At 74.0% G+C, this 57,671-nt stretch carries 44 protein-coding genes (1 of these 44 running past the window's edge); 30 read left to right on the forward strand and 14 right to left on the reverse strand.

Going from position 1 to position 57,671, the window contains the following annotated elements:
• From smc to ftsY, 3 genes are all read left to right on the forward strand, one after another.
• Positions 1 to 3,195, forward strand: the 3' portion of a protein-coding gene (gene smc / locus ICW24_RS04790; protein ID WP_226344574.1) for a chromosome segregation protein SMC. The gene continues 423 nt to the left of window position 1, outside the view; only the last 3,195 of its 3,618 coding nucleotides appear in the window; its start codon lies beyond the left edge, outside the window; it ends in the stop codon at positions 3,193 to 3,195.
• A gap of 173 nt (positions 3,196 to 3,368) precedes the next feature.
• Positions 3,369 to 3,959 carry a hypothetical protein gene (locus tag ICW24_RS04795; protein ID WP_226344575.1) on the forward strand — a complete coding sequence of 197 codons (591 nt, stop codon included), beginning with the start codon at positions 3,369 to 3,371 and terminating at the stop codon, positions 3,957 to 3,959.
• Between the two features lie 162 nt (positions 3,960 to 4,121).
• Complete coding sequence (ftsY, locus tag ICW24_RS04800; RefSeq protein ID WP_372360493.1) at positions 4,122 to 5,333, forward strand: signal recognition particle-docking protein FtsY; 1,212 nt, start codon at positions 4,122 to 4,124, stop codon at positions 5,331 to 5,333.
• Between the two features lie 112 nt (positions 5,334 to 5,445).
• Here ftsY and ICW24_RS04805 read toward each other — a convergent pair whose 3' ends face one another.
• Positions 5,446 to 7,029, reverse strand: a complete 1,584-nt coding sequence (locus ICW24_RS04805) for a lipopolysaccharide biosynthesis protein (protein WP_226344577.1) — start codon at positions 7,027 to 7,029, stop codon at positions 5,446 to 5,448.
• 104 nt (positions 7,030 to 7,133) lie between these two features.
• Between ICW24_RS04805 and ICW24_RS04810 the strand changes: the two genes are divergently transcribed.
• Positions 7,134 to 8,426 (forward strand): glycosyltransferase family 4 protein, encoded by a 1,293-nt coding sequence (locus ICW24_RS04810; protein ID WP_226344578.1) that lies wholly within the window; start codon positions 7,134 to 7,136, stop codon positions 8,424 to 8,426.
• An 83-nt stretch (positions 8,427 to 8,509) separates the two neighbouring features.
• Here ICW24_RS04810 and ICW24_RS04815 read toward each other — a convergent pair whose 3' ends face one another.
• Positions 8,510 to 9,406 carry an oxygenase MpaB family protein gene (locus ICW24_RS04815; RefSeq protein ID WP_226344579.1) on the reverse strand — a complete coding sequence of 299 codons (897 nt, stop codon included), beginning with the start codon at positions 9,404 to 9,406 and terminating at the stop codon, positions 8,510 to 8,512.
• A gap of 319 nt (positions 9,407 to 9,725) precedes the next feature.
• Between ICW24_RS04815 and ICW24_RS04820 the strand changes: the two genes are divergently transcribed.
• The 7 genes from ICW24_RS04820 (at position 9,726) to ICW24_RS04850 (ending at position 19,701) form a co-directional block, all read left to right on the forward strand.
• The gene (locus ICW24_RS04820) at positions 9,726 to 11,108 is read left to right on the forward strand and encodes an ammonium transporter (protein WP_226344580.1); all 1,383 of its coding nucleotides are present in this window, start codon (positions 9,726 to 9,728) and stop codon (positions 11,106 to 11,108) included.
• Positions 11,105 to 11,443, forward strand: coding sequence for a P-II family nitrogen regulator (locus ICW24_RS04825; RefSeq protein ID WP_226344581.1), 339 nt, complete (start codon positions 11,105 to 11,107; stop codon positions 11,441 to 11,443). Before ICW24_RS04820 ends, ICW24_RS04825 begins: the two co-directional genes overlap by 4 nt.
• Before the next feature lie 135 nt (positions 11,444 to 11,578).
• Complete coding sequence (locus tag ICW24_RS04830; protein ID WP_226344582.1) at positions 11,579 to 14,188, forward strand: [protein-PII] uridylyltransferase; 2,610 nt, start codon at positions 11,579 to 11,581, stop codon at positions 14,186 to 14,188.
• Positions 14,189 to 14,275: 87 nt separating this feature from the next.
• Positions 14,276 to 15,487 carry an ROK family transcriptional regulator gene (locus tag ICW24_RS04835; RefSeq protein WP_307781290.1) on the forward strand — a complete coding sequence of 404 codons (1,212 nt, stop codon included), beginning with the start codon at positions 14,276 to 14,278 and terminating at the stop codon, positions 15,485 to 15,487.
• 125 nt (positions 15,488 to 15,612) lie between these two features.
• Positions 15,613 to 17,205 (forward strand): multiple monosaccharide ABC transporter ATP-binding protein, encoded by a 1,593-nt coding sequence (gene mmsA / locus ICW24_RS04840; protein ID WP_226344584.1) that lies wholly within the window; start codon positions 15,613 to 15,615, stop codon positions 17,203 to 17,205.
• Between the two features lie 37 nt (positions 17,206 to 17,242).
• Positions 17,243 to 18,523 (forward strand): multiple monosaccharide ABC transporter permease, encoded by a 1,281-nt coding sequence (gene mmsB / locus ICW24_RS04845; RefSeq protein WP_226344585.1) that lies wholly within the window; start codon positions 17,243 to 17,245, stop codon positions 18,521 to 18,523.
• A gap of 50 nt (positions 18,524 to 18,573) precedes the next feature.
• Positions 18,574 to 19,701: a substrate-binding domain-containing protein gene (locus tag ICW24_RS04850; RefSeq protein ID WP_226344586.1), complete on the forward strand. Its 1,128-nt coding sequence runs from the start codon at positions 18,574 to 18,576 to the stop codon at positions 19,699 to 19,701.
• Between the two features lie 85 nt (positions 19,702 to 19,786).
• Here ICW24_RS04850 and ICW24_RS04855 read toward each other — a convergent pair whose 3' ends face one another.
• On the reverse strand, positions 19,787 to 20,239 hold the full coding sequence (locus tag ICW24_RS04855) for a hypothetical protein (RefSeq protein WP_226344587.1): 453 nt from the start codon (positions 20,237 to 20,239) through the stop codon (positions 19,787 to 19,789).
• A gap of 239 nt (positions 20,240 to 20,478) precedes the next feature.
• Here ICW24_RS04855 and ICW24_RS04860 point away from each other — a divergent pair, with 239 nt between their 5' ends.
• Positions 20,479 to 22,737, forward strand: coding sequence for a glycoside hydrolase family 3 N-terminal domain-containing protein (locus tag ICW24_RS04860; RefSeq protein ID WP_226344588.1), 2,259 nt, complete (start codon positions 20,479 to 20,481; stop codon positions 22,735 to 22,737).
• Between the two features lie 96 nt (positions 22,738 to 22,833).
• On the opposite strand, the gene ICW24_RS04865 is transcribed toward ICW24_RS04860, so the two are convergent.
• Positions 22,834 to 23,847, reverse strand: a complete 1,014-nt coding sequence (locus ICW24_RS04865) for a LacI family DNA-binding transcriptional regulator (protein WP_226344589.1) — start codon at positions 23,845 to 23,847, stop codon at positions 22,834 to 22,836.
• 261 nt (positions 23,848 to 24,108) lie between these two features.
• On the opposite strand from ICW24_RS04865, the gene ICW24_RS04870 reads away from it, so the two are divergent.
• From ICW24_RS04870 to ICW24_RS04885, 4 genes are all read left to right on the forward strand, one after another.
• Positions 24,109 to 25,440 carry an extracellular solute-binding protein gene (locus ICW24_RS04870; protein WP_226344590.1) on the forward strand — a complete coding sequence of 444 codons (1,332 nt, stop codon included), beginning with the start codon at positions 24,109 to 24,111 and terminating at the stop codon, positions 25,438 to 25,440.
• Positions 25,441 to 25,568: 128 nt separating this feature from the next.
• Entirely contained in the window at positions 25,569 to 26,420 is an 852-nt protein-coding gene (locus ICW24_RS04875; RefSeq protein ID WP_226344767.1) for a carbohydrate ABC transporter permease, read from the forward strand.
• Between the two features lies 1 nt (position 26,421).
• Positions 26,422 to 27,246: a carbohydrate ABC transporter permease gene (locus ICW24_RS04880; protein ID WP_226344591.1), complete on the forward strand. Its 825-nt coding sequence runs from the start codon at positions 26,422 to 26,424 to the stop codon at positions 27,244 to 27,246.
• A gap of 89 nt (positions 27,247 to 27,335) precedes the next feature.
• Positions 27,336 to 29,639: a glycoside hydrolase family 3 N-terminal domain-containing protein gene (locus ICW24_RS04885; protein ID WP_226344592.1), complete on the forward strand. Its 2,304-nt coding sequence runs from the start codon at positions 27,336 to 27,338 to the stop codon at positions 29,637 to 29,639.
• Between the two features lie 64 nt (positions 29,640 to 29,703).
• On the opposite strand, the gene ICW24_RS04890 is transcribed toward ICW24_RS04885, so the two are convergent.
• Entirely contained in the window at positions 29,704 to 31,701 is a 1,998-nt protein-coding gene (locus tag ICW24_RS04890) for a right-handed parallel beta-helix repeat-containing protein (protein ID WP_226344593.1), read from the reverse strand.
• Positions 31,702 to 31,771: 70 nt separating this feature from the next.
• Entirely contained in the window at positions 31,772 to 33,016 is a 1,245-nt protein-coding gene (locus ICW24_RS04895; protein WP_226344594.1) for an ROK family protein, read from the reverse strand.
• An 85-nt stretch (positions 33,017 to 33,101) separates the two neighbouring features.
• Between ICW24_RS04895 and xylA the strand changes: the two genes are divergently transcribed.
• On the forward strand, positions 33,102 to 34,280 hold the full coding sequence (xylA, locus tag ICW24_RS04900) for a xylose isomerase (protein WP_226344595.1): 1,179 nt from the start codon (positions 33,102 to 33,104) through the stop codon (positions 34,278 to 34,280).
• A 145-nt stretch (positions 34,281 to 34,425) separates the two neighbouring features.
• Here xylA and ICW24_RS04905 read toward each other — a convergent pair whose 3' ends face one another.
• Positions 34,426 to 34,800: an MGMT family protein gene (locus ICW24_RS04905; protein WP_307781291.1), complete on the reverse strand. Its 375-nt coding sequence runs from the start codon at positions 34,798 to 34,800 to the stop codon at positions 34,426 to 34,428.
• A 167-nt stretch (positions 34,801 to 34,967) separates the two neighbouring features.
• Here ICW24_RS04905 and ffh point away from each other — a divergent pair, with 167 nt between their 5' ends.
• The 4 genes from ffh (at position 34,968) to ICW24_RS04925 (ending at position 39,371) form a co-directional block, all read left to right on the forward strand.
• Positions 34,968 to 36,611, forward strand: coding sequence for a signal recognition particle protein (gene ffh / locus ICW24_RS04910; protein ID WP_226344597.1), 1,644 nt, complete (start codon positions 34,968 to 34,970; stop codon positions 36,609 to 36,611).
• Between the two features lie 148 nt (positions 36,612 to 36,759).
• Positions 36,760 to 36,966: a hypothetical protein gene (locus ICW24_RS04915; protein ID WP_226344598.1), complete on the forward strand. Its 207-nt coding sequence runs from the start codon at positions 36,760 to 36,762 to the stop codon at positions 36,964 to 36,966.
• Positions 36,967 to 38,220, forward strand: coding sequence for a hypothetical protein (locus tag ICW24_RS04920; protein WP_226344599.1), 1,254 nt, complete (start codon positions 36,967 to 36,969; stop codon positions 38,218 to 38,220).
• Positions 38,221 to 38,366: 146 nt separating this feature from the next.
• On the forward strand, positions 38,367 to 39,371 hold the full coding sequence (locus tag ICW24_RS04925) for a bile acid:sodium symporter family protein (protein WP_226344600.1): 1,005 nt from the start codon (positions 38,367 to 38,369) through the stop codon (positions 39,369 to 39,371).
• 46 nt (positions 39,372 to 39,417) lie between these two features.
• Here ICW24_RS04925 and ICW24_RS04930 read toward each other — a convergent pair whose 3' ends face one another.
• The 6 genes from ICW24_RS04930 to ICW24_RS04955 all read right to left on the reverse strand — a co-directional run bounded on the left by ICW24_RS04930 (position 39,418) and on the right by ICW24_RS04955 (position 49,397).
• On the reverse strand, positions 39,418 to 40,560 hold the full coding sequence (locus tag ICW24_RS04930) for a uroporphyrinogen-III synthase (RefSeq protein WP_226344601.1): 1,143 nt from the start codon (positions 40,558 to 40,560) through the stop codon (positions 39,418 to 39,420).
• The gene (locus ICW24_RS04935) at positions 40,557 to 41,030 is read right to left on the reverse strand and encodes a nitrite reductase (NAD(P)H) small subunit (RefSeq protein ID WP_307781292.1); all 474 of its coding nucleotides are present in this window, start codon (positions 41,028 to 41,030) and stop codon (positions 40,557 to 40,559) included. The genes ICW24_RS04930 and ICW24_RS04935 overlap by 4 nt, the downstream gene beginning before the upstream one ends.
• A gap of 26 nt (positions 41,031 to 41,056) precedes the next feature.
• Positions 41,057 to 43,690: a nitrite reductase large subunit NirB gene (gene nirB / locus ICW24_RS04940; RefSeq protein ID WP_226344602.1), complete on the reverse strand. Its 2,634-nt coding sequence runs from the start codon at positions 43,688 to 43,690 to the stop codon at positions 41,057 to 41,059.
• Between the two features lie 332 nt (positions 43,691 to 44,022).
• Positions 44,023 to 45,762 (reverse strand): FAD-dependent oxidoreductase, encoded by a 1,740-nt coding sequence (locus ICW24_RS04945; RefSeq protein WP_226344603.1) that lies wholly within the window; start codon positions 45,760 to 45,762, stop codon positions 44,023 to 44,025.
• Positions 45,759 to 47,885: a molybdopterin oxidoreductase family protein gene (locus ICW24_RS04950; RefSeq protein WP_226344604.1), complete on the reverse strand. Its 2,127-nt coding sequence runs from the start codon at positions 47,883 to 47,885 to the stop codon at positions 45,759 to 45,761. The genes ICW24_RS04945 and ICW24_RS04950 overlap by 4 nt, the downstream gene beginning before the upstream one ends.
• An 84-nt stretch (positions 47,886 to 47,969) precedes the next feature.
• Positions 47,970 to 49,397 carry an MFS transporter gene (locus tag ICW24_RS04955; RefSeq protein ID WP_226344605.1) on the reverse strand — a complete coding sequence of 476 codons (1,428 nt, stop codon included), beginning with the start codon at positions 49,395 to 49,397 and terminating at the stop codon, positions 47,970 to 47,972.
• Positions 49,398 to 49,640: 243 nt separating this feature from the next.
• Here ICW24_RS04955 and ICW24_RS04960 point away from each other — a divergent pair, with 243 nt between their 5' ends.
• Positions 49,641 to 50,564 carry a GNAT family N-acetyltransferase gene (locus ICW24_RS04960; protein WP_226344606.1) on the forward strand — a complete coding sequence of 308 codons (924 nt, stop codon included), beginning with the start codon at positions 49,641 to 49,643 and terminating at the stop codon, positions 50,562 to 50,564.
• 125 nt (positions 50,565 to 50,689) lie between these two features.
• On the opposite strand, the gene ICW24_RS04965 is transcribed toward ICW24_RS04960, so the two are convergent.
• Complete coding sequence (locus ICW24_RS04965; protein WP_226344607.1) at positions 50,690 to 51,601, reverse strand: sulfite exporter TauE/SafE family protein; 912 nt, start codon at positions 51,599 to 51,601, stop codon at positions 50,690 to 50,692.
• Between the two features lie 429 nt (positions 51,602 to 52,030).
• Between ICW24_RS04965 and rpsP the strand changes: the two genes are divergently transcribed.
• From rpsP to ICW24_RS05005, 8 genes are all read left to right on the forward strand, one after another.
• Positions 52,031 to 52,558 (forward strand): 30S ribosomal protein S16, encoded by a 528-nt coding sequence (rpsP, locus tag ICW24_RS04970; RefSeq protein ID WP_226344608.1) that lies wholly within the window; start codon positions 52,031 to 52,033, stop codon positions 52,556 to 52,558.
• Between the two features lie 2 nt (positions 52,559 to 52,560).
• A complete protein-coding gene (locus ICW24_RS04975; protein ID WP_226344609.1) occupies positions 52,561 to 52,797 on the forward strand; it encodes an RNA-binding protein in 237 nt (78 codons plus the stop codon).
• A gap of 102 nt (positions 52,798 to 52,899) precedes the next feature.
• Positions 52,900 to 53,415, forward strand: coding sequence for a ribosome maturation factor RimM (gene rimM / locus ICW24_RS04980; protein WP_226344610.1), 516 nt, complete (start codon positions 52,900 to 52,902; stop codon positions 53,413 to 53,415).
• Positions 53,415 to 54,623 (forward strand): tRNA (guanosine(37)-N1)-methyltransferase TrmD, encoded by a 1,209-nt coding sequence (gene trmD / locus ICW24_RS04985; protein ID WP_226344611.1) that lies wholly within the window; start codon positions 53,415 to 53,417, stop codon positions 54,621 to 54,623. Before rimM ends, trmD begins: the two co-directional genes overlap by 1 nt.
• A gap of 312 nt (positions 54,624 to 54,935) precedes the next feature.
• Positions 54,936 to 55,277, forward strand: coding sequence for a 50S ribosomal protein L19 (gene rplS / locus ICW24_RS04990; RefSeq protein ID WP_226344612.1), 342 nt, complete (start codon positions 54,936 to 54,938; stop codon positions 55,275 to 55,277).
• Between the two features lie 202 nt (positions 55,278 to 55,479).
• A complete protein-coding gene (gene lepB / locus ICW24_RS04995; RefSeq protein WP_226344613.1) occupies positions 55,480 to 56,349 on the forward strand; it encodes a signal peptidase I in 870 nt (289 codons plus the stop codon).
• Positions 56,346 to 57,212, forward strand: coding sequence for a ribonuclease HII (gene rnhB / locus ICW24_RS05000; protein WP_226344614.1), 867 nt, complete (start codon positions 56,346 to 56,348; stop codon positions 57,210 to 57,212). Before lepB ends, rnhB begins: the two co-directional genes overlap by 4 nt.
• A 34-nt stretch (positions 57,213 to 57,246) precedes the next feature.
• A complete protein-coding gene (locus ICW24_RS05005; RefSeq protein WP_226344615.1) occupies positions 57,247 to 57,570 on the forward strand; it encodes a DUF2469 domain-containing protein in 324 nt (107 codons plus the stop codon).
• Positions 57,571 to 57,671: the final 101 nt, after the last annotated feature.

Consider the following 57,671-nt stretch of genomic DNA (forward strand, 5'->3'; position numbering starts at 1 on the left):
GGCCAGGGGCAGCTCGACGCCGTGCTCCGCGCGACGCCCGAGGAGCGCCGCGGCTTCATCGAGGAGGCCGCGGGCGTCCTCAAGCACCGCAAGCGCAAGGAGCGCGCGCTGCGCAAGCTCGAGCAGATGGAGGGCAACCTCACCCGCGTCGCGGACCTCACGACCGAGATCCGGCGCCAGCTCGGCCCGCTCGGCCGGCAGGCGGAGACCGCGCGCCAGGCGGGCGTCATCCAGGCCGACGTCCGCGACGCGCGTCTGCGCCTGCTCGCCGACGACCTCGCGCAGCTCACGTCGACCCTGGAGCAGGAGGTGGCCGACGAGTCCGCGCTCCTCGCCCGGCGCGCCGAGGTGGAGGGCGAGCTGACGGAGGTCCGCAAGCGGCTCCGGACGCTCGAGGCCGGCGCCGCCCAGGCGTCCGCGGCGGTGTCGGCGGCCCAGCAGCGGTGGTACGACCTGTCGGCGCTGCGCGACCGTCTCACCTCGGTCGGCCAGCTCGCGGCGGAGCGCGTCCGGCTCCTCGCGGACGACGACCGTGACGAGCCGGCGACGCCGCGGCGCGACCCCGACGCCCTGCGGGCCCAGGCCGCCCAGGTGCGCGCCGACGAGGACGAGCTGCGGGGGCGGATCGAGGGCCTGGCCGAGACGCTCGCACGGGCGGTGGCCGAGCGCGAGGAGATCGAGGGCGCGGCGCGGGCCGAGCGCGAACGCCTCGCCCGCCTCGCGCGGGCCGCCGCCGACCGGCGCGAGGGACTCGCCCGGCTCGCCGGCCAGGTCGCGGCCCAACGCAGCCGGGTCGAGGCGGGGGAAGCCGAGATCGGTCGTCTTCGCGAGGCCATCGAGACGGCCGAACGGCGGGCGAGCACCGCGGAGTCCGAGTTCGCGCGTCTCGAGGCGAGCGTCGCCGACGAGGAGGAGGGCGAGGAGGGCCTCGACTCCGCCTACGAGGAGAGCGCCGCGGCCGCCGAACGGGCCAGGGCGCAGGTCGAGGAACTCGTCGCGGCGGGCCGGACCGCGGAGGGCGAACGCACCAACGCCCACGCCCGCCGGGAGGCGCTCGAGCTGAGCCTGCGCCGCAAGGACGGCGGCGAGACCCTCCTCGCGCAGGGTGGGGCCGGGCTGCTGGGGACCGTGCCGTCGTTGCTGTCGGTCGAGTCGGGGCACGAGGCGGCGCTGGCCGCCGCGCTCGGCTGGGCCTCCGACGCCGTCGTCGTCGACTCGTTGGCCACCGGCACCGACGCGCTGCGCCGGCTGCGGGAGGACGACGGCGGCCGCGTGGGGCTGCTCGTCGCGGCGGGGCCGGCGGGGCCGGCGGCCGTCTCGGAGCACTCCGGGCCCATACCCGATCGGTCCACGGACGGATTCCCGGCCGGGGCGCGCTGGGCGGTCGACGTCGTCTCGTGCGGTGCCGGCCTCGACGCGGCCGTGGGGCGACTGCTCGCCGGCGTCGTCCTCGTCGCCGACGACGACGCCGCCCGGGCCCTGCTCGACGCGCGCCCCGAGCTCACCGCCGTCACCGCGGCCGGCGACGTCGTCTCCGCGCACCTCCTGCGGGGCGGGAGCGCGGGGGCACCGAGCCTCATCGAGATCACGTCGGCGGTCGAGGAGGCCGCCGCCGCCGAGGCCGACGCGACGGCCCGAGGCGAACGGATCCGTTTCGCGCTCAACGCCGCCCGCGAGGAGGCGACCCGCCTGGAGGAGAGGGCCGAGGCGGCCCTGTCCGACCTGCACGTCTCCGACGCGCGGATGTCGGCCGTCGCCGAGGCGCTGGGCCGGCTCTCCGCGGAGGTCGGCGGCGCCCGGGCCGAGGCCGAGCGTGGCCGTGCGGCCATGACGACGGCGCAGGACTCTCTCGAGGCGAGCCGCGCCGAGCTCGGGCGGCTCGAGGACCGGCTCGCGCAGGCGCAGGGGGACACCGACGACACGGACGAGACCTCTCGGACCGAGAAGCCCGACGCCTCCGAGCGGGACCGGCTCGAGGACGCCGCCCAGGCGGCCCGGGCGGCCGAGACCGAGGCGCGGCTGACCCTGCGTACCCGTGAGGAACGCCTGCGCGCGATGTCGGGTCGCGCCGACTCCCTCGAGGGCCAGGCGCGCGCCGAGGTCGCCGCCCGCGAGAAGGCGCGCGCCCGCGCCGAACGCCGGGCCCGGAGCTCGCGGACCGCCACCGCCGTCCGCGACATCGCGGAGCGGGGCGCCCGACGCGTCGCGGCGTCGGTCGAGGTGGCCGCGGAGCGGCGGGCCCGGTCCGAGGCCGAGCGGGCGACCCACGACGCCGACCTGGCCGCGGCGCGCACCGCGGTCGACGCGCTCGCCGAGAAGCTGCGCGAGCTCACCGACACCGCTCACCGCGACGAGGTCGCCCGCACCCAGCAGCGGCTGCGGATCGAGGCGCTCCAGGCCCGCGCCCTCGACGAGCTCGGCGTGGACCCGGAGGTGCTCGTCGACGAGTACGGCCCGCACCGACCCATCCCGCCGGTGCCCGACCCCGCCCTGTCCCAGGAGGAGGCCGAGGCGCTCGAGGCGGTGCCGTTCGTCCGCGTGGACCAGGAGAAGCGCCTCAAGCGGGCCGAGCGCAGGCTCGCCCAGCTCGGGCGCATCAACCCGCTCGCGCTCGAGGAGTTCGCGGCTCTCGAGGAGCGGCACACGTTCCTCGTCGAGCAGCTCGACGACCTGCGCCGGAGCAAGAAGGACCTGCTCGACATCGTCGCCGAGGTCGACGAGCGGGTGCAGCGCGCCTTCGCCGAGGCCTACGTCGACACGGCGGCCCAGTTCGAGGGCGTGTTCTCGCGCCTGTTCCCCGGGGGCGAGGGTCGCCTGACCCTCACCGACCCGGACAACATGCTGACGACCGGGATCGAGGTCGAGGCGCGGCCGCCGGGCAAGAAGATCAAGCGGCTCTCGCTGCTCTCGGGTGGGGAGCGGTCGCTCACGGCGGTGGCGCTGCTCGTGTCCATCTTCAAGGCGCGGCCGAGCCCGTTCTACATCATGGACGAGGTGGAGGCGGCGCTCGACGACACGAACCTCGGGCGGCTCATCACGCTCTTCGAGGAGCTGCGGGACTCGAGCCAGCTCATCGTCATCACCCACCAGAAACGGACGATGGAGGTCGCCGACGCCCTGTACGGCGTGACCATGCGCGGGGACGGCGTGACGACTGTCGTCTCCCAGCGGATCCGCGAGGCGCAATCGGCCTGAACGGGGTTTGCCTCCCGGCCCATGAGCCTCGGCGCGGCGCGGGTCGGCGCGGCGTCCCGGGCGGTCCGCGACACGCCGGTCGACACGCCCGCCGTGACCTGATCGTTACCTGTTTGTCGGACTGAATCCTGCTGGCGGCAAAGGAAATCGGCTCACCTGTCGATCATTGAGGCATGGAGGTCATGTTGTTCTGGGTCGCCGGGGTCGCCGCGTTCGCCGTGCTCGTCGTGATCGGGGTCGCCATCCCCGCGCTGCGGGCCGGTCGCCGACCGTCCACCGTGTTCTCTCGCCGCCGGGCCGAGCGTGCCCGCCGCGAGGCCGAGCGGCCCATCGCGACCGCCGCCGAGCGGGTGTCGGCCGACTCCCGCGCCCGTCGGGTGCGCCTCGCGCTGAGCGACCTCGTCAGCGGGCGACGCGCCGTCGGGCACCGGCCGGAGGCGTCGCACGAGACCGGCACTGCGGCCGCCCCGGCCTCGCCGTCGCAGTCCCGGTCGGCCGCCGATCGCGACCTTGTCAGCGCCGCCGACCGCCAGGCGCAGGCCGCCCACGCCGCGCAGGACGCCGTGGCCGGCCGGCTCGGGAGCGCCGAGCGGGGCGACGAGATCGCCGCCCGGCGCCGCGACGCACAGGAGCGCATCGCCGCCACCGCCACCAACCGGATGGCGCTGTCGGCCCCGACGAACGCCCCGGGCGAGATCGTCGAGATCGCCGTCGACGACGTCCCCGAGTACTTCGACCTCCCGCGCGCCAGCGGCGGTCGCTGACCCCGGCGGCGCTCACCCGAGAACTCGCCGCCGACCCCGCCGACCCGCACGGTCCCACTCGAGCGCCGCCCGGCGCCCCCCGCCCGCCTCCCTGGCCCTCCCCGGTGCCGAGCCCCGCCGGCCGGCGCCACCCACGGCCCACGACGTGAGGCGTTCCGGGCCATGGGTCAGGATGGGCGGGTGGACTTCATCACCGGCTTGTTCAACGACCTCGGCACGCTCCTGATCGTCATCGGCGTGCTCCTCGTCGCGGGGATCGGCGCCCTCGTCGGCCTCGTCCGGCCGGGCCGGCGACGCACCCGCGACCTGCGCGGCGGTTCTCGCCCCGGGGGTGTCGTCGGCGGCGACGAGCGCGGCAGACCGGGAGCCGGCGGCGGCGCGACCACCCTCGAGCGCGACGAACTCGCCGGGCGCGAGGACGTCGACGCGACGTCCACCCTCGAGCGACCCACCGGCGCCCGGGGCCGGCTGCAGCGCCTGCGGGCCCGGCTCGCCGGCAGCAACTCGGCGCTCGGCCAGGCGCTGCTCGCGCTCCTCGCGGGCGGTCGGCTCGACGACGAGGCCTGGGAGGACGTCGAGGACACGCTGCTCGCCTCCGACCTCGGCGTCGAGGCGAGCCAGGAACTCGTCGCCTCCCTCAAGCGGCGGGTCCAGGTCGAGGGCACGACCGACGAGGCCACCGTGCGCCGGTGGCTGCGCGAGGATCTCGTGCGGATCATCGACCCCGAGATGGACCGGCGCGTCAGCTCGCGCCGGATCGAGGGACGCCCCGCCGTCGTCCTCGTCGTCGGGGTCAACGGCACCGGCAAGACGACGACGGTGGGCAAGCTCGCCCGCGTCATGGTGGCCGAGGACCGCGACGTGCTCCTCGGGGCGGCCGACACGTTCCGCGCCGCCGCCGCCGATCAGCTCCAGACGTGGGGCGAGCGCGTCGGCGTCCCGACCGTGCGCTCCGACGTCGAGGGCGCCGACCCGGCCTCGGTCGCGTTCGAGACCGTCAAGGCCGGCCTCGAACAGGAGGTCGACGTCGTCATCATCGACACCGCGGGCCGCCTGCACAACAAGGCCAACCTCATGGGCGAGCTCTCCAAGATCAAGCGCGTCGTCGAGAAGCAGAGCCCCATCGACGAGGTCCTGCTCGTCCTCGACGCGACGACCGGGCAGAACGGCCTCGCGCAGGCCGCCGTGTTCGCCGAGGCCGTGAACATCACGGGCATCGTCCTCACCAAGCTCGACGGCACCGCGAAGGGCGGCATCGTCGTCGCCGTGCAGCGCAAGCTGGGCGTCCCGGTCAAGCTCGTCGGTCTGGGGGAGGGCCCGGACGACCTCGCCCCCTTCGACCCCGAGGCCTTCGTCGACGCGCTGCTGGACTGAGTTCGGGGGCCTCCGGCCCCCGCCACCCCCGCCACCCCCGGCCCCAGGTCCGAGGGGTGAGATGTCACGTCGGACCGGGCCCGAGCGGCGGGCCCCGGCCGGACGTGCGATCTCACGACGTGGCGGCCGCCGCCCGGCGCCGGCGGCGGAAGACGAGCCCGCCCCCGCCGAGCACCGTGAGCCCCGCCGCGGCGACGACGAGCACGGCCGGCCACGGTGGCAGGGCCGCACCCACCGCGTACACCGCCGCGTACAGGGCGGCCGCGGCCGCGATCGCGAGGAGCCAGCGCGCCCCGAGGCGCGGCAGCGGCGAGGAGCCCAGGACGCGCCGCGCGAGCAGCAGGTACAGCGGCGCGCAGACGAGGGGAGCGGCCGTGGACGCGAGGACGATGGCCGTGAGGTTCCCGCTCGTCGTCGCGACGCTCACCGCGACGAGGGTGACGACGAGCACGACTACGTGGAGCGCCGAGACGTGCAGCGGCGTGCCCCGCAGGTTGCCCACGAGGGCCGCGGGCTTGACGAGGGCGTCGGCGATCATGCCCAGGCCGACGACCGTGAGGGCCGGCGCGGCGAAGAGGAACGTCTCCCCGAGCCACGCGACGACGATGTCGGGCGCCAGCGCCGACACGACGACGGCGAGCCCGGTCCCCACGACGAGCGTCGCGCCCGCGCACGCCCGGACCCGCCCGGGCAGCTCCGGCGCGGGTGTCGAGGAGATCGCGTGGATGAAGGGGTTGGCGGTCCACGAGTCGACCATCCGCGCGCTGGAGTAGACGCGCATGACGGCTCCGAAGGCGGTGGCGGCCACCAGCCCCAGGCTTGTCCCGACGAGGAACAGCGGCGCCTGGAACGTGAGCAGCGACGCGAGGGAACCCACGAAGAGGCCGAGCGAGAGCCGCACGAGCCCGCGGGCGTGCTCGGCGAACCCGGCCGACCACGCCCGCGGCGACAGCGACGGGGCGCCGAACCGGCGGGCGACGGCGATCGAGCAGACGATCGGGCTCACGGCCGCGCCCGCGACCTCGGCGGCGACGACGCCGAGCAGCCCGGTGCCGGTCGCCGCGGCCAGTCCATATCCGGCGATGCGGACCCCGAGCCCGGCGAAGGTCGCCTTGCGCTCGATGTCCTGGCGGTCCTGCGCCCACAGGACGGCGTTCGTGCCGCGGGCCGCGACGGCGAGGGCGAGGGCGAGGGCGCCGGCGACGACGACGTACCGGGCGGTGCCCGCGTCGTCGGTCGCGCCGGGGACGGTGCGCAGGTAGAGCGGGACGAGCACGAGGTAGGCGAGCACCAGGACGGCGGCGAGGACGGCGAACAGGCCGACGGCCACGCCGACGAACCGCCGCAGCTCCCCGCGGTCGGCGCCGCCGCGGGCGAGGGCACCCATGCGGCGCACGATGCCGTCGCCGATGCCGAAGTCGGTCATGACGAGCAGCTGCGTCGCCCCGAAGGCGAGCACCCAGAGGCCGTAGGCCCTGGCGCCCGCGAGTTGCACGGCGACGGGGTAGAGGAGGACGAGACCGACGATCCCGGCGAGCCCCGACGCGTAGTTCCAGGCGACGTTGCGCGAGAATCGACGACGGGCCTCCGGATCACGCGCGGCATCACCTGCGGGGGCCGGTGGCGATGTCGGAGTAGTGGGTTCGGGGCCCTGTCCCGGACCCGCCCCCGGTGTCGACTCGGGGCTTGACGCCATCGACCCTCCTCGTGCGATTGGTGGCCCACCCCACACGTGGCTAGGGTGAGTCGTCCTCCAGGCCCCGATCTCGTCGGGGCCGCGCCCCCCGATCGAAGGTGAGCATGCGCGTCGTCTTCCTGTCCGCCGCACGCCAGGTGTGGGGCGCCGAGGTGAGCCTACTGACCCTCGCGCAGGCCCTCTCCGCCGGAGGCGTGCGCACCGCGGTGGTCTGCCCACCCGGCGAGCTCGCGCGTCGGGCCCCGGGTGCCGGCGTGTCCCAGGTGCGACCCGCTGGGGTCTCGGCGGAGGGCGAGCTGGGCCGGGTGCGCGAGGCCTGGCAGCTGTGGAGCACCTACGCCAAGGACGCGAAGGCCGGCGACCGGCTCGTCGTGTTCAGCTACTACCTGCTGGGCCTCGCCCCGGTGTTCGCGCCGCTGCTGCGCCGCCGCGGGGTGCGGATCGGGCTCGACTTCCACGACACCCTCACCTCCCGCAAGGCCCGCTGGGCCGTGGGGGCGGGCAGCCTCGCCTGCGACCGGGTCATCGCGTGCAGCGCCTTCACGGCCGGTCAGCTCGCCCATCACCCCGGTGTGGCGCACCTGCACCGGCCCGTCGTCGAGCGGACGACCCCGACGCGCTCCGCCGCGCCGATCGGCGCCGGCGTCGACGCGCTCCCGACGGGCGCCCCGGTCGCGGTGGCATCGCTCGAGCGGGACCGCCGGGGCACCGAGGCCGAGCCCGTCGGGGGTGCGGTCGCGACCCATGCCCCGCCCCGCGCGCCGCACTCCACCCCCCGGCCCCGACCGGGTGACCCGGGCGAGGTCGCGACCTGCAGCGAGCGCGACAGGCGCCCGGGCGGGGGCCGCGCCCCGGCCGCCGAGGCCCGGCGCGAACCGGGTCGGTTCCGGGTCGGCATCATCGGCCGGATCAGCCCCGAGAAGCGGCACGAGCTGCTCATCGACGCGGTCGACCGCCTCGGCGGCGACGCCGACCTCGTCGTCCGAGGTGGCGACGACGGCTGGGCCGGGGACTATCCGACCCGCCTGCTGCGGGCGGGGCACGACCGGCTGGGGCAGCGGTTCCGGATGGAGGGCCGCGTCGCGCCCGAGCGGGCGATGGCCGAGCTCGACGTCGTCGTCGTCGGCAACCCGGCCGAGCCGATGGGTCGCACGGTGCTCGAGGCCGCCGACCGCGGCGTGGTGGCCGTCGTCCCCGACTCCGGCGGTGCGAGCGAGCTCGTCGAGGAGGGGGTCAGCGGCTTCGTCTACCGCCACGACGACCCGGCCGACCTGGCGCGCGTCCTCGACCGGGTTCGGCGCGAGCCCGCCCTCGTCTCGGACATGGTCTCGGTCGCGCAGTCCCGCATCCCGCGGCCGGCGCAGTACGCCCGGGACTACCTGCGTCTCCTGGGCTGACCGGCCTCGGCGCAGGCTCGGACCCTATCCAGACCGGACCAGACCAGCCAGACCAGAGCCGGCGACCGCCGCCGGCCCGCGGCTCAGGCGTCCACGGGCGGTCGCGCGCGGCGGTCGGTGGCGACGCTCGGATCCGACAGTGCCCACCCCACCACGCCGGCCGAGATCCGGCCGAGCGGGCGGCCGAGCAGCGGATCGGCGCCCGGGACGACGGGGATGTCGAGCATGCGGCGGGCCCAGTCCGGCAGGTCGGCGAGCGCCCCGGCCGCGAGCATCGCGTAGCCCACCCGCGCGGCCGGCGGCAGCGGCGGGTGCAGGAGGAGGAACCGGGCCGCCTCCTTCGCGGCCTCGCTCGCGCGCAGCTCGGGTCGGTAGGCCGCCAGCTCCTCGCGCAGACCCGCCACCGTCGTCGGCGGATCGATCACCCCGAGCAGCGAGGCCGCCCGCCCCGCCTGCTCGACGTAGACGTCGCACTCGTGCGGGGTCAGCCGGCGGGAGGGGGCGACGTAGGCCTGGTACGTCGACAGGAAGCTGTCGGCCTCGGCGAGATGCACCCAGCGCAGGAGGTGCGGGTCGTCGGCGCGGTAGGGCCGACCGTCGTCGGCCCGCCCCCGCACCCGGGCGTGGATCGCGCGGACCCGGCCGATGGCGGCGTTCGCGTCGTCGACCGTCCCGAACGTCGTCGTCGCGAGGTAGTGGCTCGTGCGCTGCAGTCGGCCCCACGGGTCGGACTTGTAGCCCGAGTGCCCGGCGACCCCCGCCATGGCGAGCGGGTGGAGCGACTGCAGGAGCAGGGCCCGGATGCCGCCGACGAACATCGTCGCGTCGGCGTGCACGCGCCAGACGACGTCGTCGGGGGTGAACCAGCGGGGGCCCGACCGGCCCCAGATGACGGCGGCGGCCGCGTCCGCGTCGTCACCCGCCACCCGCGACCGCAGGGCGTGGGCGAGGGTCGAGCGGGCCACGGTGAGAACGGACATACCCCTCAGTGTCACAGCCCGGCGGCGCGCAGGGGGTGGGCACCGGGCCCGACGGGCGGGCCCAGCGAGATCGGTGCCGGCGTCCAGCACCGTCCCAGCCCGGCTCCCTAGTGTCGTGGGCGTGAGGGAGCAAGGGGACGAAGGCCCCGGTCGCCGCGAGGTGGCCGGGGCCTTCCTCTGTCCCGGACCGCCCGTGGTCGACCGAGCCGGCCGAGCCGGTCGCCCCGCGTAACACGACGTTCACACGGGCCCGCCCGCGTTGACGGGGCCGTAACGTCGAGCGCGCGGACCCGAAACGCGCGCGGCGGATCGTCGTGGCATGGAGATCAACAGCGGCGACACCGCCTGGCTGCTCATCAGCGCTGCGCTGGTGATGCTCATGACGCCGGGCCTGGCCTTCTTCTACGGAGGAATGGTCCGGGCCAAGAGCGTCCTCAACATGATGATGATGAGCTTCGGCACGATGGGGACCATCGGCGTCATCTGGGTCCTGTGGGGCTATGGTCTCGCCTTCGGCGACAGCGTGGGCGGCCTCGTCGGCAACCCGTCCGGGCTGTTCGGGCTCTCGAGCCTGCTCGGCGACGACGCCGTGGCCGCCGACACCCCCGTCCTTGCGTTCGTCGCCTTCCAGGCGATGTTCGCCATCATCGCCACGGCCCTCATCTCGGGCGCCATCGCCGACCGGGCGAAGTTCAGCACGTGGCTGATCTTCACGGTCGTCTGGGGCACCCTCGTCTACTTCCCCATCGCGCACTGGGTGTTCGCGTTCGACGCGACCGACGACTCGGGCGCGGTGACCACCCACGGCGGCTGGATCGCCAACGGCCTCAAGGCGATCGACTTCGCGGGCGGCACGGCGATCCACATCAACGCCGGCGCGGCCGCCCTCGCGCTCGTGTTCGTCCTCGGCAACCGCCACGGCTTCGGCAAGGAGCCGATGCGCCCGCACAACCTCACCCTCGTCATGCTCGGCGCCGCGCTGCTGTGGTTCGGGTGGTTCGGCTTCAACGCCGGCTCGGCCCTGCACGCCGACGGCGTCGCCGCGATCGCGTTCGTCAACACCCTCGCCGCGACCGCGGCCGCGATCCTCGGCTGGCTGTTCGTCGAGCGGATCCGCGACGGCCACTTCACGTCGCTCGGGGCCGCCTCCGGCATCGTCGCGGGCCTCGTCGGGATCACCCCGGCCGCCAACTCGGTCACCCCCGTCGGCGCCGTCGTCCTCGGCGTGCTCGGCGGCATGGCCTGCTCCTACGCGGTCAGCCTGAAGAACCGGTTCGGCTACGACGACTCGCTCGACGTCGTCGGCGTCCACCTCGTCGGCGGTCTCGTCGGCACGCTGCTCGTGGGTGTCCTCGCCTCGTCCGCGGCGCCCGCCGGCGTCGACGGACTCCTCTACGGGGGCGGTTTCGACCAGCTGTGGCGCCAGGCCGTCGGGGCGTTCGCGGTCCTCGTCGTCTCGTTCGTCGCCACGTGGATCATCGGGTTCGTCCTGCACAAGACCATCGGGTTCCGCGTCGACCACGACGACGAGCTCGAGGGCGTCGACCTCACGCTGCACGCCGAGAGCGCGTACGAGCTGCTCGCCTCGCGGGGCGCCCGCTCCGTCGCCGCCGCTCGGGCCCACTCCGCCGCCCAGGCGGGGGACCGGCACGACACCAGCGCCGCCCAGACCCCCGCCACCAGCCAGGAGACCGCCCGATGAAGCTCGTCACCGCCATCATCAAGCCCTTCAAGATCGACGACGTCCGCACCGCCCTCGAGGCGTTCGACGTGGCCGGCATGACCGTCAGCGAGGCGAGCGGCTTCGGCCGCCAGCGCGGGCACAGCGAGGTCTACCGCGGCGCGGAGTACACCGTCGACACCGTGCCGAAGGCGCGGCTCGAGGTCCTCGTCGACGACGCGGACGCCGCCGACGTGGTGGAGGTCGTCGTCACCTCGGCCCGCACCGGCAAGATCGGCGACGGCAAGGTGTGGACCACCCCCGTCGACGACGTCGTCCGCGTCCGCACCGGCGAACGCGGACCACAGGCCCTCTGACCACCCAGGGGCGCCGGCGCCCGACGCGCCGGCGCCCCGCAGTCTTCTCCCCGGAGACCTTTCCTTCGCCGAGTCTGTCGAGCCCGCCGACCCTGTTCCGGTCTGCGACGGAGCGCGCGTGATGCAGGAGTGCCCATGACGATCCGGACGACCCGCGCCACCCCCCGCCTCGGCCGGGGGACCACGCCGGCGGGGCCGAGCGGCCCGGCCGACACCCCGGCCTCCACCCCCGCCGCCACCACGGCCGCCACGCCGATCGGGGCGGATCCCCTCGATGGTGAACCCGCGTCGGCCCTGCAGGATCTCGGCCGCCGCCGGGTGGAGGCGGCCGGCCTGCACGACCTGGCCCGCCCGGGCGCCGGCAGCCGCAGGCGCGCCGCGCTCACCGAACTGACGACCCGCGCCCTGCAGCGCGCGTGGACCGGCTGCGGGGCTCCCGCCGACGGGGTCGCGCTCGCCGCGGTCGGCAGCCTCGCGCGCGGCGACGGTGGACCCATGTCGGACCTCGACCTCATCCTGCTCCACGACGGGCGCCTGCCCGACGAGCGGCTCGGCGAGCTCGCCGAGCGGCTCTGGTACCCGCTGTGGGACTCCGGGGTGCGTCTCGACCACAGCGTCCGGACCGTCGCCGAGTGCCGCGCCGTCGCGCGGGAGGACCTCGTCGCGGCCGTCGGCCTGCTCGACCTGCGCCACCTCGCGGGCGATCCCGTGCTCGTCGCCGGCGCCCGCCCGAGCCTGGCGCGCGACTGGCGGGCCGACGCCCGCACCCGCCTGCCCGAGCTCGTCTCGGCCGTGGGGGAGCGGCACACCCGCCACGGCGAGCTCGCCGACCTCCTCGAGCCCGACCTCAAGGAGGCCCGCGGTGGGCTGCGCGACCTGACGATCGTCTCGGCCCTCACGGCCGCGTGGCTCGCCGACGCGCCCCGCGGTGCCGTCGACGCCGCGCGCGAACGACTGCTCGACGTGCGTGACGCCCTGCACCTCGCCACGGGCCGCGGCCGGGAACGCCTCGTCGCCCAGGACCGTGACGCCGTCGCGGCGCTGCTCGGGTACTCCGGTGGCGACGACCTGCTGCGCGACGTGGCGGAGTCCGGGCGGGCCGCCGCCGACGCCCTCGACGCGACGCTGCGGCGCGCCGGGCAGGCTCAGCGCGCGCGGGCGCTGCGGGTCGGGCCGCGGCGGCCGGCGCTGACCCCCCTCGGCCACGGACTGTCCGAGCACGACGGCGAGATCGTGCTCGGGGCCCGGACCGATCCCGCGGCCGACCCGCTCCTGGCGCTGCGGGCCGCCCGCGCGTCCGCCCGCACCGGGCTGCCCCTCTCACCCGCGACGACCCACAACCTGGCCACCCAGGTGCCGAAGCTGCCCCGGCCCTGGCCACCGGCGGCCCGCGACCTGCTCGGCGACGTCCTCGCGGCGGGGGAGGGCCTCGCGACCACGTGGGAGAGCCTCACGCTCGCCGGCGTCGTGGAGGCGTGGATCCCCGCCTGGTCCGGGATCCGCAGCCGCCCGCAGCACAACCCGGTGCACCGGCACACCGTCGACCGGCACAGCGTCCAGACCGCGATCGCCACGCGGCCGCTGCTCGCCGACGTCCGCCGCCCCGACCTGCTCGTCCTCGCCGCGCTGCTGCACGACGTCGGCAAGGCCTACGGGACCGACGACCACGCCCTGCTCGGAGCCGAGCCCGCCCGGGAGTCGGCGCTGGCGCTCGGCTTCGACGCCGCGGACGCCGACGTCGTCGCGTTGCTCGTGGCCGAGCACCTGACGCTCGTCGACCTCGCCACCCGCCGCGACCCGGACGACCCGCGGACCGTGGACCTGCTGTGCGAGGCCGTCCGGCACGACCCCGACGTGCTCGAGCTGCTCCGGGCGCTCACCGAGGCGGACGCGCGCGCCGCCGGGCCCGCGGCCTGGTCGACGTGGCGGGCGCGTCTCGTCGACGAGCTCACCGGCGCCGCCCGCGCCTGCCTCGAGGCCTCCCTCGTGGCGGGGGGCGAGGCGGCGGCCGCGACGGGCGGATCGGGCGCCGCGACCGCCGGACGGGCGGGAGATGCCGCGGACGCGGGCGGGACGCCGGCGCTGACGGCTCCCTCGGTGCGCATCCCGCCGGAGCGGGAGGCGCGGTGGGTCGACGCCCCCGAGCACGCGCGGGCGGCCGCCCGCGCGACCGGGGCCGTCGTGACCGTCGAGCAGCGGGAGAGCGGGTTCCTCGTCGAGGTCGTCGCCCGCGACCGGCTCGGCCTCTTCGCCGACACGGCCGGCCTGCTCGCGGCGGGCGGTCTCGGCGTGCGGAGGGCGCAGCTCACGACCCTGCACGGGCTGGCCGTCGACCGCTGGTACGTCGAGTCGCCGACCGGCACCGCCCCGGACCCGCGGGCGCTCGAGCGCTCCCTCGCCCGGCTCGCCGCGGGCGACCGACGCGGCCTCGCCCCCCTCGCCCGTCGGGCCCGCGCCGCCACGTCGGGCGCGGTCGGGGCGCCCGCGCCACGGGCGCTGCTCGTGCCCGGCGCGAGCGAGGACGCCACCGTGCTCGAGCTGCGAGCCCCCGACCGTCCCGGCCTGCTGCACGACGTGGGGCGGGCCCTCGTCGACGCCGGCGTGAGCGTCCGCAGCGCCCACGTCGCGACGTCGTGCGGACAGGCCGTCGACACCGTCTACGTCACCGACCCCGCGGGGGGCCCGCTCGGACCCGCCCAGGTGGCCCGGGTCGTCGCGGCGCTCATGGACGCCGCCGCCGGGTGAGCCCGGGGCCTCGACCACCGTCCGTCCCGCCCGGGCGTTTACGTTCATTTGTTGACGTCAAGGTGGGGGCGCGCGGATGATGTGCCCGTGACCCGACGCAGCGTCTCGACGCCCGCCGCGCGCGGCAGCGGCTCCCAGCACGCGCTGCGCGCCGCGAACGTGCGCCGGATCGAGCAGGCCCTGCGGGCGACGGGGGCGATGACCCAGAGCGCCCTCGCCCGGACCACCGGCCTGTCGAACGCGACCGTCTCCAACCTGGTGCGGGTCATGGTCGACGAGCAGCTCGTCACGACGTCGGCGACGACGAGCTCGGGCCGGCGCGCCGTGCTCGTGCAGCTCGCCGGGGGGTCGCGACGCAAGGTCGCCGTCGGGATCGACATCGGCCGCGGTCACCTGCGTCTGGTCGTCGTCACCCCGGCCCGGGAGGTCCTCGCCGACGTCGAGCGCACCCTCGAGCCCGGCCACCGGGCGCAGGACACCGTCGCGATCGCGGCGGCCGTGCTCGGCGACGTCCTCGGCGATCTCGGCATCGACCGCGCCGACGTGCTCGGGTGCGGGGTGGGGATCCCCGCGCCGATCGACCGGCACACCGGCCGCACCTCCCACGGCGCCGTGCTGCCCGAGTGGAGCGGGTACCCCCTTCGGGAGCAGCTCGCCGCCGGACTCGGGGTGCCGGTCGAGGTCGAGAACGACGCCAACCTCGGCGCGCTCGCCGAGCTGACCTGGGGCGGCCACGGCGACGTCACCGACCTCGTCTTCGTCAAGGTCGCCTCGGGGATCGGGGCCGGTCTCATCGTCGGGGGCCGGCTGCACCGGGGGCGCGACGGCAAGACCGGCGAGATCGGGCACACGACGATCCTCGAGTACGGGCCGGTGTGCCGGTGCGGCGGCCGCGGTTGTCTCGAGGCCATCGCCTCGGGCCAGGCCATGCTCGCGTTGTGGCAGGCCAGCCGCCCGACGCAGCCCGCGACCGCGGAGTCCCTGGTCCGGCACGCCCGGGCCGGTGACCCGACCGCCGTCCGGATCGTCGAGGACGCCGGCCTCGCCCTCGGTCGGGTGCTGGGCGGGGTGGTCAACCTCCTCAACCCCCAGCTCGTCGTCGTCTCCGGTCCGGTGACCGGGGCGGGCGAGCTGCTCGTCGACAGCGTCGCCGCGGGCCTGAGCCGCTTCACCTCGCCGGTGGTCGCCGGTCCCACGCGGGTCACCACCTCCGCCCTGAAGGGCTCCGCGGAGGCCCTCGGCGGGTGCGCCCTCGTCCTGCGTGGCGCCGGCGACGACGCCTGGGCCTCGGTCGGCTGACCGTTCGGGTCACGCTCGGGTCACGGTCCCGCTTCACTGCTTGACAGCAAGCGTGTGGGGCACGTTCACTGCTTGTGCTCACGTCGCGCCGAAGTCGCCGTCACGTCCGAAGGAGAACCCCACCTATGTCCGCTGCGCCCGCCCTGCTCGAGATGCGGCAGATCACCAAGGAGTTCCCCGGCGTCAAGGCCCTCTCCGACGTCAGCCTCACGGTGCGACGGGGCGAGGTGCACGCGATCTGCGGGGAGAACGGCGCCGGGAAGTCCACCCTGATGAAGGTGCTCTCGGGGGTCTACCCGCACGGCACCTACGACGGCGACATCGTCTTCGAGGGGGAGATCGTCCAATTCAAGGACATCCGCGCCTCCGAGAGGGCCGGGATCGTCATCATCCACCAGGAGCTCGCGCTCATCCCCGAGCTGTCGATCGCGGAGAACATCTTCCTCGGCAACGAGCGGGCCCGTGGGGGAAGGATCGACTGGGTCGGAACGAATCGCCGGGCCATCGAGCTGCTGCGTCACGTGGGTCTGCGCGAGGACCCGGAGACCCCGATCAAGACCATCGGCGTCGGCAAGCAGCAGCTCGTCGAGATCGCGAAGGCGCTCAACAAGGACGTCAAGCTGCTCATTCTCGACGAGCCGACCGCCGCGCTCAACGAGGAGGACTCGGCCCATCTTCTCGACCTGATCGAGGGGCTGCGCGAACGCGGCATCACGTCGATCATCATCTCGCACAAGCTCAATGAGATCGAGCGCATCGCCGACTCGGTGACGATCATCCGCGACGGCCGTTCGATCGAGACGCTCGACGTCGCGGCCGGTGGGGTGGACGAGGATCGGATCATCAAGGGCATGGTCGGGCGCTCGCTCGAGTCCCGTTTTCCCGAGCACACCCCCAGGCTGGGGGAGACGTTCTTCGAGGTGCAGGACTGGACGGTGGAGCATCCGCAGGTCGCGGGTCGCCTCGTCTGCAAGGGGTCCTCCTTCCACGTCCGCCGCGGCGAGATCGTCGGTTTCGCGGGGCTCATGGGCGCGGGGCGCACCGAGCTCATGCGCTCGATCTTCGGTCGCTCGTACGGGACGCTCCTCGGCGGCCGGATGATCCTCGACGGCCGTGAGGTGACGCTCAAGAACGTCAGCCAGGCCATCGACGCGGGCATCGGCTACGTCACCGAGGACCGCAAGGTGCTCGGGCTCAACCTCCTCGATGACATCAAGACGACCACCACCGCGGCTCGGCTGAAGAAGATCGCGAAGCACCTCGTCGTGGACCGCAACGCCGAGTTCGCGGCCGCCGACGGCTACCGTCGCTCGCTACGCACGAAGACGCCGTCGGTCGAGGAGGGGGTCGCCAAGCTCTCGGGCGGCAACCAGCAGAAGGTCGTCCTCGCGAAGTGGCTCTTCGCCGAGCCCGAGCTGCTCATCCTCGACGAACCGACCCGCGGCATCGACGTCGGCGCCAAGTACGAGATCTACGGGATCATCCAGCAGCTCGCCGACGCGGGAAAGGGCGTCATCGTCGTCTCCTCCGAGCTCCCCGAGCTGCTCGGGTTGTCGGACCGCATCTACACGATCTGCGAGGGCCGGATCACCGGGGAACTCGCCAAGCACGAGGCGACGCAGGAGAACCTCATGCGCCTCATGACGACCACGGGCTCGGCCGCAGGCCGCGCCGCCACGCCGGCCGCCGGGTCCACCGGTGCGACGGCCGCCCGCTGACCAGCCTCCGCGACGACAAGGACCCCGCGAACCCGCCATGAAACACCTCAAGGCCGTCTTCGGCAACGACACTCGCCAGTTCGGGATGATCTTCGCGCTCATCGCGCTCATCGTCTTCTTCCAGGTGCGGACGAACGGTCTGCTCCTCACGCCGACCAACGTCATCAACCTGTTCCAGGGCAACAGCTACATCCTCGTCCTTGCGATCGGAATGGTGCTCGTCATCATCGCCGGGCACATCGACCTCTCGGTGGGCTCGGTCGCCGCAGCCGTCGGCATCAGCGTGGCGATCGCGATGCGGGACTGGAGCCTCCCGTGGGGTCTCGCGATCCTCTTCGGGCTGCTGATCGGCGCGATCATCGGCGCGTGGCAGGGATTCTGGGTCGCCTACGTCGGCATCCCCGCGTTCATCGTCACCCTCGCCGGAATGCTCATCTTCCGCGGGCTCAACCAGAAGATCGGAGACTCGGACTCGATCCCCGTCCCGAACGGGTATCAGGTCATCGGTCGCGGTTACCTGCCCGAGTTCGGGCCGCTCACCGGGTACAACAACCTCACGCTGATCATCGGCCTCGCCCTCATCGCCGCGATCGTCACGGGCGCCCTGCGCACGCGGCGCAACCAGCGGAAGATCGGCGCGGACATGGCGCCCATGTGGACGGTCGTCGTGCGCCTCCTGCTCATCTGCGGCGCGATCCTCGCGGTGACCCTGCTGTTCGCGTCGGGACGGCGGGGCACGTCGTTCCCGGTCTCGGGTCTGATCCTCGGCGTCCTGGTGCTGATCTACAGCTTCGTGTCGTCCCGGACCGTGATCGGCCGGCACGTCTACGCGGTCGGTGGCAACAAGCACGCGGCCGAGCTGTCGGGTGTTAAAAGCAAGCAGATCAACTTCCTCGTCATGATGAACATGTCGATCCTCGCGGCACTGGCGGGGATGATGTTCGTCGCCCGCTCGACCGCCTCCGGTCCGTCGGACGGCGTCAACTGGGAGCTCGACGCGATCGCCGCCGTCTTCATCGGTGGCGCCGCGGTCAGCGGCGGCGTGGGCACGGTCGTCGGCTCGATCGTCGGAGGGCTCGTCATGGCCGTCCTCAACAACGGCATGCAGTTGCTGTCCGTGGGCGCGGACGACACGTCCATCATCAAGGGCCTCGTCCTGCTCCTCGCCGTCGCGTTCGACGTCTACAACAAGTCCCAAGGACGCCCGTCCCTCATCGGGCGGCTGACGTCGGGTCGCCGGGACCGACCGGCGGTCGAACAGCCTGCACCCGCCGACCCCGCCCGGAACATCTCCGAAACGGTCCACACCGAGGCCTGAGTGCCTGGCAGCACCGACGTTTTTCCCACCGAAGAGAAAGAAGCACCACCATGCGCAGAATCACGACCATCGCCGTCGCCGTGACGGCGGCGTCCGCCCTCGCCCTCGCCGGCTGCGGCCGCGCCGACGAGGGTGCCGCGAACACGGGCTCGGGCGGCGGGTCCACCGCCGGTTCCACCGGCGGCGGCACGGCGGGCTTCCCGGCCGACAGCCTCATCGGTGTCTCCCTCCCGCAGAAGACCTCGGAGAACTGGGTCCTCGCGGAGAACCTCTTCAAGACCGACCTGGCGGGCGCGGGCTTCAAGACCGACGTGCAGTTCGCCAACAACGGTGTCGCCGAGCAGCAGAACATCGTGCAGTCGATGGTGACCAAGGGGGCCAAGGTCATCGTCATCGGCCCCATCGACCCGGCGCAGCTCGGTACGCAGCTGCAGGCCGCCAAGGACGCCGGCGCGACCGTCATCTCCTACGACCGCCTGCTGTCCAACTCCCCGAACGTCGACTACTTCGCGGCGTACGACAACGTCAAGGTCGGTGAGCTGCAGGGCCAGGCGCTGCTCGACGGGCTGAAGGCCAAGAAGCCGAACGGTCCCTACAACATCGAGATCTTCGCGGGCGCGCCGATCGACGGGAACGCCACGTCGTTCTACGACGGCGCGATGAAGGTCCTCAAGCCGAAGATCGACGACGGCACCCTCAAGGTCGTCTCGGGCCAGACCGGGTTCAAGCAGGCCGCCACCGCGGACTGGAAGGGCGAGAACGCGCAGAAGCGCATGGACACGCTACTCGCCGGGTCGTACACGAACGCGCAGCTCGACGGCGTCCTGTCGCCCAACGACACGATCGCCCGCGCGATCCTCACCTCGGTCAAGCAGGCCGGCAAGCCGATCCCCGTCGTGACGGGTCAGGACTCCGAGGTCGAGTCGGTCAAGTCGATCGTCGCCGGGGAGCAGTACTCGACGATCAACAAGGACACGCGCAAGCTGGTCAAGGCGACGGTCCAGATGGTCAAGGATCTGCAGGCCGGTAAGCAGCCGCAGGTCACCGACACGTCCTCGTACAACAACGGGACCAAGGTCGTCCCGGCCTTGCTCCTGCCCCCGATGATCGTCACGAAGGCCAACGTCAAGGAGGCCTACGCGGACGACCCGACCCTGAGCAAGCTCACGAACGGCTGATCCTCGCCACCCCCGAACGGGCCCCGGTCGACGACCGGGGCCCGTTCGACGTGCCGGCCGAGGGGCCGTTGTCCTCGCGTGACCGTCAGGCCCGGCACCAGCTCAGGACGTCGAGCGTCGCTGCGGCCCCGTTGGCCGCCTTGACGCCCTTGCCCTTCGTCGTGAGGACGATGACACCGTTGCCGACCACCGCGACGACGCAGCCGAGCCCCGCCGTCAGCTTGGCCATGCCCTGGGGGTCGGCCGGTGTCCCAGCCGAGGTCCACGGCGTGGATGACACGAGGTTCCCGTGGATGAACTTCTGGAGATACGAGCCCTTGCAGGTGTTCAACCGCTCGCCCGGCCGCAGGAAGTACGACTGACCGGTCCCGTGAATGCACTGGTAGTAGTACGTGCCCGCCGGGTCGGAGGCTCCGGCGGCCGACGCCCGTTGCGGGGCGAGAGCGAGGACGCCGACGGCGAGCAGGACGACGACGATCGACGTGAGGGCTCGGGTCAGTGATCGGGCCGTGAGAGCGGGGCGGAGGGTGACCGGCATAGGGAGCCTCCTCGGATGAGCGGGGCGCCGCCTCGGTCGTCCGGGCGGGGGCGCCACGTTACGCACGCCCGTCGATCGACGGGGTGGGAGCAGCGGTCCTCTGTGGATACGGACGACCCGGCGCTGGACCGAGGACGTCCCCGGCCGCAGCCGGTCGCGGCCCGGGGAACTGTGGAAGGGTGGCGAGACCGACCCATCGACCGACGTCTGCGGACGTCCGCCACGTCCGGAGGACACCGATGACAGCCAGCTCCGAGCGCATCGAGGCGCTCATCGCCGACATGACCCCCGAAGAGAAGGCGGGGCAGCTCACCCAGTTCTTCTACTTCGGGGACGCGGCCGGTGCGGCCGAGGCCGAGAACATGGGCGGGGCCGACGATCTCGCGAGCCAGCCGCGGATGGTGGAGGAGCAGCTGGGCCGGGGCCTCGTCGGGTCGCTGCTCTTCGTCCGGGACGCGCCGGGCATCAACCGGCTCCAGCGCATGACGATCGAGGGCAACCGGCACGGCATCCCCGCGATCTTCGGCTTCGACGTCATCCACGGCCTGCGCACGATCCTGCCCGTGCCCATCGCCCTCGCGGCGTCCTGGGACCCGGACACGATCGAGCGCGGCCAGGCGGTCGCCGCCGCCGAGGCCCGGGCCGTCGGGCTGCACTGGACCTTCGCCCCGATGGTCGACATCGCGCGCGACCCGCGGTGGGGTCGCATCATCGAGGGCGCCGGGGAGGACCCCTACCTCGGGGCGGCCGTCGCCGCCGCGCAGGTGCGCGGCTTCCAGGGCGCCGACCGGTCGGGGCTGCGCTCGCAGGACCGGATCATCGCCGGCCCCAAGCACTTCGCCGGGTACGGCTACTCCGCCGGCGGCCGCGACTACGACGAGGCCGAGATCTCGGACGCGACGCTGCGTAACGTCGTCCTCCCGCCGTTCAAGGCCGCGATCGACGCCGGGGCGGGCAACGTCATGACCGCCTACATGGACCTCAACGGGATCCCCGCGACGGGCAACGACTGGCTCTTCCGCGACGTGCTGCGCGGGGAGTGGGGCTTCGACGGCTTCGTCGTCAGCGACGCGATGGCCGTCCACAACCTCGGCACCCGCGGCTTCGCGCGCGACCTCACCGAGGCGGGCGCGCGGGCGCTGCACGCGGGATGCGACCTCGAGATGGCCATCCAGGACCCCTCGTACGGCCACCTCGTGGAGGCCCTCGACCGCGGCCTCGTCACGCAGGACGAGCTCGACGAGTCGGTCCGCCGCGTCCTGCGGGCCAAGGAGGCGCTCGGGCTGTTCGACGACCCGTACGTCGACGAGGAGCGCGCGGCCGCCGTCATCGCCGACCCGGCCCACCGGCAGGTCGCCCGCGAGGCCGCGGAACGCACCGCCGTCCTCCTGCGCAACGAGGGCTCGGTGCTGCCCCTCGACCCGGCGGGCACGAAGAACGTCGCCGTGCTCGGCGCGCTGGCGTCGTCGCGCCGCGACACCCTCGGCCCCTGGTGCTTCGACTTCGACCTGAACGAGACGGTGACCGTCCTCGACGGCATCCGGAACCGCCTGGAGGGCACCGGCGCCCGGGTGAGCTACGCGCCCGGCGTCGGCGCGAGCCTGAGGCAGACCGCGTCGATCTTCGACGTCTGGGGTGACAACATCCCGCTCGACCCCGACGACTTCGGCGACGCCGACGCCGAGCTGGATCGCGCCGCCGCGCTCGCCGCCGAGAGCGACGTGGCGATCGTCGTCGTCGGCGAGTGGCAGAACATGATCGGTGAGCAGGCGTCCCGGTCGACGCTCGACCTCCCCGGGCGCCAGCTCGAGCTCCTCCGGCGGGTCGTCGTGACCGGCACCCCGACCGTCGCGGTCCTCATGAACGGCCGGCCCCTCGACCTGCGCTGGGCGAGCGAGCACGTGCCCGCGATCCTCGACGTCTGGTACCCGGGCACGAGCGGCGGCGACGCCGTGGCCCGGCTCCTGTTCGGCGACGTCGTCCCGGCCGGACGGCTGCCGTTCACGTGGCCGCGCAGCGTCGGGCAGGTCCCGATCACCTACAGCCACGCGATCGGCCACGACCCGGCCCACCAGGCCGAGCGCTACTGGGACGAGGAGAGCACGCCGCTGTTCCCGTTCGGGTTCGGGCTGAGCTACGCGCAGTTCGCCTACGGGGAGGTCGAGCTCAGCGCGACCTCGATCACACCGGGGGAGAGCCTGTCCGCCTCGGTCGAGGTGCGCAACGTCTCGGACGTCGACGCCGACGAGGTCGTCCAGCTCTACGTCCACCAGCGGTGGGGGAGGAGCTCGCGGCCGGTGCGCCTGCTCAAGGGCTTCGCGCGGGCGCACGTTCCCGCGGGGGCCACGCAGCGGGTCGAGTTCACCGTCGGCCCCGACGAGCTGCGGTACTGGAACGCGGCGCTGCGCGACTGGGTGCTCGACCCCGCGGAGTACGTGCTCGGCATCGGCGGCGACTCGACGGTGCCGCTGACCGCCGAGTTCACGGTCTCGGACTGACCGGGGCGCGGCCGGCCGGTCGCGCACCGCGGGCCCGCCCCCTGCTCGGGGGTGGGCCCGCGTCGTCTCGTGGCCGCACGGGCCGGGGCCGGGCCGTCAGGGCGGAGGGGCGGTCGACGCGCGCTCGACGAGCCTCGTCGCCATCTCGACCGGGGGCGTGGCCGTTCGCGGGGCCCGGACGCGCTCGACCGCGACCCGGACGGCCAGGGCCCCCATGTCGGTGAGGGGCTGGCGCACGGTCGTCAGCGGGGGCGAGGCGGTGGGAGCCGCGTAGCTGTCGTCGAAGCCCACGAGGGAGAGATCGTCGGGCACCCGCAGCCCGAGCCGCCGGGCCACGTCGACGACCCCGAGCGCCACCGCGTCGCTGGCCGCGAAGACGGCGGTCGGCCGGTCGGGACCGGTGAGCAGGCCGACGAGCCGGTCGGCGTCCGCGGGGGAGAACGACCCGGCCACGACGAGCTCACCCTCGGCGGGCATCCCCGCCCGGTGGAGCGCGCTCCGGTATCCCGCCAGCCGCTCGTTCCCGGGGGTCGAGGCGGGCGGGGAGCCCAGGAAGACGATCCGGCGGTGGCCGAGGCGCAGCAGGTGTTCGGTCGCCTGGACCCCGCCGCGCCAGTTCGTCGCGCCGATGCTCATCGCGCCGAGGGGGGTGGGCGCCGCCGGGTCGACGAGGACGAGGGGAGCGCCGAGTCGCCGACAGGTCGCCACGTGCTGCGCCGAGACCGGCGTGGTGATGAAGACGAAGGCCTCGGCGCCCCGTGCGTGGGCCCGTTCGAGCCACGGCACGCCCCCCGGCACGGGCTCGCGCCGCACGCGGTGCCACGTCGAGAGCACGACGGCCGCGTCGAGCTCGGCCGCCTCGGTGACGAGGGCGTCGAGGATCGTGCTCGCGTAGTGGTTGTCGAGGGAGTCGAAGACCACGGAGACGGTCGTCGTCCCGGCCGGGCTCGCGGCGCCGCGGCCGCGCGCGTACCCGAGACGGCGCGCGACCTCCTCGACCCTCAGGCGGGTGGACTCGGAGATGTCGCCCCGGCGGTTGAGGGCCTTGGAGGCCGTCCCCTTCGAGACGCCGGCGGTCCGTGCCACCACCCCCAGCGTCACCTCGGCCATGGTTACCGAGCGTAACCGTCTCCGCACGGTTTCGAAACGTTGCGAGCCTGCTCGACCGACGAGGGCGCCTGCGCCACAGCGGCGGGGCGGGAGGGAGCGTCTCGACCCCCCGGTCGGCGCCGCGGCCGTTGCCGGATCGTGACCCGCGTGGGCCTGGGTGTGACCCGGCTCACGGGGTCACTGTTCCTTCAAGCGCGAAACATGTTCGAAACGTTTCGTGCCCAAGTCGGTGTCCCAGGTGGTCACAGAGAGGTGACAGCAATGATGCGTACCCGGATGGCGGTCGTCGGAGCAGTGACGGCGACGACCCTCGCCCTCGCCGCGTGTGGCGGCGGAGCCCAGCCCTCGGGCCCGGCCGGAGCGACCGGCGGCGGCGGTGGAGGTCAGGCCGGCGCGAACGGCTTCTCCGCGTGGGTGCTCACGGGCGCCACGCAGACGACGATGAAGAACTCGCTCGAGCAGTGGACCCAGGCCCACGCCGACGCCCCCGCGACCGCCGAGTACTTCGCCAACGACTCCTACAAGGAGAAGATCCGCACCGCCGTGGGGTCGGGGAACGCGCCGACGCTCATCTGGAGCTGGGCCGGCGGGACGCTCAAGGACTACGTGAAGAACAAGAACGTCGTCGACCTCACCGCCTCGACCAAGACGCTGCAGGACCGGATCGTGCCCTCCGTCATGGAGACCGGCAAGGTCGACGGCAAGGTGTACGCCGTCCCGAACAACAACGCCCAGCCCGTGCTCATGTACACGAACAAGGAGGTCCTGTCGAAGGCCGGCATCAACGCCGCCCCGAAGACCTACGCCGAGCTGCTCGACCAGGTGCAGAAGCTCAAGTCGGCCGGGGTCGACACGCCGATCGCCCTCGCGGGCCAGAGCCTGTGGCCCGAGCTCATGTGGATCGAGTACCTCGTGGACCGCCAGGCGGGCGACCAGCTCTTCAAGAAGATCGCCAACGGCGACCCGAGCGCGTGGGACGACCCGGCGATGATCGACGGCCTGACGAAGATCCAGGAGCTCGTCAAGGCGGGCGCCTTCGGCGACAAGTACGGGTCGGTCACCGCCGACTCGGGCGCCGACGCCGCCCTCATCCACACCGGCCGCTCGGCGATGATGCTCCAGGGCGCCTGGGTCTACGGCACCTTTCTCACCGACGCCCCCGACTTCGTCAAGGCGGGCAAGCTGGGCTGGGCGCCCTTCCCGACGATCGACGGCGGCAAGGGCGACCCGAGCAACGTCTACGGCAACCCGTCGAACTTCTGGTCCGTCTCCGCCTCCGCCACGCCGGCGCAGCAGCAGGCCGCCATCAAGTACCTCAACGAGGGCATGTTCAACGACAACTACCTCAACGACCTCGTCGCCGGCGGCATGGTCCCCGTGACGAGCGACGCGCAGAGCAAGTTCACGGGCGAGCAGAAGGAGTTCCTGACCTACGCCTTCGACATGACGAAGAACGCCAAGAACTTCCAGCTCTCGTGGGATCAGGCCCTCTCGCCCGCCCAGTCGCAGGCCATCCTGCAGAACCTGGGGCAGATCTTCCTCAACCAGATCACGCCCCAGCAGTTCGTCAGCGCGGTGAAGGCCGTCAAGTGAGCACCTCGACCCACGGGGCCGGCGCGTCGGCGCCGGCCCCCGCGGCCGAGCGGGTCGACCCCACCGCGTCCTGGCGGGGCTCTCGGCCCCGCGGCGGGCGCAACGGGGTCGGCACCCCGGGTCCGTCGGTGTGGCTCGCGGTCCCGGCGCTGCTGTTCTTCGCGTTCTTCGCCATCATCCCGCTGCTCGGCGTGGTCGTCCTGTCGTTCATGCAGTGGGACGGACTCGGCACGCCGGTGTTCATCGGGGCCGACAACTGGATCCGGGTCCTCGCCGATCCCGTCGCGCAGAACGGCCTCAAGCTCACCCTGCTGCTGACGGTGGCGACCCTGGCCATCCAGATGCCCATCTCGATCCTGCTCGGGGTGTTCATGGCCGGGACGCAGAAGTACCGGGCCTTCCTCTCGGTCCTGTACTTCCTGCCGCTGCTGTTCTCGGCCGCCGCCGTCGGTATCGCCTTCAAGGCGCTCATGGACCCCAACTTCGGCCTGGGACGCGCCTTCGGCCTCGACTGGCTCAACAAGGACTGGCTCGGTCGACCCGGCCTGGCGATGCCGGCCCTGCTCTTCGTCATCTGCTGGTGCTTCATCCCCTTCCACAGCCTGCTGTACCAGGGGGCGGCCCGGCAGATCCCGGTCACGCTCTACGAGGCCGCGAAGATCGACGGTGCCGGGCGGATCTCCACGTTCTTCCACATCACGCTCCCACAGCTGCGGAACACGATCATCACGTCGAGCACGCTGCAGATCGTGGGCACGCTGACCTCGTTCGACCTCATCTTCATCATGACCGGCGGCGGGCCCGGCGACGCGACGCGCGTCATGCCCCTCGACATGTACCTGCGCGGGTTCCGGGCGTACGACATGGGCGCCGCGAGCGTCGTCGGCGTCGTCATCGCGGTCCTCGGTCTGCTCATCTCCTTCCTGCTCAACACGTTGTCGGGGAACACGAAGATGGACTCCCAGATGGAAGGGGCGTGACATGAAGACGCGGGAGATGCCCAACGTCCTGGGCGGTTTCCTCGGGTGGTTCTACCTGGCCATCACGATCGTGCCGATCTACTACATCGTCGTCACGAGCATCCGGCCCCGGTCGTCGTACTATTCCGACAATCCCCTGTCGATCCCGACGTCGCCCACCCTGAGCGCCTACCGCGAGGTTCTGGCGGCGGACTTCCTCAGTTACTTCACCAACTCGGTCATCGTCACGGTCGTCTCGGTCGCGGTGGTCGTCTTCCTCAGCCTGCTGGCCGCCTATGTCATCGTGCGGAACCGCTCGACCCTCACGCGGCGCATGTTCGACCTGCTGCTGCTCGGCATCGCCATCCCGCTGCAGGGCGTGATCATCCCCGTCTACTACCTCATCGTCGAGATGGGGTTGTACGACACGTTGTGGGCGATCATCCTTCCCTCCATCGGTTTCGCCATCCCGCTGACGGTGCTCATCCTCGTGAACTTCCTGCGGGACGTCCCGGGGGAGCTGTTCGAGTCGATGCGGCTCGACGGCGCGAGCGACTGGAAGATGCTGTGGACGCTCGTCGTCCCGCTGAGCAAGCCGGCCATCATCACGGTCGCCATCTACGACGCCCTCAACGTGTGGAACGGCTTCCTCTTCCCCCTGATCCTCACCCAGAGCTCCGACAAGCGGGTCCTGCCGCTGTCGCTGTGGGCGTTCCAGGGGTCCTTCACCGTGAACGTGCCCGCCGTCCTGGCTGCCGTCGTGCTCTCGGTCCTGCCGATCCTCGCCGCCTACGCCGTCGGCCGTCGCCAGCTTGTGGCCGGTCTTACCGCCGGGTTCAGCAAGTAGCGACCTCCCGCTCCACCGGCGCCGCCCGCCCCGCCCGGGGCCGGGCGGCGCCGCGCATCGACTCCCTCTCCTCGCTCGAAAGGCCCCTCATGGCTTCCTGGAACGACCCCGGCCGATCCGTCGACGACCGCGCCGACGCGCTCCTGCGCGAGCTCTCCCCGCAGGAGAAGGCGGCCCAGCTCGGCAGCTTCTGGCCCGCCCCGAGGGCGGCGGCCACGGTGACCGGGGACGTCGCCCCGATGGAGGGGGCGCTGGCCTCGGGCCTGAGCTGGGACGAGACCATCGCGCACGGTCTCGGGCACCTCACCCGCAACTACGGCACCGAGCCCGTGGAGGTGGAGGCCGGTCTCGCCGCCCTGCGCGAGTACCAGCGGCAGGTCGTCGCCGCGAACCGGCACGGCATCCCCGCGATCGTGCACGAGGAGTGCCTCACCGGTTTCACCGCCTACGGCGCGACCGTCTATCCCGCGGCCCTCGCCTGGGGCGCGACCTTCGACCCGGACCTCGTCGAGGAGATGGCCGCTGCCATCGGCGCCGACCTCGCGGCCGTGCGCGTGCATCAGGGCCTGAGCCCCCTGCTCGACGTCGTCCGCGACTACCGGTGGGGCCGCTGCGAGGAGACGTGCGGCGAGGACCCCTACGTCGTCGGCGTCCTCGGGTCGGCGTACGTCCGCGGTCTGCAGAGCGCCGGCGTCGTCGCGACGCCCAAGCACTTCGTCGGCTACTCGGCCTCGAAGGCCGGGCGGAACCACGCGCCCGTCGCCGTCGGCCGACGCGAGCTCGAGGACGTCCTGCTGCCGCCGTTCGAGATGGCGATCCGGGAGGGCGGCGCCCGCTCGATCATGAACTCCTACAGCGACGTCGACGGCGTCGCCGCCGGCGCGAGCGTCGACCTCCTCACCGGCGTCCTGCGCGACCGGTGGGGTTTCACCGGCACGGTCGTCTCCGACTACTGGTCGGTGATCTTCCTCCGCCTCATGCACCGCATCGCCGCCGACGACGAGGCCGCCGGGATCCTCGCCCTGACCGCCGGCATCGACGTCGAGCTGCCGAACACGGGCGGCTACGGCCACCTCGCCGAAGCGGTCGAGGCCGGCCGCCTCGCGCCGGAGCTCCTCGACCGGGCGGCCCGACGGGTGCTGCGCCAGAAGATCGAGCTCGGCCTCCTCGACGAGGGGTGGGACGCGGGCGCCCAGGGCGAGGAGCGGGATCTCGACTCGCCGGGCAACCGGGACATCGCGCGTCGACTGGCCGAGCGCAGCGTCGTGCTATGCGCGAACGACGGCGTCCTGCCCCTCCCGCCGGGGCGGCGCCTGGCCCTCGTGGGGCCCTGCGCCGACGAGGTCCGGACCTTCATGGGGTGCTACGCCTTCCCCAACCACGTCATGGTCAAGTACCCCGAGATGGACCTGGGGCTGCGGATCGACTCGCTCGCCGACGCCCTCGCGCAGGAGTTCGACGGGGAGGTCGTCGTCGAGCCCGGCGTCCCGATCCTCGAGCCCGACGACGCGCGTCTCGCGGCGGCCGTGGCCGCCGCGGCGGCCGCCGACGTCGCGGTCGTGGCGGTCGGCGACCTCGCCGGCCTCTTCGGCCTCGGCACCTCGGGGGAGGGGTGCGACTCCGTCGACCTCTCGCTGCCCGGGCTGCAGGGCCGCCTCGTCGAGGAGGTCCTTGCGACGGGCACCCCCGTCGTGCTCGTCGTCGTCTCGGGCCGGCCGTACTCGCTCGGCGCCTACGCCCCCCGGTGCGCGGCCGTCGTGCAGGCCTTCATGCCGGGCGTCGAGGGTGGGGCGGCGATCGCCGGTGTGCTGTCGGGTCGGGTCGAACCCACGGGCAAGCTGCCCGTCGGCATCCCCGATCACCCGGGCGGCCAGCCCGGCACCTACCTCGCGCCCCCGCTCGGGTGGTACTCCGAGGGCGTCTCCAACCTCGACCCGCGGCCGCTGTACCCCTTCGGCCACGGTCTCGGGTACACCGGATACGGCTTGTCGGACCTCACCGTGTCGGCGACCGAGGTGGCGCCCGACGGGAGCGTCGAGGTGTCGGCGACGGTGAAGAACGTCGGCGACCGGGACGGCGCCCAGGTCGTCCAGCTCTACCTGACCGACGTGGTCGCCTCCGTGGTCCGGCCGCGGCTGCAGCTCGTCGGGTTCGCCCGGGTTCCGCTGCGGGCGGGGGAGGCGCGCCGGGTGAGCTTCGAGGTGCACACGGACCGGACCTCGTTCACCGGCGTCGACCTGCGCCGCATCGTCGAGCCCGGCGAGTTCGTCGTGCGCGTCGGGACCTCGAGCGAGGACCTGCCCCTGGAGGGGCGGTTCACCGTCACCGGCGACGTGCGGATCGTGCCCGAGGGGCGCGTCCTGACGACGCCGGTGACGCTCACCGACGCGTGATCCGGTGAGGCTCACCGACGCGTGACGGGGCCCGGTCCGGCGGCGGGCCGGGCCCCGTGGTGACTCACCAGATGCGCACGCGGCCCGTGCCCGATCGAAGGGCGGCGACGCACCCGGCCGCCCCGGGGGCGTCGGCGCTGCGCCGCTGCCCGACGAGGTCGACGTCGGCGGTGAGCGGGCTCCCGTCGCGGTTCTCGAACTCGGCGTAGGCGAACCGGACCGGCGGGAGGTCCGCGCCGCCCACCGGGGGCACGGTGACCGCGTCGAAACCGGCCGGCAGGTCGGTGACGAGGTAGACCTGCTCGCCGTCCTCGACGACCTCGCAGGACGCGGACCCGTCGAGGAGGGTGGCGCCGTCCTCGTCGCGGAACGGCCGCGCGGCACCGGCGTAGACGTTGTCGCGCACATACGCGGGCTGCAGCCGGCCCAGGAACTTCTGGTGGTCGCCGGGCTTGCCCGCGTTCACGCGCTCCAGGTACTCCTGCAGCGAGGCGGGACCGTCGTCGTACCCGGCCGTGCCGTGCCCGATGCGGACGTCGGTCGGCCCCCACGTCCGCCAGCCCCGGTCGGCGGCGTAGGGGGAGGTCGAGTCGTCGCCGAGGAAGAGGTTGCCGACGAGGCGGTCGTCGCCGCCCTCGATGACGGCGTAGCCGGCGACGTCGGTGCTGTGCGGCACGTGGTACGGCGTCGCCCGGTCGGGGACGGTCTCGAGGCGGTACGTGCCGGCGACGAGGTTGTGCAGGTAGGCCCCGCCCTGGCTGACGTTCTCGATCGACGCGGCGGAGGCGAAGACGTTGTGATCGACGACGTACGGCCCGTGGCTCACCTCGACGAACAGGTCGCGGTCGTTGCGGTAGAACGCGTTGCGCGTGACGCGGGTGCCCTGGGTCTGCCAGTCCAGCCACAGCCCGAGGGTGCAGTCGTGGATGCGGTTGTGCGCGATGGTGACGTCGATGGCGGCGTGCAGCTTGATCCCGGCGATCTCGTGGCCGAAGTACTCCCGCTTCGTCGCGATGTCGTGGATGTGGTTGTCCTCGATGGTCGAGAAGACGCACCCGAGGTGACCGACGACGGCGTTCTGGCCGCAGTGGTGGATGCGGTTGCGGCGCACGACGTGCGACCCGATCGTCTCCTTGTCCCACCCGATGCGCGTGGCCGCGAACACCGACTCGAGCTGGTACTGGTAGCCCGGCTTGTCGCCGCGCAGGGTCGCGAAGTTGTCGCCGGTCGAGGCCTCCTTGCCGAGGGACACCGCGGACCCCTTGGCGTCGTGGATGTCGTTGTCCTCGATGATCCAGCCCTTGGCCCAGTTCGGGCCGACGAGGCCGGGCTGATCCCCGGTGGGCGGCGCCCACGGGCAGGCGGCGTGGGCGAGCTCGAAGCCGCGGACGGTCACGTAGTCGACGTGGTGGACCTCGGGGTAGAAGACGCTGCGCCGGACGTTGATCTCGGTCAGCACGGCGTTGGGGTCCACGTCGCCGACGTTGATCCAGATCGTCGTCTCGTGCTCGTCGACGCGGGCGTGCCAGACGCGGGTGGTCGCGTCGGGGTCGGCCACGCGCACCGACGCCCCGGTCCAGGCGTCGATGTCGTGGGTGCGCCGCTGCGGCGCGCCGACGAGGTCGGGGGAGGCGACCTCGAAGAGGCTCACGCCGTCGAGGTACACCTCGCCGAGGTGCTTGCGGCCCTCGCCCGGCGTGGGGATGAGCCAGTCGCCGTCGATCTCTCGGGCGTAGGGGTTGAACTCCCCGAAGTACGCGTTCGGCAGCGTGACCCTCCACGTCCCGGCGTCGACGCGCTCCCAGTCCTCGATGCGCTCGGAGCCCTTGACGACGACGTGCTCGCCCGGGGCCGCCGCGTACGTGATCCGCCGGTGCTCGCCGAGACCGCCGCGGGCGGGACGGACCCACTCGCGGTACTCACCCTCGTGGACGAGGACCGTGTCACCGGGCTGCGCCCGCCGGGCGGCCTCGCTGATCGTGCGCAGCGGCGCGTCCGGGGTCCCGTGGGCGGCGTCGGAGCCGGTGACGGCGACGTGCAGGGTCGAGGGCGTCTGGGGCATGGCGGTGTCCTTCCGTCGGACCATTTGTTGTATCGCTGAACATATCGAGTCGGCCGGGCTCGGACAAGAGTCAGGCGAGCCATCGGGCGGGCTCGGCGAGCACCGACGCGAGCTCGCGCAGCGCGGCACCCCGTGCCCCCGCCGTGGGGTCGGTGGCCGAGGCGATCGCCGGGGGCACCCATCCCGCGGAGAGGATCCGGGTCGCGAGGAGGTCGCGCAGGTCGTCCTCGAGCACGTCGGCGAGCTGCCCGAGGTGGCCGCCGAGGACGATCGTCGGCACGTCGAGGACGTTGACGACGCCCGCCAGCGCGACGCCGAGGGCCCGCGTGGCCGCACCCAGGGCGGCGCGGGCCGTGGCGTCACCGGCGCGGACGGCCTCGACGAGCTCGGCGGGCGTCGCGTGCGGCATCCCGGCGGCCCGCAGCAGCGCGCGACGGCCGGCGTACTGCTCGAGGCAGCCCGTCGAGCCGCAGCGGCAGGCCGGGCCGTCCGGATCGACGCAGACGTGGCCGATCTCGCCCGCCCAGCCGTGCCGTCCCGACATGACGGCCCCGTCGAGGACGATGGCCCCGCCGATGCCGATCTCGCCGGAGAGGTAGACGAAGTCGGCGACCGGTCCGGGGCGCCCCGGCGCCGTCGTCGCGACGGTGAGGGCCGCGAGGTCCGCCTCGTTGCCGAGCCGCACGGGGATCGTCTCGCCCGCCGGGGTGAGCGGCGGGCCGAGGCCCGCGGCGACGTCGAGGTCGGACCAGCCGAGGTTGGGGGCGCGCAGGAGCGTGGTGCCCGGGTCCGAGGTGACGAGGCCGGGCAGGGCCACGCGGGCGCCGACGAACCGCGGCGCGGGGGCGGCCTGCGCCGACACCTCGCGGGCGAGGTCGGCGAGGCGGGCCAGGACCTGCGAGGGGGAGGAGCCCACGAAGTCACCGGCCACGACGCGGGCGGCGAGGGTCGCCCCGGACAGGTCCACGACCTGGGCCGCGAGGAAGCCCGCGTTGACCTGCAGGCCGAGGGCGGCCACCGTGCCGCGGGCCACGCCGAGCGGGGTGGCCGGGCGGCCGGGGCCGCTCCCGGCGGGGCGGGCGAGTTCGGTGAGCAGCCCGCCGGCCACGAGTTCGTCGACGAGACGGGAGGCGGTGGAGCGGGTCATGTGCGTCGTGGCCGCGACGCCCGCCCGCGACAAGGGGGTCTCGGCGGCGCACACCGTCGACAGCACGAGGCGCAGGTTGGCCTCCCGGAGGGACGACTGGCGTGCGCCGGCCCCCGGGCCCCGGGGTGCGGGCGGGGCGTGGCGCTCGGGGGGCGGGATCGACGACACCCATTGACCCTAGCCGACGGACCCTATATAAGTTGTGCGGAACAACAAACACCGATGACCGCTGTGATCGACGAAGGAGACCGCGATGCCTCGCACCCCCACCAAGGACGACAAGTTCTCGTTCGGCCTGTGGACCGTCGGCTGGCCGGGCGCCGACCCGTTCGGCGTCGCCACCCGCCCGGTCCTCGACCCGTGGGAGTACTCCGACAAGCTCGCCGAGCTCGGGGCGTGGGGCATCACCTTCCACGACAACGACGTCTTCCCCTTCGACGCCGACGACGCCACCCGCGAGCGCATCTGCACCCAGCTCAAGGACGCGACCGACAAGGCCGGTCTCGTCATCGAGATGGTGACGACCAACACCTTCAGCCACCCCGTCTTCAAGGACGGCGGCCTCACCGCCAACGACCGGTCCGTGCGCCGGTTCGGCCTGCGCAAGGTGCTGCGGGCCGTCGACCTCGCCGCCGAGATGGGCGCCGACACCTTCGTCATGTGGGGCGGCCGCGAGGGCAGCGAGTACGACGGGTCGAAGGACCTCTACGCCGCGCTGGAGCGGTACAAGGAGGGCCTCGACACGGTCGCCGGCTACATCAAGTCGAAGGACTACGACCTGCGGATCGCGCTCGAGCCGAAGCCGAACGAGCCCCGGGGCGACATCTTCCTCCCGACCGCGGGCCACGCGCTCGCCCTCATCGCCGAGCTCGAGCACGGCGACATCGTCGGCCTCAACCCCGAGACGGGTCACGAGCAGATGGCGAACCTCAACTACACGCACGGCCTCGCGCAGGCGCTGTTCAGCGACAAGCTCTTCCACATCGACCTCAACGGCCAGCGCGGGCTGAAGTACGACCAGGACCTCGTCTTCGGGCACGGCGACCTCATCTCCGCCTTCTTCACCGTCGACCTGCTCGAGAACGGCTTCGCGGGATCGCCCGACGCGCCCCGCTACACCGGCCCCAAGCACTTCGACTACAAGCCCTCGCGCACCGAGTACCTGGACGGCGTGTGGGAGTCGGCAGCGGCCTGCATGTCGATGTACCTCATGCTCGCCGAGAAGGCGAAGGCCTTCCGCGCCGACAGCCGCGTGCAGGAGGCGATGGCCTACTCCGGCATCACCGAGCTCGCGCGGCCCACGCTGGGCGAGGGCGAGTCCGTCGAGAGCCTCCTCGCCGCCGACGAGCCCTTCGACGCCGACGAGGCCGGCAAGCGCGACTGCGGCTTCGTCGCGCTGCAGCAGCTGGCCATGGAGCACCTCATCGGCTGACGGTGCCGTGGGGGTGGGGCGAGGGCCCACCCCCACGACGGCCGGGCGGCCGCCGCGACCGGGCCTGGACCTGACCGGCCGAGGGTGGTGCATCGGGGTCCCGAGCACCCCAGGGTGAGTGCGTCGTCGAGCCCGGGTCGACGCCTCAGGCGTTCGCGCCGGGGAGGGGGCCGAGGAGGTCCTGGGCGGCGTCGGCCCAGGCGGGCAGGTCGGCGCGATGGGTGCGGATGGCGGCGCCCGTCCCGCTCGCCCTGATCGGGGTGCCCTCGTCGCGGTACCGGGCGAAGGCCTCGTCGCGCAGGTGCGGCGGGAGGTCGCCCGCGGCGTTCGTCACCCGCCACCACGGCACCTCCGGCTCGCCGGGTGCCGGCTCGTGGGTGGCCATCGCCCGGCCGACCGCCCGCGGGCTGAGCTCGAGCAGCGCGCCGATGTCCCCGTAGCTGACGAGCCGCCCGGGCGGGACCAGGCGCGCCACCGCGGCCACCTGCGCGCGAGCGACGTCGAAGGGGACCCGGGCCATGGGCACCATCCAAGCATCGGCGGGTCCGCGCCTCGCCGGCCTCCCCGGACCCGGCGCCCCGCCGCGCGAGGCCCGGGCGACGACCGCGCGGCGGCCCGGCGATCGGGGTCCGGGCCGGCGGATCGTGCGTGGGCGGGGGCCGGGCGCGCGTTCGTTAGGCTTGGGCGGTGTTCAACTCCCTGTCTGACCGACTCACCCAGACGTTCAAGAACCTGCGCAGCAAGGGCCGCGTCACGGACAGCGACGTCAACGCGACGATCCGCGACATCCGCGTGGCCCTGCTCGACGCGGACGTCGCGCTGCCCGCGGTGCGGGCGTTCACGAGTCGGATCCGCGAGCGCGCCCTCGGCGCCGAGGTGCACTCCGCGCTCAATCCGGGCCAGCAGGTCGTCAAGATCGTCAACGAGGAACTCGTCGGCATCCTCGGCGGCGAGACGCGTCCGATCCGGTACGCGAAGAACCCGCCGACCGTCATCATGCTCGCCGGTCTGCAGGGATCCGGTAAGACGACGCTCGCGGGCAAGCTCGGCTACTGGCTCAAGGCGCAGGGACACACGCCGCTGCTCGTGGCCGCCGACCTGCAGCGGCCCAACGCGGTCACCCAGCTCCAGGTCGTCGGCGAGCGCGCCGGCGTCAAGGTGTTCGCGCCCGAGCGCGGCAACGTGGCCGGGTACGACGCGGCGGTCGAGTACGGGACCGGCACCCGCGGCTACGGCGACCCGGTCGCGGTCTCCCGGCAGGGCGTCGAGCAGGCCCGCCGCGACCAGCATGACGTCGTCATCGTCGACACCGCCGGCCGCCTCGCCATCGACACCGAGCTCATGGCCCAGGCCGCCGACATCCGCGAGGCGATCCAGCCCGACGAGGTCCTCTTCGTCGTCGACGCGATGATCGGTCAGGCCGCGGTCGACACGGCGCTGGCCTTCCAGGAGGGCGTGGACTTCACCGGCGTCGTGCTGTCCAAGCTCGACGGCGATGCGCGCGGCGGTGCCGCGCTCTCGGTGCGGCACGTCACGGGGCGCCCGATCATGTTCGCCTCGACCGGCGAGCAGACGAAGGACTTCGAGGTCTTCCACCCCGACCGGATGGCCTCCCGCATCCTCGACATGGGTGACGTGCTCACCCTCATCGAGCAGGCGACGCGGGCGTTCGACGACCGCCAGCAGCAGGAGATGGCGCGGAAGTTCTTCGAGGAGGAGGACTTCACCTTCGACGACTTCCTCCAGCAGATGTCGGCCATCAAGAAGATGGGCTCGCTGAAGTCGCTCCTTGGGATGATGCCCGGGATGAACCAGATGCGCGACCAGCTCGACTCCCTCGACGAGAAGGAGTTCGACCGCGTCGAGGCGATGGTGCGCTCGATGACCCCGTTCGAGCGCACCCACCCCAAGCAGATCAACGGCTCGCGTCGCGCCCGCATCGCCAAGGGGTCGGGCGTCACCGTGAGCGAGGTCAACGGCTTGCTCGAGCGGTTCGGTCAGGCGCAGAAGATGATGCGTCAGCTCCGCAACGGCGGCGGGATGCCGGGCATGCCCGGGATGCCGGGCGGCGGCGGGGCCGCCAAGCGCAAGCCGGTCCAGAAGAAGAAGGGCAAGTCGGGCAACCCCGCCAAGCGCGCCGAGCAGGAGAAGGCCCTCGAGACGAAGCGCGCCCAGGCCCGCCAGAACGCCTACGGCGCCGCGATGGGCGGGGCGTTCGGCCAGGCCGGCGACCAGGAGGGTGGCGGTCAGGGGCCGGCCGACCCGGCCGAGATCATGAAGAACCTCGACCCCTCCAAGCTCCCCAAGGGTTTCGACAAGTTCCTCAAGTAGGTCGGCGCGGGCGGTCCGCGGCGCGCCGGCCGCAGGGCCGACGAGGCGAACGGTCGGCGGCCGGGGCACGCACTGCCTGGCGCCCGGCCCGGTGGGTGGTCCACGATGTGCCCGAGGGCGCCGCCCGGTGCCCGACGGGGGGCCCGACATGTCCACGATCTCCGGCTCGAAGGCCGTGACGCCGACACCGTCGTCCGACGCGTCGTCCGTCGGCGGGCAGAGGCCGTCCGGGGCCTCCGTCCCGGTGAGCCCACCGGACCCGCCGGACGCCCGGGGCGCGGGCCCGGCCGCGGCCTGGTGGGGCGGCGGCACCGCGCTCCTCCTCGGTGGCCTGGCGACGGCGGCCGGGGGCTGATTGCGCTGGTGGGGGCCGGACCGGCTGCTCGTCCCGGAGGCCCGCGAGAACGGCGACGCCAATCCGCTCTGGGTGGGGGAGCGGGTCATGGTCCCGCCCGGGTCGGCCGAGCTCGTCGTCGGGGGGCAGCTCCTCGCCGCGCTCGGCCTGCTGTTCCTCGTGTTCCTGCCCTGGCGGGGGCGGTCCCGCTGGGCCGCTGCCCCGGGGCTGCTCCTCGGTGCCGCCGGGGTCGGCGGTCCTGCGCTCCAGTGGCTCGCCGCCCGGGTCGACGGGGTGCCGTCCCCCAGCGGGCGGTCGAGTGCGGTGGAGTACGTGATCGGCGCCGGGCAGCTGGGCCTGGGCGCCGGGCTTCTCCTCCTCGCTCTCGCGCTCCTGGCCGGGTCGCGCGAGGCGGCGCCGCGCCGGACGCGGGTCCTGCCGGCGGTCGTCGCGTGCCTCGCCGCGTCGACGCTCCTCGTCGAGTTCCTCACCCTCAGTGCGGTGTCGGAGAGCCACGACGACCCCGTCGGGACGCACGTCTTCTCCGGCCTGGCCCTCGCCGGCGCCGGGGCCGTCCTCCTGTGGTCGGTGGCCCGAGACCGGCGCGCCCTCCCCGGGCGCGCGGCCCGCGGACCCGGGTCGGCCGGTCCGGTCGTGCCCGACACCGACACGGGCCGGTCGCGTACGACCCGCCGCGCCGCCGCGGTGTGCCTTCTCGGGTCGGCCCTGGCGGCCGCCGCGGCCGCCGCGACGGCGGCCCTCACCGGCGTCGGCGCGGATCCGATGGCCGAGCCCGTCGCCGCGTTGCCCGTCCTGGCGGTGGTCGAGCACGTCGGGATCGCGGGCGCGTGCGTGCTGCTCGCCGCCGAGCCGCGGCGCGGATGGGCCCTCCTCGCGGCCCTCACGGCCGGGGGGATCGGCGCCGTCGGCGCCGGCGCCGGCGCGGTCCTCAACCTCATCCCGCTCATCGGCGCGGAGATCACCGGCCCGCTCATGTGGGACCGGTGGGGCCTCGGCCTCGTGCCGCTGGCCCTCGTCTCCTTCTCGCTCCTGCTCGTGGCCGGTCGACTGGGCCGGCCGCAGCAGCGGTCCCGCGCGGTCGTGGCGGTGGTCGCCGCCTCGCTCGTCTTCGCGGCGAGCCGCCCGTTCGTCGTCCAGAACCTCATGCGGTACGAGGGGGACCAGTGGGTGGCGGCCCTCGTCGGAGCCCTGGGCGTGCTCGTGCTCGCGGCCGCCTGGTGGGCCGCCGGCCGGACCCGCCCCGCGCCTCGCTGACAGCCGACCTCACGACGCCGGCGACACCGCGCACCGCGTGACCAAGACACTGCCGTCGGCGCGACCCCACCCGTCATCGGGGCCCCGGTGTCCGCCAGGAGAGACCGGCGTATCGACGGGCGAGACGATGGGGCAGCATCGTGCGCATGTCCCGAACGTCTCCCGCCGTCTCCTCACCCCCCGACGCCCCGACCGCGGAGGACCGCAGCGCGCGGCTCGCGGTCACGGTGTTCCCCCTGCTCATCCTCGCGGCGGGGATCCTCGGGTACGTGTTCGCTCCCGCGGCGAAGGGCCTCGCGCCTGCGGTGACGCCCCTGCTGGGGATCGTCATGTTCGGGATGGGGCTCACCCTCACCCCGCGCGACCTGGCCCTCGTCGCGTCGCGCCCGATCCCGGTGCTCATCGGCGTGGTCGCCCAGTTCCTCGTCATGCCCCTGCTCGGTCTCGGCATCGCGACGCTCCTGGGGTTGGACCCGGTGCTCGCGGCGGGCCTCATCCTCGTGGGCTGCGCCCCCGGCGGCACGGCGTCCAACGTCATCTCCTACCTCGCCCGCGCGGACGTCGCCCTGTCGGTGGCGATGACGACGGTCTCGACGCTGCTCGCCCCCCTGCTCACCCCGCTCCTCGTGCTGTGGCTCGCCGGCACCTACCTCGAGGTCGACGGCGTGGCGATGGCCATGTCGATCCTGCAGGTGGTCCTCGTGCCCGTCGTCGCCGGTCTGGTCCTGCGCCTGGTGCTGCCGCGCGTCATCGACCGCGTCCTGCCGGCCCTGCCGTGGGTCTCGGTGGCGGCGATCTCGCTCATCGTCGCGGCGGTCGTGGGCGGCTCGGCCGACCGCGTGATCTCCGCGGGGCTCGTCGTCTTAATCGCCGTCGTCCTCCACAACGGGCTCGGCTACCTCCTCGGGTACGGGCTCGCCCGCCTCGCGCGCCAGCCGGAACGGGCGTCGCGGACGACGGCCATCGAGGTCGGCATGCAGAACTCCGGTCTCGCCGCGAGCCTGGCCGGCACCTACTTGGAGCCCGGCGCCGCGCTCCCGGCCGCCGTGTTCTCGCTGTGGCACAACATCTCCGGCGCCCTTCTGGCGGCGTGGTTCCGGCGTCGGCCGGAGTCCGCCACGACGGCTCCGCCGACCCGCCCGGCTCCGTAGGCGATCAGAGCCTGCCCGCGGCGCGGGTGGCGGATCGGGGACGTCCTCAGGGAGCGGCGGGTGCCGGGGTGGGCAGGTCGAGGCGGTAGCCGCGCTTGACGACGGTGCGGACGAGGTCGCGGCGCGGGAGCGCCTCGCGGAGCCGGGCGACGGCGACCTCCGCCGTGTGGGGGTCGGTGCTCTCGCCGGGGAGGGCCGCGAGGATCGCCGCGCGCGTGACGACCCCGCCGTTCGCCTCCACGAGGAGCCGGAGGACGGCCAGGCCGCCGGGGGACAGGGCGAGCGCGTGCCCGCCCAGCCGCGCGGCGTGCCGCAGGACGAGGAGCCGGCCGTCCGGGGTGTCGACGCCGGCGCCCGACCGGGCGGACAGCTCGGCGACGACCTCGCGCACGAGGGCGCCCATCCGGTACCGGTCGGGCACGAGCGGCTCGACGCCCACGGCCTCGAGAGGGGCGGCGGTGACGGGTCCCACGGCGGCCGCGAGGACGGGACCCCGCGGCTCGAGGGCCGCGAGCACGTCGCCGGTGAGTCCCGCGTCGGCCGCGGCGACCAGGAACGCGTGCGCACCCGGGGCGGAGGTGAACACGACGGCGTCGACCCGGCGGGCCGCGACGTCGGCGAGCCCGCGGGACACCGCCTCCGGGTCGGGGGCGGGCCCCCAGCGGTAGACGACGAGCGGCCGCACGACGGCCCCCGCCGCCGACAGCGCCTCGTCGAGCCCGTCGGCGCCGGCGCCGTGGTGCTGGACGGCGATGCGCACGCCGTCGACGCCCTCCGACAGGAGCAGGTCGCGGATCTCGGCGGACGTCTCCGACTCGGCGACCCAGTCGGCGACGAGCCCGGCGGCCTGGATCGCACCGCGGGCCTTGGGGCCGCGGGCGACGATGCGGGCGCCCTCGAGGACGCGCTGCAGGTCGGCGGCGCGTCCCGCCGCGTCGGCCGCCTCGATCCAGCCCCGGAACCCGACGCCCGTCGTGACGACGACGACGTCGGGCGGGTCGGCGAGCAGGTCCTCGGTGCGGGCGAGCAGCTCGTCGTCGTCGACGTGCGGGATGATCGAGAGCACCGGCGCGTGGAGGACCTCGGCGCCGCGCCGCGTGAGCGCGGCGCCCAGCTCGGCGGCCCGCCGGTGCGCCGTGACGAGGATGCGGAAGCCGCCCAGTTGGTCCTGCAGGGGTTCGCGCGTCATGAGGACGAGTCGACCACACCGCGGGCCGCCGCGTCGGCGTCCGCGATCGCGTCGAGCGCGCCCGCCGCCCCCGGGCCGGCGGGCGCCTCCGTGCACGCGCCGACGAGGACCCGCCCGTCGCGGACGTGCACCTCCCACGACCCCAGCCGCACCGACGGGTCGGCGACCGCCCGGCCGGTGGCCACGGCGAACGCCTGCTTGTACATGGGGGACTGGAGGGTGGCGACCTCGACGCCGTCGACCCACGTCGACCCCACGAGGCCGCGGGACATGACGTTCGCGCCGCAGTACGGGTCGTGCTGGCCGACGGCGTGGACGGAGTCGTCGGGCAGGCGCACGAGGGCGATCTGGACCCCGTCGACGAGGGCGGCCGCGGCCCGCTCGGGCAGCAGGTCGGACAGGGCGCAGACGTCGGTGGCGCCGTCGGCGCCGCGGGCGGGGGCCGTCGTGGGGTCGGTGGCGATGCTCACGGGATTCTCCTCGTGCTGCGGGGCGGTCAGGACCGGACGGGGATGCTCGGGCCGCCGATGAGGACGGGGCCCAGCGGTTCGCCGGCGATGTCGCGGACGTCGACGTCGGTGTCTCCCTCCCGGGCCGCCGCGACCTCCTCGGCGCGGGCCGGTCGACGCTGACCGCGTTCGGTGACGTAGGCGAGGTCGGTGTCCGGGGTGGTCGGCGCGTTGACGAACGAGCCGAACCGGGCGAGCTTGACCGGGTCGCTCAGCACGTCGGCCCACTCGTCACTGTAGTTCTCGACGTGCGCGGCCATCGCGGCGTCCAGGTCGTCGGCGATGCCGAGGCTGTCGTGCAGCACGACGCCGCGCACGTGGTCGACGCCGCCCTCGATCTCCTCGAGCCACGGGGCCGTGCGCTGGAGCCGGTCGGCCGTGCGGATGTAGTACATGAAGAAGCGGTCGATGGTGCGCACGAGGGTCTCGGTGTCGAGGTCCTCGGCGAAGAGGACGGCGTGGCGCGGGGTGAAGCCGCCGTTGCCGCCGACGTAGAGGTTCCAGCCCTGATCGGTCGCGATGACGCCGACGTCCTTGCCGCGCGCCTCGGCGCACTCGCGCGCGCACCCGGAGACCCCGACCTTGAGCTTGTGCGGGGAGCGCAGCCCGCGGTAGCGCAGCTCGAGGTCGACGGCCAGACCGACGGAGTCCTGGACGCCGAACCGGCACCACGTCGAGCCGACGCACGACTTCACCGTGCGCAGCGACTTGCCGTAGGCGTGCCCCGACTCGAAGCCCGCGTCGACGAGGCGCCGCCAGATCTCGGGGAGCTGCTCCATCCGCGCGCCGAACATGTCGATCCGCTGACCGCCGGTGATCTTCGTGTACAGGCCGAAGTCGCGGGCGATCTCGCCGATGACGATGAGCCCCTCCGGAGTGACCTCGCCGCCGGCGATCCGGGGCACGACGGAGTAGGTGCCGTCCTTCTGGATGTTGGCGAGCACGTGGTCGTTGGTGTCCTGCAGGCTCGCCCGTTCGCCCTCGAGGACGTGGCCGGTGCCCAGGCTCGCGAGGATCGAGGCGACCGTCGGCTTGCACACGTCGCAGCCGCGGCCGCGGCCGTGGCGGTCGATGATCTCGCTGAACGTGCGCTCGCCGGTGACGCGGACCATGTTGAACAGCTCGGCGCGGCTCACGTCGAAGTGCTCGCACAGCGCCCGGCTCACCTCCAGGCCCGACTTCTCCAGCTCCGCGGTGACGAGCTTCTTGACCAACGGCAGGCAGGAGCCGCAGCTCGTGCCCGCCTTCGTGCAGGCCTTGACCTCGGCGAGGTCGGTGCAGCCCTGTTGGGAGACCGCGCAGCGGATCGTGCCGGCGGTGACGTTGTTGCAGGAGCACACCCCGACGTCGTCGGGCAGCGCGGCGCTCGCGTGGGGGTCGGCCTGCGCCCCCTCGGGCATGAGGTAGGTGGCCGGGTCGCCGGGCAGTTCCCGCCCGAGCATGGGGCGCAGGCTCGCGTACGCGCTCGCGTCGCCGACGAGGATGCCGCCGCGCAGGGTGCGCGCGTCGTCGGAGAGCACGAGCTTCTTGTAGACCCCGGCGACCGGGTCGGCGTAGACGACCTCGAGGCTGCCGGCCTCCGCGGCGAAGGCGTCCCCGAAGCTGGCGACGTCGACGCCGAGCAGCTTGAGCTTCGTCGCGGTGTCGGCCCCGGGGAACGTCGCGTCGCCGCCGAGGAGGCGGTCCGCCACGACCTCGCTCATCGCGTACCCGGGGGCCACGAGACCCCACACGCGACCCTCGATGCAGGCGACCTCGCCGATGGCCGACACGGCCGGGTCCTCCGTCGCGCACACGGAGTCGACGACGACGCCGCCGCGCTCGCCGATCGGCAGACCGGCCTCGCGGGCCAGCTCGTCGCGGGCGCGCACGCCGGTCGCGAAGACGACGACGTCGGTCTTCATCGACTCGCCGTCGGCGAACGTCATCGAGTCGACGAGACCACGCTTCGCCTTGACCGCCTTCGTCGCGGTGGCGAGGCGCAGGTTCACCCCGAGCGCACCGATGAGCCGCGACAGCGCCTCGCCGCCGCCCTCGTCGACCTGGACCGGCATGAGGCGCGGCGCGAACTCGACGACGGTCGAGTCGACGCCCATGGCCGCCAGGGCACCGGCCGCCTCGAGCCCGAGCAGGCCGCCGCCGATGACGGTGCCGCGCAGCGCGCGGCCGAGGTCGCGTTCGCGCTCGGCGACGAAGCCGCGCAGCTCGGCCACGTCGTCGACCGTGCGGTAGACGAAGCAGCCGCGGTGGTCCTTGCCCTCGACGGGCGGGACCATCGCGTACGACCCCGTGGCGAGCACGAGGTGGTCGTACGTCAGGACGTCGCCGCGCGACGTCGTCACCGTGCGGGACGCCCGGTCGACGTGGGTCGCGGCCACGCCGCGCCGGAGCGTGACGAGCGGGTCGCGCCACAGCTCCGGGTCGCCGAGGGCGAGCTCCTCGGCGTCGCGACCGCTGAAGTAGGAGGTCAGCGCCACCCGGTCGTACGGCGCGCGGGGCTCCTCGGCCAGGAGGGTGACGCGCCAGGCGCCGTCGGCGTCACGGGCGCGCAGGGCCTCGACGAGGCGCTGGGCGACCATGCCGCCGCCGACGACGACGAGGTGCTGGGGCGTTCCGGGCATGGGGGTTTCCTCTCGCAGGACGGGGGTCCTCGCTCCGTCGCGGGGGCGTCTGCCCTGGTCTCAGGGCTGTTCGTCGTTCTCGACGGTAGGAACGGGGTGTTTCGCGAACCCGCGGAGCGTGTTTCGGCGGTGCTAACTGGTCCTCACGCCCGGCGGGCGGGCGTGTGCGGGCCGACGACGAACCGTGCGGACGACACGGGCGGCCCCCTCGACGAGGAGCACCTCGCTGACCTGGTCCGACATTGGGTGGCGGCGCCCCGACCCCGCACGATGTCGTCGGTACGGTTCTTCGATCCGGGAGACCCGCGCACGGCGCCGCGTTCGCGGCCCGGTCACGCCCCGCTCGGGGCCGGGGTCAGGGCCGCGGGGGTCTCCTCCCGTGCCCCGGGCGGCGGGGCGGGGTCGGCGGCCTCGAGCCACTCGAGGATGCCCTCGACGGCGCTCGTGCACCCGCCGCACCCGGTCGTGGCCCGGGTGCGGCCGGCGACCCCGGCGAGGGTGCGTTCGCCGTGCTCGAAGGCGGTGACGATCGCCGACTTCGTCACCCCGTTGCAGCGGCAGATCGTCGCCGACCCGGGGATCGAGGCGGGACTCGTCGCGACCGGTACCCCGCCGCCACCGCCCTTGAGCAGCAACCGCGCCGGGTCGAGGGGGATCGCGGTGCCGCGTTCGTAGGCGACGAGCAGGTCGGCCGCGAGCGCGCCCGCGCCCACGAGGACACCGCCCACGAGGCGACCGTCGCGCACGGCGAGGCGCAGGCTGCGGCGGCCCTGCACGTCGAGCAGGGTGACGACCCGCGGCGCCGCCGACACGGCGGCGGACGCCCCGGACCCGCCCGATCCTCCGGAACCGGCCGATTCCACGGAGGCGCCGACGTCCTCGGCAGCCGCGCCGGCGCCCGTCGGGCCGGCCGCGTCGGTCTCGTCGTCGTCCGGGCCCCAGTCGTCGGGCACGGCGCCGAACGCGACGACGTCGAGGCCCTCGGCCTTGAGTCGAACGACGTCCGTGGCCGCGGCTCCGACCCTCCGGCCCGAGGAGGGCCCGCCCGGGCCGACGGTCGGCTCCCCGCCGAGGGCGGCGGCGAGGTCGCGGGCGAGCGCGCCCGCCTGCTCCCAGCCGGGCGCGAGCAGACCGGACCAGCCGTCGGGGGTCCGGGCGCAGTCGCCGATCGCCGCGATCCGGGGGTCGGCCGGGGTGCGCAGGTCGGCGCCGACGACGACGCCCCGGTCGACGTCGAGCCCGGCGTACTCGGCGAGGTCCGTGCGGGGGATCACGCCCGCGGTGAGGACGAGCAGGTCGGTCTCGACGTGTCGGCCCCCGCCCAGGCGCACGCCGGAGACGGCGCCGTCGCTCACCGTGACCTCCTGCGCCCGCGCCCGGGTCGCGATCCGGATGCGGCGGTCGGACAGGCAGCGTCGCAGCACCGCGCCCGAGGCTGCGTCGAGCTGACGGTCCATCGGGTGGGCGCCGGAGTGGACGATCGTCACCGCGAGGCCGCGGGCCGCCAGGCCCCGGGCGGCCTCGAGCCCGAGCACCCCGCCGCCGAGGACCGTGGCCCGTCGCGGCGACCCGTCGGGGCGGGTGCCCCCGGCCGCCGCGAGGATCTCGCGGCAGTCGTCGAGGGTCCGCAGCGCGTGCACCCCGCGGGGGAGGTCGGCCGGATCCGCCCGGTCGGTCGGCCCGGTCGGCCCGGTCAGCCCGGGCAGCGACGGCACGCGGGGCTGCGCCCCGGTCGCGAGGACGAGGGTGTCGTAGCCGTGCCGTCCACCGCGGTCGTCCTCCACCACCCGCTCGCCGCGGCGGATCCGGCGCGCGGACACCCCGGCGAGGACCCGCACGTCCCGGGGCGCGTCGGGGAGGGTGAGCCCGTGCAGGTCGGCGCGGCCGGCGACGACCTCCGAGAGCAGGAGCCGGTTGTACGGGGCGTGAGGCTCGGCGCCGAGCACGGTCACCTCGCAGAACCCGGGCGGCACGCGCCGGTCGAGCTCGTCGAGGAACCGGGCCGCGACCATGCCGTGCCCGACGACGACGATGCGGTGCCGGGGCAGGTGCGGGGGCGGGGTCGCACTCACGCGAAGACCTCCGAAGGCGGTGGAGCGGCGGGCCGCTCCGCGTCGGCGGGGGCGACGTCGACGGCGCACACCTTGAACTCGGGCATCCCGCTGATCGGGTCGACCGCGGGGTTGGTCAGGGCGTTCGCCGACTCGGCGCCCGCGTAGTGGAAGGGCATGAACACCGTGTCGGCGCGGATGTCGTCCGACAGGCGGGCGGGCACGACGCTCGTGCCGCGCGCGGAGGTGACCCGCACGTCGCTGCCCTCCTCGATGCCCAGGCGGTGCGCCGTGAGGGGGTGGATCTGCACGTGGCCGCGCGGCGCCGCGCGAGTGAGCTCGCGCACCCGCCGCGTCTGCGCGCCCGACTGGTAGTGCGCCAGGACGCGCCCGGTCACGAGGTACAGCTCGGCGTCCTCGCGCAGGTCGTCCGCCACGGCGGCCGCCCGCACCGGGTGCATCACCGCCCGCCCGTCGGGGGTGGCGAAGCGGTCGAGGAACAGGCGCGGCGTGCCGTCGTGGCCGGGGGCCGGCACCGGCCAGTACAGGGCCTGCGCGGCGGCGCGTTCGCCGGTCACGCCCGCGTAGTCGGCGCGCCCGCCGGCCGAGGCGGCGGCGAGCTCGGCGAGCACCTCGTCGGGGTCGGGTGAGAACGTGCCGGGGGCGTCGAGGCGGGCGGCCAGGTCGTGCCAGATCTCCAGCTCGGACCGCACCCCGGAGGGCGGCGCGACGGCGCGGGAGCGGCGCAGGACGCGACCCTCGAGCGAGGTCATCGTGCCGTCCTCCTCGGCCCACTGGGTGACGGGCAGGACGACGTCGGCGAGGCGCGCGGTCTCCGACGGCACGACGTCGCAGACGACGAGCAGGTCGAGCTCACCCAGCCGCCGCGCGACGGCGGTGGCGTCGGGTGCGGACACGACGAGGTTCGAGGCGTGGACGAAGAGCGCCGCGAGGCCGTCGGGCCGCCCGAGCAGGTCGAGCATGGCGACGGCGGGCACCCCCGCCCCGGGCAGGTCGTCGGGGTCGACGCCCCACACGCCCGCGACGTGGGCGCGAGCGGCCGGGTCCTCGATCGAGCGATAGCCGGGCAGCTGGTCGGCCTTCTGGCCGTGCTCGCGCCCGCCCTGGCCGTTGCCCTGCCCGGTGAGGCAGCCGTAGCCGCTGCCGACCACGCCGGGCAGGCCGAGGGCCAGCGCGAGGTCGATCGCCGCGGTGACGGTGTCGGTGCCGTGCGCGTGCTGCTCCGCGCCGCGGCCGGTGAGCACGTAGGCGCCCCCGCCGCCGCGCGCCGGCGCCGCCGCCGCGAGGAGGCGGGCCGCCGCCCGGACCTGCTCCGCCGGCACCCCCGTCTCCCGCTCGACCCGCTCGGGCCACCACTGGGCCACCTCCCGGCGCACCGCGTCCGCGCCGTTGACTCGTTCCGCCAGGTACGCCTCGTCGGCGAGGCCCTCCGCCCACACGACGTGGGTCAGGCCGAGCAGCAACTGCAGGTCGGTGCCCGGCAGCGGCTGCAGATGGATGCCCGCGCCGTCGTCGGTGAGCGCCGCCGTCGGCGTGCGGCGCGGGTCCACGACGACGAGCCCACCCGCCGCCCGCGCCCCGGCCAGGTGGGCGACGCACGGCGGCATCGTCTCGGCGAGATTGCTCCCGAGCAGCAGCACCGCCTGCGCGCCGCCGAGGTCGGTCAGCGGGAACGGCAGGCCGCGGTCGAGCCCGAAGGCCCGGTTTCCCGCGGCCGCCGCCGACGACATGCAGAACCGACCGTTGTAGTCGACGTACCGGGTCCGCAGCGCCACCCGCGCGAACTTGCCCAGCGTGTACGCCTTCTCGTTCGTCAGACCCCCGCCGCCGAAGACGCCGACCGCGTCTCGCCCCCGGCGCGCCCAGGTCTCGCGCAGCCGCGCGACGACCACGTCGAGCGCCTCGTCCCACCCGACGGGGTGCAACTCGCCGTCCCCGCCGCGCACCAGCGGCGTCGTCAGCCGATCGGGCACGTCGAGGACCGCGGCGCTCGTCCACCCCTTCTGGCACAGGCCGCCCCGGTTCGTCGGGAAGTCACGCGGCGCGACCTGCACGCCGTCCGCGGTCGGCGTCACGCTCATCGCGCACTGCAGCGCGCAGTACGGGCAGTGGGTGTCGGCCATGGGTGGTCCCTTCAGGGGCGCCGCCGGCGCGCGGGGGCGGTCGGGGTCGGTCGGGCAGGAGGGCTCGAGAGCAGCACCCACGGCTCAGATCACGGGCAGCCGGCCCTTCCGGTGGCCACCGACGTACACCGCGTACGTCAGCGCGCCGAGCAGGAGGTAGCAGCCGATGAAGAGCCACAGGGCGGGCTGCAGGGTGCCCGAGATGCTGTTCGACAGCGCGAAACCGCGGGGGATGAGGAAGCCGCCGAGGGCCCCCACGGCACCGGCGATCCCGATGCAGCCGGCCGCCGCCTTGCGTGAGCGCAGGAGGCCGGCGGGACTCGTGTCGGGCGCCGTCGCGCGGAACACGGCCGGGATCATGCGGTACACCGACCCGTTGCCGATGCCCGTGAAGACGAACATCCACATGAAGGCGAGGAAGAACAGGACGAACGAGTGCCCGCGCAGGCCGACGATCGCGCCCAGGGTGCCGAGCGCCATCGCGACGAGCGACGCGACGGTGACGACGGCCCCGCCGAGGCGGTCCGCGAGCATCCCGCCGAGCGGCCGGGCCACCGACCCGACGAGGGCGCCGAGGAACGCGATGGACAGGCCGACCTCGGGGAACTGGCTCTTGAGCAGGGTGGGGAAGGCGCCCGAGAACCCGATGAACGAGCCGAAGGTGCCGATGTAGACCAGCGAGAGGATCCACGTGTGCGGGTGGCGGGCCGCCCCCGCGAAGCTGCCGAGGTCGGAGGTCGTGCCCGCGATGTTGTCCATGCGCGTCCACGCGAGGGCCGCCGCGAGCAGCACGAGCGGGACGAAGACGAGGCCGGCCCGCTCGAGGTGGACGCCCGCGCCGATCGTGATGACGATCGGCACCGCGAACTGCACCGCGGCGGTGCCGAGGTTGCCGCCGGCGGCGTTGAGCCCCAGCGCCTTTCCCTTCTCGGCCTCGGGGTAGAAGAAGCTGATGTTCGCCATCGAGGAGGCGAAGTTGCCGCCGCCGACGCCGGCGAGGGCCGCCACGGCCAGCAGGACGCCGAACGGCGTGCTCGGTTCGGTGCTCGCCCACGCGAGGCCGAGGGCGGGCAGCAGGAGCAGCAGCGCCGACACGACGGTCCAGTTGCGGCCGCCGAAGAGCGGGACCGCGAACGTGTACGGCAGGCGCAGGGCCGCGCCGACGAGCGACGGGACCGAGACGAGCCAGAACATCTGGTCGACGGTGAGCTGGAAGCCGACCCCGTTGAGCTGCGGCACGACGATGCTCCACGAGGCCCAGACGGCGAACCCGAGGAACTCGGCGAAGACGGAGGCGCCCAGGTTGCGCCGGGCGATCGCCTTGCCGGCGCCGGCCCACTGCGCCGGGTCCTCCGGGTTCCAGTGGTGCAGCCAGCGGCCGGCGCGGTGGTCGAGCGCGGGGGTGGTCGGCGCGGAGGTCGTGGTCGCGGTCGACCGGGCGGCCGAGGTCGGGTCCTGCGTCGACCCGGGCGAGCCGACGTCGGCCGGACGAGGGGCGGGGGAGGCGTTCACGGGCGATCCCTGTTCTGTGTCTGCTGCGAGCACTCGCCCGAAGGTGGGCGGGTCTGCCTCCGACGCTAGGAACGGCCCCGTCACCGGCGATGACGCCGACGTTGCGCCGCCGTCAATTCCTCCTCTCACCCGGGGGCGGGGCGGTGTGAGAATCCGGATCGTGGTTATCTGGGCCGGTGAACGAGCAGGTGGACGCCACCACGACCGACCCGGGACCCGTCCGTGCCGCGTGAGATCCGGCACATGCCGCCGCTGTCCGCGACGGGCGCGCGGGTCCGGGTGCACACACCGGAGGGGGCCGACATCCCCCCGTACCGTCGCGCGGTCGAGGCGTCGCGGGAACGGCTCGCCCCCTGGAACCCCGTCAACCCGGGCGACCTCGCCTACCACCTGAGCATGCAGTCGAGCGTGCACCGCACGTTCCTCATCCGGGCGTCGGAGCCCGAGGGCGATCACGACGTCGTCGGCAAGGTCAACGTGACGAACATCGTGCGTCGGCGTCAGCTCGGCGGCTGGATCGGCTACGACAGCTACGACCCGTACGCGGGCCGGGGGCTCTTCGCGGAGGGGCTACGGCTCGTCGTCGACCTCGCCTTCACCGGCGAGCCGCGCGGCCTCGGGCTGCACCGTCTCGACGCCGGCGTCCAGCCCGGCAACGTCCGCTCGGCGGGGATGCTGCGCAGCATCGGGTTCCGGCGCCGCGGCAGCGAACCGGCCTACCTGTGGCTGGCGGACGGACAGGGGCGCGAGGCGTGGCGGGACCACGTCCACTACGGCCTCACGGCCGAGCAGTGGCCCGCCCCCGCGTGGGCCGCGCACGTCCCGGCGCGGCCGGTGATCGTCCTGCTCGCCGACCGGGCGGTCGTCGAGGACCCGCCCGCCTACACGGTCTCCCGGACCCTCGCGCTCGAGGCCGGCGTCCCCCTGCTTCGCGTCCACGGACTCGACCCGGCGGTGGGCGGCCCCCAGCTCGCCGAGCGCCTCGCCGACGCCGTGACCGGCGCCGTCGTCCTCACGGACCTGCCGGGTGAGGTCGTCGTGGCGGCCCTGACCGCCGCCGACGCCGCCCAGGGGGCGATCGTCACCGCCCTCGACTCGATCGGGGGCGCCGCCGACGTCGTCCGCCTGGCCCTCGACGCCCGCGCCGCGGCGGGCATCGACGCCTGAGCCGCGCGCCCGGCCGAACGCGTGGACGACGGAAAGCCCGCCCGGACGGACCAGGCGGGCTTTCTGTCGGGTTTCGGCGGGTTCTGGCGGATCCGGGTGGGTTCGCTCGCGGCGTGCGCGGGTGCTCAGGCGTCGGAGCCGGCCGCGACGCGCTCGCGCCGCGCCTCCTCGCGGCGCTCGACGCGGTGCTCCTTGACCGACCACGTCACCGCGGCGATCCACACGAGGACGATGACGGCGTAGACGGCGGTGGCGACGAGGGCCGGGGTCTCGAGCAGGTCGGCGCCGAGCAGGGTGCGGGTGTTCGTCAACACGATCATCCCGCCGACGAGCGAGCCGAGCAGGCGCGGCGGCACGGTGCGTACGAGGTAGGCGGCGATGGGCGCCGCGACGAGGCCGCCGGCGAGCAGGGCCAGGACCCAGCGCAGGTCGATGCCGGCCGAGCCGAGACCGATGAGGAAGCCCGCGCTCGCGGCCACGCTGACGAGGAACTCGCTCGTGTCGATCGAGCCGATGACCTTGCGCGGCTCCATCCGGCCGCTCGCGAGGAGCGCCGGGGTGCCGACGGGCCCCCACCCGCCGCCACCGGTCGCGTCGACGAAGCCCGCGAACAGGCCGAGACCCGCGAGGAACGGGCGGCCGTGCGTCGTGCCGAGCCGGTCCCGGCGCAGCCCGACGAGCGTGAACCGCGTCAGGACGTAGAGCCCGAGCGCGAGCAGGACCACGGCCATGAGCGGCTTGGCGATCGAGGTGTCGAGGTTGGAGAGGACGGTGGCGCCGAGGAACGCGCCGACGGCACCCGGCAGCGCGATGCGTCGGACGACGGACCAGTCGACGTTGCCGAACCGCCAGTGGGCGACGCCGCTCGCCAGGGTGGTGCCGATCTCGGCGACGTGCACGGTCGCGCTGGCCGCCGCCGGGTTCGTGCCGATCGCGAGGAGGAGGGTGGACGACGTCACGCCGTAGGCCATGCCGAGGCTGCCGTCGACGAGCTGGGCACCGAGGCCGACGAGGGCCAGGAGGACGAGTTGGCGCATGGGGGTCTCTTCCGGGTGGCGGAGGCAGCGGGCTGCCGGGGCTCGGGGAACGCGGCCCGGTCGGCACGGGGGGACGTACCGTGGGCGATGCCGCGGGCCGCGAGAGGACTCGCGAACGCAGCGGGCGGCGGCCACCTCGGCGTGACCACCCCCAGGTATAACACCACCTTTGCCTCGCCATAATCCCGCGTTCGGTAGATGGACGCGCATCCGGGTCCGTCTCCGACGGGGTGGGCCCGGCGGCGAGCGACGATCCCGCAGCAGTTCGGGGGCGCGGTCCGCGTCTGGCACAATGGACGGCTGTACCCGTGTGCGCCGCCCGTCTGCGGTCGCGCATGCCTACACCCCGGACGACGGTTCCCCGGCAGCGCCCGACCTGGGCACGGTCTCGCCGCCGTCCACCGACACAGGAACGGAGACACCACACTCGTGGCCGTCAAGATTCGCCTCAAGCGCATGGGCAAGATCCGCGCCCCCTTTTACCGCGTCGTCGTCATGGACTCGCGCGCCAAGCGCGACGGACGCGCGATCGAGGAGATCGGGCTCTACCACCCGACCCGCGAGCCCAGCGTCATCGACATCGACTCCGAGCGGGCCCAGTACTGGCTCGGTGTCGGCGCCCAGCCGACCGAGCAGGTCCACGCGCTCCTCAAGATCACCGGCGACTGGCAGAAGTTCAAGGGCCTCCCGGGCGCCGAGGGCACCCTCAAGGTCGCGGAGCCGCGCCCCGACAAGAAGTCCCTGTACGAGGCCGCCCTCGCCGCCGCCGGCTCCGCCGACGACGAGCACGCCAAGAACAGCGCCACCACCGCCCGCAAGAAGGCCGCCAAGGCCGAGGACCCGGCCCCGGTCGAGGCGCCCGTCGAGACCCCCGAGGTCGGTGACGCCGCCGAGAACGCCGAGGCGAGCGCCGACGCGCAGGAGTCCACCGAGGACGCCGCGAAGGGCGAGGGCTGATCGTGCTGGAGGAGGCGCTCGAGCACCTCGTCAAGGGCATCGTCGACCACGACGAGGACGTCGTCGTCCGGCACAAGGAGCTCCGCCGCGGTGAGGTGCTCGAGGTGCGCGTGCACCCCGACGACCTCGGCCGCGTCATCGGGCGCTCCGGCCGCACGGCGGGCGCCCTGCGCACGGTCATGAGCGCCCTCGCCGGGGGGCGTCAGGTCCGCGTCGACATCGTCGACGTCGACCGCTGACCACCGGCAACACGCACCAGCGACGGGGCGGGTCGAAGCGACGCTTCGGCCCGCCCCGTCGTCGTCCGTCCACCTCGCCCCCCAGCTCATCGGAGGACAGCCATGAGGACCCGCGTCGCACGCATCGGCAAGCCCCACGGCCTGCGCGGTGAGGTCACCGCCCAGGTCTTCACCGACGTCCCGGCCGAGCGGTTCGTGGCCGGCGCGACGTTCGAGGCGGAGGGCGGACCGCGCGCCGCCCTGACGCTCGCCGGCGCCCGCCGCCAGGGGTCGGGCTGGCTGCTCGCCTTCGAGGAGGTCGCCGGTCGCGACGGCGCCGAGACCCTGCGCGGCACGGTCCTGTTCGCCGACGTCGATGCCGACGAGGAGGACGACGGCTGGTACGAGGAGGACCTCGTCGGGCTCGGCGTGTTCGACCCGGCCGGCGAGCGGATCGGCACCGTGTCGGGCCTGCAGGTCCGGCCCGCGCAGGACCTCCTCGAGATCGCCCTGGCCACCGGGCATGTCGCGCTCGTGCCGTTCGTCGAGGCGATCGTCCCCGAGGTCGACCCCGAGGCCGGCCGCCTCGTCCTCGACGCGCCGGAGGGACTGCTCGAGCTGGGCCGGGACGAGTCCTGATGCGCCTGGACGTCCTGACGATCTTCCCCGAGTACCTCGCCCCGCTGGACCTCTCGCTCATCGGCAAGGCCCGCCGTGACGGCGTCCTCGACGTGCGCGTCATCGACCTGCGCACCTTCACCCACGACCGGCACCGCACCGTCGACGACACCCCCTACGGCGGCGGCGCCGGGATGGTCATGACGCCCGAGCCGTGGGCGGAGGCGTTCGACGCCGTTCTCGCCCCGCCCCCCGGGCCGGGGCGTGCGTCCGTCGACGCCGGACCCTCGGGCCCGCTGCTCGTCGTGCCCGGCCCGGGCGGAACCCCCTTCACGCAGGCCACGGCTCGCCGGCTCGCCGAGGAGGACCACGTGGTCTTCGCGTGCGGGCGGTACGAGGGGATCGACGAGCGGGTCTACGACCATGCGCGCGAGGCGTTCTGCGGCCGGGTGGAGGTCATCTCGCTCGGCGACTACGTGCTCAACGGCGGCGAGGTCGCCGCGCTCGCGATGATCGAGGCGATCGCGCGGCTCGTGCCGGGCGTGGTCGGCAACGCCGCCTCTCTCGTCGAGGAGTCCCACGAGGACGGCCTGCTCGAGTACCCCGTCTACACGAAGCCGGCGAGCTGGCGCGGGCGCGACGTCCCCGCCGTCCTCCTCTCCGGCGACCACGCCCGCATCGCCGCGTGGCGCCACGAGCAGCGGCTCGAGCGGACCGCGGCCCGCCGCCCCGACCTCCTCGCCGCCTCCGAGGTGGGCGAGGTCACGGTCCGCGCGGCCACGCCGGCCGACGCCGCCGAACTGCACGTGCTGACGCGCTGCTGCTGGGTGGAGGAGGCGCGGGCGAACGGCTCCCTCGACATCCCGCCGCTCGTGGAGTCCCTCGAGGAGCTGCGCACCTGCATGCACGACCGGCGCACGTGGGTGGGGGTCGCCGACGGGCGCATCGTCGCCTCGGTGCGCGCCCGCGAGGTGGGCCGGGACGACGGCGGGACCGACTGGGAGATCGGCCGGCTCATGGTCGCCCCCGACCGGCGCGGCACGGGTCTCGGCCGCGGGCTGCTCGCGTTCGCCGAGGCCGCCGCACCGGCCGGCGCCGACGCGTTCCGCCTCGTCACGGGCGCCGGCAGCGCCCGCAACCAGCGCCTCTACCGCAAGGCGGGCTACCGCGTCGTGTCCACGGCGGGTGGGCCCGAGGGGATGGTGACGCTGCGTAAGCCGCGGCGGTGATGAGCGGCGAACGGAGGCGAGCGTGCGAGCCGTCGTGAGCGCGACAGAAGGCTCGAGCGGACGAACAGAGGCCCCGTTCGCCGGGGCCGGGCGACGACGTCGATTTCGTCGCCGGCCGGGGGCTCTGGCAGACTGAGTCGTCACGCCCGGGACGTCTCGGCCCCTTCCACAGGGGGAGTGCAGGCCCCGCCTCCGGCGGTGGTCGCATGCGGCCTCCGGTGACGTGACACCCGTGAAGACGCGGCGGCACGCGAGCGCCGCCACGACCCTTGCGTGGGCGACCTGTGGCTCCCACCGGAAAGTGACATCGTCATGCACAAGCTCGATGCGGTCGACGCCGCGAGCCTCCGCTCCGACATCCCCGACTTCCGCGCCGGCGACACCGTCAAGGTGCACGTGAAGGTCATCGAGGGCACGCGCTCGCGTGTCCAGGTGTTCCAGGGCGTCGTCATCCGCCGCCACGGCCGCGGCATCGGCGAGACCTACACGGTCCGCAAGGTCAGCTTCGGCGTCGGCGTCGAGCGCACGTTCCCCGTGCACACCCCGGTCGTCGAGAAGATCGAGGTCGTCACGCGCGGTGACGTGCGACGCGCCAAGCTGTACTACCTGCGCAACCTGCGCGGCAAGGCCGCGAAGATCCGCGAGAAGCGCTGACGTCCCTGCGCCGCCTCGGACGCCGTCGTCGACCCCGGTCGGCGGCGGCGTCCGTCGTCCGCGGGCGGCGGCCCAGGGGTGCGCGCCGGGTCCGTCGGGGTGCTTGCAGGGCCTCTCCGGGGCGAGGGAGTACCGTGCAGGCTGGCGCCGCGCACGCGTGGCACGTGATCGAGAACGGCACGGGGACGGGACGACACACACGATGACTGAGCGCGACGAGCACGCGGACGCGTCCGCACCGGGCGCCGGGTCGGGGGCGGGCACCGGGCCCGAACACCCCGGCGAGGGCCGCGGGCGGGCCGGGGGCGCGAGCCGCTCGACCGCAGCGCCCGCGCCGTCCCTGCTCCGGTCGCTGCTCGTCTTCGTCCGCGAGGTCGTCATCGTCGTCGTCCTCGCCGTCGTCCTCTCCCTCGTCGCGAAGACGTGGCTCGTGCAGTCGTTCTGGATCCCGTCCGGGTCGATGAACAACACCCTCGTCAAGGACGACCGCGTCATGGTCAGCCTGCTCACGCCCGGGCCGTTCGACCTCGCCCGCGGCGACGTCGTCGTCTTCAAGGACCCGGGGGGCTGGGTGACCGGCCAGGTCCCGGTCCAGGAGCAGGGAGAGGTGACCTCCGCGATCGGTGACGCCCTCTCGTGGGTCGGGCTGCTGCCCAACGACGAGGGCAACCACCTCATCAAGCGGGTCATCGGTCTGCCCGGCGACCACGTCCGCTGCTGCACCGCCGACGGGAAGCTGCTCGTCAACGACGCGCCCGTCGACGAGCCGTACGTCCACCCCGGCGACCGACCCAGCGAGACCGCCTTCGACGTCACCGTGCCCGCCGGCAAGGTCTGGGTCATGGGCGACCACCGCTCCGACTCCAGCGACTCGCGCTTCCACGACGTTCCCTCGGACGACGGCACGAACGGTTCCGTCGCGATCGACGACGTCGTCGGGCGCGCCTTCGCGGTCGTGTGGCCCCTGAACAACCTCGCCTGGCTGGGTACGCCGGAGCAGACGTTCGCCGACGTCCCGGCGCCGGGCGTCACCTCCCCGGCCCGCACGCCGGCCACGACGGGGTCGCCGTGAGCCCCCGCGCCGGTGCCCGCACCGCGCCGCGCCGCACGCAGCCCCGCAGCACGAAGCCGTCGCTGCGCCTCGAGCGGTCCCTGCACCGCGAGGGCTTCCGCCTCGTCGCGGGGATGGACGAGGTCGGCCGCGGGGCGCTCGCCGGCCCGGTGAGCGTCGGCGTCGTCGTCGTCGACGAGTCGTGCCCCTCGGCGCCGGTCGGCCTGCGCGACTCCAAGCTCGTTCCCCCGCCGCGCCGCCGGGCCCTCGTCGCCCCGGTGCGCCGGTGGGCCATCGCGTGGGGCGTCGGGCACGCGGGCGCCGACGAGATCGACGCGCACGGCATCATGGCGTGTCTGCGGCTGGCCGGTCTGCGCGCCCTCGCCGCGGCGGGGGTGCGCCCCGACCTCGTCGTCCTCGACGGCAACCACGACTGGCTCACCGATCCCCGACGCGAGGGCCTGCTCGGTCTCGTCGACGCCGACACCGAGCCCGAGGTCCCGGTGCGGACCGTGATCAAGGGCGACATGCGGTGTTCGTCCGTCGCCGGGGCGAGCGTCCTCGCCAAGGTGGAGCGCGACGACCTCATGGTGGCCCTCCACGAGCGTCACCCTGCCTACGGCTGGAACGTCAACAAGGGGTACGCGGCTCCGGACCACCGGGAGGCGCTCCTCGCGCGTGGGGCCTGCGAGCTCCACCGGCGGTCCTGGAACCTGCTCGTCGCGCCGGAGCCCGACCCGGCCGAGGGACCCGAGGCGGCCCCGGAGGGGGCGGAGCCGGCGCGGGACGGACGCGACCGGGTGCCGACGCGGCGCACCGGCGCGCGTGTGGTGACTCCGGACGAGCTCGGGCTCGAGCTCGCGTACGCGGGGGATGGGTCATGATGGGCGGCAGGACGAGCGCGAAGGCGGAGGATCGATGAGTTCGGAAGACCTCGAGAAGTACGAGACCGAGATGGAGCTCGCCCTGTATCGCGAGTACCGCGACGTCGTCGGTCTCTTCTCCCACGTCGTCGAGACCGAGCGCCGGTTCTACCTGTGCAACTCGGTCGACGTGAAGGTCCGCGGCGACGCCGGGGAGGTCTACTTCGACGTGAGCATGTCCGACGCCTGGGTGTGGGACGTCTACCGGCCGGCCCGGTTCGTCAAGAACGTGCGCGTCGTGACCTTCAAGGACGTCAACATCGAAGAGCTCGCCAAGAGCGACCTCGAGGTGCCCGAGGACGGCAAGTTCGGGCACTGAGGCGCAGCCCTCCCGCGTCCGAGCGGTGACGGTTCGCCCCTCGGTGGCGCGGCTCGTCCCGCCCCGCGTCGGCCTCTCCACAGGACGTTTCGCGAGTTCCC

Origin of the sequence: Agilicoccus flavus (assembly GCF_014857905.1) — a bacterium.
In the GTDB taxonomy this organism is placed as follows: Bacteria; Actinomycetota; Actinomycetes; order Actinomycetales; family Dermatophilaceae; genus Agilicoccus; species Agilicoccus flavus.

Coding starts and splice junctions, on each gene's coding strand:
- ICW24_RS04795 (WP_226344575.1), top strand. CDS start 3,369: ATGGAGGTCATGTTGTTCTGGGTCGCCGGGGTCGCCGCGTTCGCCGTG.
- ftsY (WP_372360493.1), top strand. CDS start 4,122: ATGGGTCAGGATGGGCGGGTGGACTTCATCACCGGCTTGTTCAACGAC.
- ICW24_RS04805 (WP_226344577.1), bottom strand. CDS start 7,029: ATGGCGTCAAGCCCCGAGTCGACACCGGGGGCGGGTCCGGGACAGGGC.
- ICW24_RS04810 (WP_226344578.1), top strand. CDS start 7,134: ATGCGCGTCGTCTTCCTGTCCGCCGCACGCCAGGTGTGGGGCGCCGAG.
- ICW24_RS04815 (WP_226344579.1), bottom strand. CDS start 9,406: ATGTCCGTTCTCACCGTGGCCCGCTCGACCCTCGCCCACGCCCTGCGG.
- ICW24_RS04820 (WP_226344580.1), top strand. CDS start 9,726: ATGGAGATCAACAGCGGCGACACCGCCTGGCTGCTCATCAGCGCTGCG.
- ICW24_RS04825 (WP_226344581.1), top strand. CDS start 11,105: ATGAAGCTCGTCACCGCCATCATCAAGCCCTTCAAGATCGACGACGTC.
- ICW24_RS04830 (WP_226344582.1), top strand. CDS start 11,579: ATGACGATCCGGACGACCCGCGCCACCCCCCGCCTCGGCCGGGGGACC.
- mmsA (WP_226344584.1), top strand. CDS start 15,613: ATGTCCGCTGCGCCCGCCCTGCTCGAGATGCGGCAGATCACCAAGGAG.
- mmsB (WP_226344585.1), top strand. CDS start 17,243: ATGAAACACCTCAAGGCCGTCTTCGGCAACGACACTCGCCAGTTCGGG.
- ICW24_RS04850 (WP_226344586.1), top strand. CDS start 18,574: ATGCGCAGAATCACGACCATCGCCGTCGCCGTGACGGCGGCGTCCGCC.
- ICW24_RS04855 (WP_226344587.1), bottom strand. CDS start 20,239: ATGCCGGTCACCCTCCGCCCCGCTCTCACGGCCCGATCACTGACCCGA.
- ICW24_RS04860 (WP_226344588.1), top strand. CDS start 20,479: ATGACAGCCAGCTCCGAGCGCATCGAGGCGCTCATCGCCGACATGACC.
- ICW24_RS04865 (WP_226344589.1), bottom strand. CDS start 23,847: ATGGCCGAGGTGACGCTGGGGGTGGTGGCACGGACCGCCGGCGTCTCG.
- ICW24_RS04870 (WP_226344590.1), top strand. CDS start 24,109: ATGATGCGTACCCGGATGGCGGTCGTCGGAGCAGTGACGGCGACGACC.
- ICW24_RS04880 (WP_226344591.1), top strand. CDS start 26,422: ATGAAGACGCGGGAGATGCCCAACGTCCTGGGCGGTTTCCTCGGGTGG.
- ICW24_RS04885 (WP_226344592.1), top strand. CDS start 27,336: ATGGCTTCCTGGAACGACCCCGGCCGATCCGTCGACGACCGCGCCGAC.
- ICW24_RS04890 (WP_226344593.1), bottom strand. CDS start 31,701: ATGCCCCAGACGCCCTCGACCCTGCACGTCGCCGTCACCGGCTCCGAC.
- xylA (WP_226344595.1), top strand. CDS start 33,102: ATGCCTCGCACCCCCACCAAGGACGACAAGTTCTCGTTCGGCCTGTGG.
- ICW24_RS04905 (WP_307781291.1), bottom strand. CDS start 34,800: ATGGCCCGGGTCCCCTTCGACGTCGCTCGCGCGCAGGTGGCCGCGGTG.
- ICW24_RS04915 (WP_226344598.1), top strand. CDS start 36,760: ATGTCCACGATCTCCGGCTCGAAGGCCGTGACGCCGACACCGTCGTCC.
- ICW24_RS04925 (WP_226344600.1), top strand. CDS start 38,367: ATGTCCCGAACGTCTCCCGCCGTCTCCTCACCCCCCGACGCCCCGACC.
- ICW24_RS04930 (WP_226344601.1), bottom strand. CDS start 40,560: ATGACGCGCGAACCCCTGCAGGACCAACTGGGCGGCTTCCGCATCCTC.
- nirB (WP_226344602.1), bottom strand. CDS start 43,690: ATGCCCGGAACGCCCCAGCACCTCGTCGTCGTCGGCGGCGGCATGGTC.
- ICW24_RS04950 (WP_226344604.1), bottom strand. CDS start 47,885: ATGGCCGACACCCACTGCCCGTACTGCGCGCTGCAGTGCGCGATGAGC.
- ICW24_RS04960 (WP_226344606.1), top strand. CDS start 49,641: ATGCCGCCGCTGTCCGCGACGGGCGCGCGGGTCCGGGTGCACACACCG.
- ICW24_RS04965 (WP_226344607.1), bottom strand. CDS start 51,601: ATGCGCCAACTCGTCCTCCTGGCCCTCGTCGGCCTCGGTGCCCAGCTC.
- rimM (WP_226344610.1), top strand. CDS start 52,900: ATGAGGACCCGCGTCGCACGCATCGGCAAGCCCCACGGCCTGCGCGGT.
- trmD (WP_226344611.1), top strand. CDS start 53,415: ATGCGCCTGGACGTCCTGACGATCTTCCCCGAGTACCTCGCCCCGCTG.
- rplS (WP_226344612.1), top strand. CDS start 54,936: ATGCACAAGCTCGATGCGGTCGACGCCGCGAGCCTCCGCTCCGACATC.
- lepB (WP_226344613.1), top strand. CDS start 55,480: ATGACTGAGCGCGACGAGCACGCGGACGCGTCCGCACCGGGCGCCGGG.
- ICW24_RS05005 (WP_226344615.1), top strand. CDS start 57,247: ATGAGTTCGGAAGACCTCGAGAAGTACGAGACCGAGATGGAGCTCGCC.